51 protein-coding genes, 2 pseudogenes and 1 riboswitch (1 of these 54 running past the window's edge) are annotated in these 57,671 nt (G+C 40.7%); of the genes and pseudogenes, 44 read left to right on the top strand and 9 right to left on the bottom strand.

Features of this window, described 5'->3' with window-relative positions; genetic code table 11:
* The 5 genes from ACZ5Q0_RS13140 to ACZ5Q0_RS13120 form a co-directional block, all read left to right on the top strand.
* Nucleotides 1-587 carry the 3' portion of a DUF262 domain-containing protein gene (locus ACZ5Q0_RS13140; protein ID WP_031517708.1) on the top strand. Its footprint begins 712 nt before the window's first position, so 587 of the gene's 1,299 nt are visible here — the last part of the coding sequence; its start codon lies off the left edge, out of view; it ends in the stop codon at nucleotides 585-587.
* Nucleotides 588-2,369, top strand: coding sequence for a DUF262 domain-containing protein (locus tag ACZ5Q0_RS13135; RefSeq protein ID WP_464827173.1), 1,782 nt, complete (start codon nucleotides 588-590; stop codon nucleotides 2,367-2,369).
* Nucleotides 2,370-2,724: 355 nt separating this feature from the next.
* Nucleotides 2,725-3,045: a hypothetical protein gene (locus tag ACZ5Q0_RS13130; RefSeq protein ID WP_464827172.1), complete on the top strand. Its 321-nt coding sequence runs from the start codon at nucleotides 2,725-2,727 to the stop codon at nucleotides 3,043-3,045.
* Nucleotides 3,046-3,094: 49 nt separating this feature from the next.
* Nucleotides 3,095-3,244 (top strand): hypothetical protein, encoded by a 150-nt coding sequence (locus tag ACZ5Q0_RS13125; RefSeq protein WP_446820210.1) that lies wholly within the window; start codon nucleotides 3,095-3,097, stop codon nucleotides 3,242-3,244.
* A 60-nt stretch (nucleotides 3,245-3,304) separates the two neighbouring features.
* Entirely contained in the window at nucleotides 3,305-3,487 is a 183-nt protein-coding gene (locus ACZ5Q0_RS13120; protein ID WP_446820211.1) for a class I SAM-dependent methyltransferase, read from the top strand.
* A 189-nt stretch (nucleotides 3,488-3,676) separates the two neighbouring features.
* Here ACZ5Q0_RS13120 and ACZ5Q0_RS13115 read toward each other — a convergent pair whose 3' ends face one another.
* On the bottom strand, nucleotides 3,677-3,916 hold the full coding sequence (locus ACZ5Q0_RS13115) for a hypothetical protein (protein WP_464827171.1): 240 nt from the start codon (nucleotides 3,914-3,916) through the stop codon (nucleotides 3,677-3,679).
* Nucleotides 3,917-4,219: 303 nt separating this feature from the next.
* Here ACZ5Q0_RS13115 and ACZ5Q0_RS13110 point away from each other — a divergent pair, with 303 nt between their 5' ends.
* The 10 genes and pseudogenes from ACZ5Q0_RS13110 to sfsA all read left to right on the top strand — a co-directional run bounded on the left by ACZ5Q0_RS13110 (nucleotide 4,220) and on the right by sfsA (nucleotide 13,118).
* On the top strand, nucleotides 4,220-4,369 hold the full coding sequence (locus tag ACZ5Q0_RS13110) for a hypothetical protein (protein ID WP_446820213.1): 150 nt from the start codon (nucleotides 4,220-4,222) through the stop codon (nucleotides 4,367-4,369).
* 65 nt (nucleotides 4,370-4,434) lie between these two features.
* Nucleotides 4,435-5,535 (top strand): plasmid pRiA4b ORF-3 family protein, encoded by a 1,101-nt coding sequence (locus ACZ5Q0_RS13105; RefSeq protein ID WP_446820214.1) that lies wholly within the window; start codon nucleotides 4,435-4,437, stop codon nucleotides 5,533-5,535.
* Between the two features lie 273 nt (nucleotides 5,536-5,808).
* Nucleotides 5,809-6,432 (top strand): class I SAM-dependent methyltransferase, encoded by a 624-nt coding sequence (locus ACZ5Q0_RS13100; RefSeq protein ID WP_446820215.1) that lies wholly within the window; start codon nucleotides 5,809-5,811, stop codon nucleotides 6,430-6,432.
* A gap of 663 nt (nucleotides 6,433-7,095) precedes the next feature.
* Nucleotides 7,096-7,360, top strand: a pseudogene (locus ACZ5Q0_RS13095) (DDE-type integrase/transposase/recombinase); the annotation flags it as partial.
* A 313-nt stretch (nucleotides 7,361-7,673) separates the two neighbouring features.
* A complete protein-coding gene (gene rsgA, locus ACZ5Q0_RS13090) occupies nucleotides 7,674-8,762 on the top strand; it encodes a ribosome small subunit-dependent GTPase A (RefSeq protein ID WP_446820218.1) in 1,089 nt (362 codons plus the stop codon).
* Nucleotides 8,713-9,174 (top strand): GNAT family N-acetyltransferase, encoded by a 462-nt coding sequence (locus ACZ5Q0_RS13085; protein ID WP_446820220.1) that lies wholly within the window; start codon nucleotides 8,713-8,715, stop codon nucleotides 9,172-9,174. The genes rsgA and ACZ5Q0_RS13085 overlap by 50 nt, the downstream gene beginning before the upstream one ends.
* A gap of 480 nt (nucleotides 9,175-9,654) precedes the next feature.
* Nucleotides 9,655-10,662 carry an O-acetyl-ADP-ribose deacetylase gene (locus tag ACZ5Q0_RS13080; protein ID WP_446820222.1) on the top strand — a complete coding sequence of 336 codons (1,008 nt, stop codon included), beginning with the start codon at nucleotides 9,655-9,657 and terminating at the stop codon, nucleotides 10,660-10,662.
* A gap of 100 nt (nucleotides 10,663-10,762) precedes the next feature.
* Nucleotides 10,763-11,416, top strand: a pseudogene (locus tag ACZ5Q0_RS13075) (vWA domain-containing protein).
* A 2-nt stretch (nucleotides 11,417-11,418) separates the two neighbouring features.
* Nucleotides 11,419-12,183 carry an ADP-ribosylglycohydrolase family protein gene (locus tag ACZ5Q0_RS13070; RefSeq protein WP_446820224.1) on the top strand — a complete coding sequence of 255 codons (765 nt, stop codon included), beginning with the start codon at nucleotides 11,419-11,421 and terminating at the stop codon, nucleotides 12,181-12,183.
* Nucleotides 12,184-12,434: 251 nt separating this feature from the next.
* Nucleotides 12,435-13,118 (top strand): DNA/RNA nuclease SfsA, encoded by a 684-nt coding sequence (sfsA, locus tag ACZ5Q0_RS13065; protein WP_446820225.1) that lies wholly within the window; start codon nucleotides 12,435-12,437, stop codon nucleotides 13,116-13,118.
* 206 nt (nucleotides 13,119-13,324) lie between these two features.
* Here sfsA and ACZ5Q0_RS13060 read toward each other — a convergent pair whose 3' ends face one another.
* Complete coding sequence (locus ACZ5Q0_RS13060) at nucleotides 13,325-14,005, bottom strand: class I SAM-dependent methyltransferase (protein ID WP_447182585.1); 681 nt, start codon at nucleotides 14,003-14,005, stop codon at nucleotides 13,325-13,327.
* Between the two features lie 429 nt (nucleotides 14,006-14,434).
* Between ACZ5Q0_RS13060 and ACZ5Q0_RS13055 the strand changes: the two genes are divergently transcribed.
* From ACZ5Q0_RS13055 to ACZ5Q0_RS13045, 3 genes are read left to right on the top strand one after another with little or no spacing between them, the layout of a single operon-like run.
* On the top strand, nucleotides 14,435-14,767 hold the full coding sequence (locus ACZ5Q0_RS13055; protein ID WP_446820227.1) for a ketopantoate reductase family protein: 333 nt from the start codon (nucleotides 14,435-14,437) through the stop codon (nucleotides 14,765-14,767).
* Nucleotides 14,727-15,140: a hypothetical protein gene (locus tag ACZ5Q0_RS13050; RefSeq protein ID WP_464827170.1), complete on the top strand. Its 414-nt coding sequence runs from the start codon at nucleotides 14,727-14,729 to the stop codon at nucleotides 15,138-15,140. Before ACZ5Q0_RS13055 ends, ACZ5Q0_RS13050 begins: the two co-directional genes overlap by 41 nt.
* Nucleotides 15,131-15,349 carry a ketopantoate reductase family protein gene (locus ACZ5Q0_RS13045; RefSeq protein WP_446820229.1) on the top strand — a complete coding sequence of 73 codons (219 nt, stop codon included), beginning with the start codon at nucleotides 15,131-15,133 and terminating at the stop codon, nucleotides 15,347-15,349. The genes ACZ5Q0_RS13050 and ACZ5Q0_RS13045 overlap by 10 nt, the downstream gene beginning before the upstream one ends.
* 68 nt (nucleotides 15,350-15,417) lie before the next feature.
* On the opposite strand, the gene istB (ACZ5Q0_RS13040) is transcribed toward ACZ5Q0_RS13045, so the two are convergent.
* Complete coding sequence (istB, locus tag ACZ5Q0_RS13040; RefSeq protein WP_446818298.1) at nucleotides 15,418-16,164, bottom strand: IS21-like element helper ATPase IstB; 747 nt, start codon at nucleotides 16,162-16,164, stop codon at nucleotides 15,418-15,420.
* 18 nt (nucleotides 16,165-16,182) lie between these two features.
* Nucleotides 16,183-17,700: an IS21 family transposase gene (gene istA / locus ACZ5Q0_RS13035; protein WP_446818455.1), complete on the bottom strand. Its 1,518-nt coding sequence runs from the start codon at nucleotides 17,698-17,700 to the stop codon at nucleotides 16,183-16,185.
* A 249-nt stretch (nucleotides 17,701-17,949) separates the two neighbouring features.
* On the opposite strand from istA (ACZ5Q0_RS13035), the gene ACZ5Q0_RS13030 reads away from it, so the two are divergent.
* From ACZ5Q0_RS13030 to ACZ5Q0_RS12985, 10 genes are all read left to right on the top strand, one after another.
* Nucleotides 17,950-18,669 (top strand): DUF4397 domain-containing protein, encoded by a 720-nt coding sequence (locus ACZ5Q0_RS13030; RefSeq protein ID WP_446820230.1) that lies wholly within the window; start codon nucleotides 17,950-17,952, stop codon nucleotides 18,667-18,669.
* Nucleotides 18,670-19,106: 437 nt separating this feature from the next.
* Nucleotides 19,107-19,193, top strand: a riboswitch (cyclic di-GMP riboswitch).
* A 346-nt stretch (nucleotides 19,194-19,539) separates the two neighbouring features.
* Nucleotides 19,540-19,917, top strand: coding sequence for a response regulator transcription factor (locus tag ACZ5Q0_RS13025; protein WP_446820231.1), 378 nt, complete (start codon nucleotides 19,540-19,542; stop codon nucleotides 19,915-19,917).
* A complete protein-coding gene (locus ACZ5Q0_RS13020) occupies nucleotides 19,908-20,540 on the top strand; it encodes a chemotaxis protein CheC (RefSeq protein ID WP_446820232.1) in 633 nt (210 codons plus the stop codon). Before ACZ5Q0_RS13025 ends, ACZ5Q0_RS13020 begins: the two co-directional genes overlap by 10 nt.
* Nucleotides 20,533-21,474, top strand: coding sequence for a GGDEF domain-containing protein (locus ACZ5Q0_RS13015; RefSeq protein WP_446820233.1), 942 nt, complete (start codon nucleotides 20,533-20,535; stop codon nucleotides 21,472-21,474). The genes ACZ5Q0_RS13020 and ACZ5Q0_RS13015 overlap by 8 nt, the downstream gene beginning before the upstream one ends.
* Nucleotides 21,475-21,782: 308 nt before the next feature.
* Nucleotides 21,783-23,759, top strand: coding sequence for a beta-propeller domain-containing protein (locus ACZ5Q0_RS13010; RefSeq protein WP_446820235.1), 1,977 nt, complete (start codon nucleotides 21,783-21,785; stop codon nucleotides 23,757-23,759).
* Nucleotides 23,760-24,352: 593 nt separating this feature from the next.
* Nucleotides 24,353-25,798: an IS21 family transposase gene (gene istA, locus ACZ5Q0_RS13005; protein ID WP_464827169.1), complete on the top strand. Its 1,446-nt coding sequence runs from the start codon at nucleotides 24,353-24,355 to the stop codon at nucleotides 25,796-25,798.
* Between the two features lie 103 nt (nucleotides 25,799-25,901).
* Nucleotides 25,902-26,645: an IS21-like element helper ATPase IstB gene (gene istB, locus ACZ5Q0_RS13000; RefSeq protein WP_446818376.1), complete on the top strand. Its 744-nt coding sequence runs from the start codon at nucleotides 25,902-25,904 to the stop codon at nucleotides 26,643-26,645.
* Nucleotides 26,646-27,046: 401 nt separating this feature from the next.
* Nucleotides 27,047-27,814, top strand: coding sequence for a 3-hydroxyacyl-CoA dehydrogenase (locus tag ACZ5Q0_RS12995; RefSeq protein ID WP_446820236.1), 768 nt, complete (start codon nucleotides 27,047-27,049; stop codon nucleotides 27,812-27,814).
* A 31-nt stretch (nucleotides 27,815-27,845) separates the two neighbouring features.
* Nucleotides 27,846-29,021 (top strand): thiolase C-terminal domain-containing protein, encoded by a 1,176-nt coding sequence (locus tag ACZ5Q0_RS12990; RefSeq protein ID WP_446820237.1) that lies wholly within the window; start codon nucleotides 27,846-27,848, stop codon nucleotides 29,019-29,021.
* A 15-nt stretch (nucleotides 29,022-29,036) separates the two neighbouring features.
* Nucleotides 29,037-29,447 carry a Zn-ribbon domain-containing OB-fold protein gene (locus tag ACZ5Q0_RS12985; protein WP_446820238.1) on the top strand — a complete coding sequence of 137 codons (411 nt, stop codon included), beginning with the start codon at nucleotides 29,037-29,039 and terminating at the stop codon, nucleotides 29,445-29,447.
* Nucleotides 29,448-29,520: 73 nt separating this feature from the next.
* On the opposite strand, the gene ACZ5Q0_RS12980 is transcribed toward ACZ5Q0_RS12985, so the two are convergent.
* Entirely contained in the window at nucleotides 29,521-29,874 is a 354-nt protein-coding gene (locus tag ACZ5Q0_RS12980; RefSeq protein ID WP_446820239.1) for a DUF2512 family protein, read from the bottom strand.
* Between the two features lie 253 nt (nucleotides 29,875-30,127).
* Here ACZ5Q0_RS12980 and ACZ5Q0_RS12975 point away from each other — a divergent pair, with 253 nt between their 5' ends.
* Entirely contained in the window at nucleotides 30,128-31,390 is a 1,263-nt protein-coding gene (locus ACZ5Q0_RS12975; protein WP_446820240.1) for an acetyl-CoA hydrolase/transferase family protein, read from the top strand.
* A 472-nt stretch (nucleotides 31,391-31,862) separates the two neighbouring features.
* Nucleotides 31,863-32,801, top strand: a complete 939-nt coding sequence (locus ACZ5Q0_RS12970; protein WP_446820241.1) for a hypothetical protein — start codon at nucleotides 31,863-31,865, stop codon at nucleotides 32,799-32,801.
* Nucleotides 32,802-32,995: 194 nt separating this feature from the next.
* Here ACZ5Q0_RS12970 and ACZ5Q0_RS12965 read toward each other — a convergent pair whose 3' ends face one another.
* A complete protein-coding gene (locus tag ACZ5Q0_RS12965; RefSeq protein ID WP_446820242.1) occupies nucleotides 32,996-34,630 on the bottom strand; it encodes a class I adenylate-forming enzyme family protein in 1,635 nt (544 codons plus the stop codon).
* Between the two features lie 416 nt (nucleotides 34,631-35,046).
* Between ACZ5Q0_RS12965 and ACZ5Q0_RS12960 the strand changes: the two genes are divergently transcribed.
* The 5 genes from ACZ5Q0_RS12960 to ACZ5Q0_RS12940 all read left to right on the top strand — a co-directional run bounded on the left by ACZ5Q0_RS12960 (nucleotide 35,047) and on the right by ACZ5Q0_RS12940 (nucleotide 44,476).
* Complete coding sequence (locus ACZ5Q0_RS12960) at nucleotides 35,047-36,441, top strand: response regulator transcription factor (protein ID WP_446820243.1); 1,395 nt, start codon at nucleotides 35,047-35,049, stop codon at nucleotides 36,439-36,441.
* A 307-nt stretch (nucleotides 36,442-36,748) separates the two neighbouring features.
* Nucleotides 36,749-39,166 carry an S-layer homology domain-containing protein gene (locus tag ACZ5Q0_RS12955; protein WP_446820245.1) on the top strand — a complete coding sequence of 806 codons (2,418 nt, stop codon included), beginning with the start codon at nucleotides 36,749-36,751 and terminating at the stop codon, nucleotides 39,164-39,166.
* A 443-nt stretch (nucleotides 39,167-39,609) separates the two neighbouring features.
* Entirely contained in the window at nucleotides 39,610-40,635 is a 1,026-nt protein-coding gene (locus ACZ5Q0_RS12950) for a zinc ribbon domain-containing protein (protein ID WP_464827168.1), read from the top strand.
* Nucleotides 40,632-43,820, top strand: coding sequence for a hypothetical protein (locus tag ACZ5Q0_RS12945; RefSeq protein WP_446820247.1), 3,189 nt, complete (start codon nucleotides 40,632-40,634; stop codon nucleotides 43,818-43,820). The genes ACZ5Q0_RS12950 and ACZ5Q0_RS12945 overlap by 4 nt, the downstream gene beginning before the upstream one ends.
* An 80-nt stretch (nucleotides 43,821-43,900) precedes the next feature.
* A complete protein-coding gene (locus ACZ5Q0_RS12940; RefSeq protein WP_446820248.1) occupies nucleotides 43,901-44,476 on the top strand; it encodes a hypothetical protein in 576 nt (191 codons plus the stop codon).
* Here the strand turns inward: ACZ5Q0_RS12940 and ACZ5Q0_RS12935 are convergent.
* The gene (locus tag ACZ5Q0_RS12935) at nucleotides 44,448-46,313 is read right to left on the bottom strand and encodes a YgiQ family radical SAM protein (protein WP_446820249.1); all 1,866 of its coding nucleotides are present in this window, start codon (nucleotides 46,311-46,313) and stop codon (nucleotides 44,448-44,450) included. The two genes, ACZ5Q0_RS12940 and ACZ5Q0_RS12935, sit on opposite strands and share 29 nt — an antisense overlap.
* A gap of 271 nt (nucleotides 46,314-46,584) precedes the next feature.
* Between ACZ5Q0_RS12935 and ACZ5Q0_RS12930 the strand changes: the two genes are divergently transcribed.
* The 3 genes from ACZ5Q0_RS12930 (at nucleotide 46,585) to ACZ5Q0_RS12920 (ending at nucleotide 48,952) form a co-directional block, all read left to right on the top strand.
* Entirely contained in the window at nucleotides 46,585-47,490 is a 906-nt protein-coding gene (locus tag ACZ5Q0_RS12930; RefSeq protein ID WP_446820250.1) for a DMT family transporter, read from the top strand.
* 170 nt (nucleotides 47,491-47,660) lie between these two features.
* The gene (locus ACZ5Q0_RS12925) at nucleotides 47,661-48,089 is read left to right on the top strand and encodes a hypothetical protein (RefSeq protein ID WP_464827167.1); all 429 of its coding nucleotides are present in this window, start codon (nucleotides 47,661-47,663) and stop codon (nucleotides 48,087-48,089) included.
* A 38-nt stretch (nucleotides 48,090-48,127) separates the two neighbouring features.
* On the top strand, nucleotides 48,128-48,952 hold the full coding sequence (locus ACZ5Q0_RS12920) for a S1C family serine protease (protein ID WP_446820252.1): 825 nt from the start codon (nucleotides 48,128-48,130) through the stop codon (nucleotides 48,950-48,952).
* A gap of 121 nt (nucleotides 48,953-49,073) precedes the next feature.
* On the opposite strand, the gene ACZ5Q0_RS12915 is transcribed toward ACZ5Q0_RS12920, so the two are convergent.
* Nucleotides 49,074-49,499: an EamA family transporter gene (locus tag ACZ5Q0_RS12915; RefSeq protein WP_446820253.1), complete on the bottom strand. Its 426-nt coding sequence runs from the start codon at nucleotides 49,497-49,499 to the stop codon at nucleotides 49,074-49,076.
* 198 nt (nucleotides 49,500-49,697) lie between these two features.
* Here ACZ5Q0_RS12915 and ACZ5Q0_RS12910 point away from each other — a divergent pair, with 198 nt between their 5' ends.
* The 6 genes from ACZ5Q0_RS12910 (at nucleotide 49,698) to ACZ5Q0_RS12885 (ending at nucleotide 54,884) form a co-directional block, all read left to right on the top strand.
* Nucleotides 49,698-50,723, top strand: a complete 1,026-nt coding sequence (locus tag ACZ5Q0_RS12910; RefSeq protein ID WP_446820254.1) for an ABC transporter substrate-binding protein — start codon at nucleotides 49,698-49,700, stop codon at nucleotides 50,721-50,723.
* A gap of 188 nt (nucleotides 50,724-50,911) precedes the next feature.
* On the top strand, nucleotides 50,912-51,733 hold the full coding sequence (locus ACZ5Q0_RS12905) for an ABC transporter permease (RefSeq protein WP_447182584.1): 822 nt from the start codon (nucleotides 50,912-50,914) through the stop codon (nucleotides 51,731-51,733).
* Nucleotides 51,733-52,515 (top strand): ABC transporter ATP-binding protein, encoded by a 783-nt coding sequence (locus ACZ5Q0_RS12900; protein ID WP_446820256.1) that lies wholly within the window; start codon nucleotides 51,733-51,735, stop codon nucleotides 52,513-52,515. Before ACZ5Q0_RS12905 ends, ACZ5Q0_RS12900 begins: the two co-directional genes overlap by 1 nt.
* A gap of 214 nt (nucleotides 52,516-52,729) precedes the next feature.
* Nucleotides 52,730-53,332: a hypothetical protein gene (locus ACZ5Q0_RS12895; RefSeq protein WP_446820257.1), complete on the top strand. Its 603-nt coding sequence runs from the start codon at nucleotides 52,730-52,732 to the stop codon at nucleotides 53,330-53,332.
* A gap of 271 nt (nucleotides 53,333-53,603) precedes the next feature.
* Nucleotides 53,604-54,008, top strand: coding sequence for a DUF3997 domain-containing protein (locus ACZ5Q0_RS12890; protein WP_446820258.1), 405 nt, complete (start codon nucleotides 53,604-53,606; stop codon nucleotides 54,006-54,008).
* A 189-nt stretch (nucleotides 54,009-54,197) separates the two neighbouring features.
* Nucleotides 54,198-54,884, top strand: coding sequence for a phosphoribosylaminoimidazolesuccinocarboxamide synthase (locus tag ACZ5Q0_RS12885; protein WP_446820259.1), 687 nt, complete (start codon nucleotides 54,198-54,200; stop codon nucleotides 54,882-54,884).
* Between the two features lie 786 nt (nucleotides 54,885-55,670).
* On the opposite strand, the gene ACZ5Q0_RS12880 is transcribed toward ACZ5Q0_RS12885, so the two are convergent.
* A complete protein-coding gene (locus tag ACZ5Q0_RS12880; RefSeq protein WP_446820260.1) occupies nucleotides 55,671-57,026 on the bottom strand; it encodes a YjiH family protein in 1,356 nt (451 codons plus the stop codon).
* Nucleotides 57,027-57,671 lie beyond the last annotated feature (645 nt).

Raw genomic sequence — 57,671 nt, 5'->3', positions numbered from 1 at the left:
CCACAAATGTATTTAATTATGCGATTTATCATAAAGCAAGTAATCTTTTTGTAGAACAGTTTAATGCAAATGGAAGCAATGAATTACTTGCATCTAGAGCATTAAATCAATTTCAATTAACACAGCCTCTTATGGCAGGAAAGCGATTTTTTTATTACACTCTACATTATAGAAATCTACTTGAGCAAGTACAAAGATTAGTGAGTAAAGTTCATACAGAGGAACAAGTTCCGAGTAGACGCACTGGAGATCTTTACATTAAACAATTATATGAATGTGCGCTATTATTTTTTGCTGATCGCTTTGGAATTGAAAACCTATCTAAAGCTGTGATGCAGCAATTATATACTTGGAGTTATTCTTTGCGGCTGGTTATGGAAGCTGTCTATCTACAGACAATTAATAAATATGTGCGAGGAGAACATGAACGCGTAAACTATGGATTAGGTATGTTTTCAGAAATCAGTGAAATGAAAAACGGAGAAGAATTAAAACTCATTTCTTTAGAGCAACCTAAAATTGAGAATAAAAACAAAGAGAAGTACAGGGATGTGTATGATTTACTTTGTGAATGGAATAGGTGGTAGATGATGGATAAAAATATAAGAATCATACCGGTATCAAAAATTTTTACTAATGTTCATTATATAGTTCCTATATATCAACGCAACTATGCTTGGGGAGTATCGGAGATAGAACAATTGATAGAAGATATTGATAGCTCTATTGGCGACTCTAATAAAAATTACTTTCTTGGAAACCTAATTGTTAATCAAAGGGATAATAATGTTTATGAAGTAATAGACGGGCAACAGAGGTTGACAACACTATTTCTATTAGAAAGTTATCTTGGTATGAATTTTGCTAAAGATGGGTTGAGATTTGAAGCACGGGAAAAATCAAACCGTACCCTTAACATGCTAAGCAAAGGAAACAAGAATGAGCTAATAGAGGAATTAGCATCTGTTGAAATCTTAAAGGGATATCAAATAATTGATAGCTATTTTAAATCTAATAATATAGATAAAAATGATTTAACTAAAAAACTGGAAAGTGTTTTTATTGTTCGTGTACAAGTTCCACAAGGTATAGATTTAAATCATTATTTTGAAATCATGAATACTCGTGGCGAGCAACTTGAACTTCATGAAATAGCAAAAGCAAAATTTTTAGAAGTATTGGATACAGAACAAGATAAAAAAACGGCAGCATTGATTTGGGAAAAATGCTCTAACATGGACTCGTATATACAAATGAATTTTGATCCCAGTGTTAGAAAGTATCTTTTTACAAATGATTGGTCTAGTATCAGGGATAATATTAACGATTTTGATACAATTAAGGAATTTATTCATAGTGAAGATGAAGACAATAATTTAGTTCCTTTGATTGAGATTCTAAAAAACAAGAAACTCTTTAATAATGAAATAAGTAAGGATGAAGTTGAGAATGAACGTTTTGAATCGATTATTTCGTTCCCAAATTTTTTACTTCAGATAAATGCTGTACTTAATAATTTAGAAGAGGAAGATTCAACCCTTGATGATAAACATTTCTTAAATAATTTATCATGGGCCTGGGGGGACGCTGATAAAGCAAAGAACTTTTTATTTCATATGTTAAAATGCCGTGTACTGTTTGATAAATATATATTGAAACGTGAATATGCTAGAGATTATAAAGAAACTGGGAAATGGTCGTTACAACGTTTAGAAAGGTATAATGATGGGAAAGGTGATAAACCCAAATATGTAGGAACATTTGGTGAGGACAATAGTCAGAATAATAAACAACTAAGAACTCTGCAATCCTGCTTGCGTATAACCTACACATCACCTAAAACTATGCATTGGATTTCATTAATATTAACAAGCTTATTAGAAAATGAATCATGTGACATTATTGAAATACTTGAAGATTACTGCAAAACAAAAGTTTTCGAATCAAAGTTTGAGAATTCTAGTGGATTTGGTTTTGAAAGAATCGTATTTACTTACCTTGATTATCTTTTATATAAGAATGGTTATTCTTACTTGGGCAAGGAAATTATTCCTCCATTATATGATGAGTGGCAGTTCCAATTTAGAAGTTCCATTGAACACTTTCAACCCCAAAATCCCGTTGAAGGTGAAAGCTGGGAAGCAGATGACCTTGATGGCTTTGGCAACCTCGCATTAATTACAGTGTCAGGAAACTCGAAGTTTTCTAATTTACCACCAGAGGGAAAAATCACCTCATATCCAAGTATTATAGAACAAAGTTTGAAACTCAAGATTATGAAAGAGTTGGTGAACTTCGATGATGAAAAATGGACGGAAGAAAAAGCAAGAAAGCATAAAGAAGAAATGTTTAGAGTTTTGAAAGGGTAGTTATTATATATGTCGATATGTTCCCGCCTACCGATAGTGCAAAAAGTGGCGATGACGTGTTTCCGACTACCGACAATGTAAAAGACATCAATCCACCCCGCTCGTTGCACGTTGAGACGGTCGTATTGATGTCAAGGGTAAATGAGTGAGTGTGCCTGAAACCTAGTAAATAAGGGGTTTGCAGGTTTTGAGTGTGAAACTGTAGTTTAAAAAACTTGTAATATTATCTGTTCGTGGAAACAAGTAAAAGCAAGTGATTTTGAGTGCGACAGAGCAGAATGGATGTTTTTATTGGTGAGCGAGCAGGTTGGATGTAAGCTATGGTAGCTATTTATCGAGCCAGTTTTGTATTACCGTGAAAGTATTGAAATTAAAAATAAGAAGGGGGAAAGGAATTAAGATTCAGATTTGGTCAAAGACTAAGAGCGGGAAATGGGCATCTATACTTACATTGCTTTTTATCGTGCTGATGGCTATAAAGTTATCGGCTTTAGCGATTACAATCCGACTCCCGTTCCCGTCACCATTTATTGCCGGCTTGGGAGTGATTAGTTGTGTTTTGGGAATTATTTCATTCTCCAAAAATAAAGATAGATCACTATTTGTATTATTGTCTTTACCTGTTGGACTGCTAGTTATTTTTTGGGTAGCGGCTGAAATAGCATTTCCTCACTAATAGCCATTATTTTGGTGAAGTATATGGAAATAATATGGAGGTAAAGATCATGGCGATTGGTATTTTTATTACAATAGCTTCAATTATTGGCATAATCTATGGAATCATTAATAAGAACAAACCATTGGCCATACTTTCTGTAGTAGCGCTGATAGTGACTATTGCTGTATGGGTATATTTTTACAATAACCCGTACTAAAGCAGCTCAATGGTAAATATAGTAAGGCACTCTACGCCATTAAGACGTAGGGTGCCTTGTTTGAAAGAAGATTTGGATTTTTCAACCTATCAAAGCATCATCGATATAGGATGCGGAACAGGAGCACTATGCAATGTGCTTAAAGAATATGGTTTAGATGTGACCGGGCTAGACCCTGCCGAAGCTGTGTTGGCGATTGCTCAAAAAAAGGTCGGGAAAACAGAACCTAAACCGCATTGTTAATAAATAATAAACAAATAATAATAGGAATTATCCTCCCCTGAGTAGTTTAAGAAATGACGTATTAAGCCTGCGGCAAATATGCAGGATAACTGGCTTGCCATATCACATTGTTCAAATGCTTAAATAATGACACGGAAGAACCGTCCCCTTATGTCTCGATAAACTTTTGATTTTCAACTCACCAAACTTTTATCGATAGAATCCAAACAATTTGAGAAGTTTCTGCCAAAAGGTCATTTTTACAGGTATTGTGACATCATGTTGCAGCACTTCGGGAAATTCTATGGAAGCGGTCTTTATTACAAATTGCACGGTGGTCGCTCCCGTGTTTTTGTCCGAAACAAACGATACGGGGACAAAATCGGACTTATCATATTGCTTTGCCATCTTATTTATTTCGGCCTTTATGGTATCGGGCAGATCGACCATCGGATATTTAGTTTGCTTGTGCCTTCATATAAATCCTTAGCACCGGTATTTAATCCCCCGATACCGCCCGTAAGCGACTTAATACCCGTATCTACCTCGCCGTATCCATCAGCAAGGCGTTTAACGCCGCTCATGTATCTATCAAGCCCTGCATGGAATTGACCGTAGTTATTTGAAAGTTGGGACATTCCATCTGTTAGCTGTCGCATTTGCGCCGCAATATCCTTCTCGTTTAAAGATTGCTCTAAAACTCAAGTGGCGTGGTCATCAGTTATTGTGTCGTGGTGGCAGGAATAATTTCTGATGAAAGATGCTCATGAACCGATTATTGAACTTGAAAAATTTGAACAGGCTCAAGATAAAATAAAACGTAGAAGCAATATTGAAATTGTTTACGGCAAGGCAAAAAGAAAAGGAACACATTACAGCGCAAAGCGTGAGAAGCAGGATTAAGAATTTCTTTCACATAACGTAGCGATATATTGGCAATTTTGTGATTAACAAAAGGAAATGAGAAAATGCAAATTGCACTGACCAAAAAATTAGCGGATGCTATGGGAGCAAATTCTCGGTCTGCACAAGAGGATAAAAATCCACTGTTTTCTTGGACCGCAAACTGGACAAAGGTATGGGATAATCATAGATCAGAGGATATGATCGTGTTGGTGAACAATGCCACACGTTTTACCGTTGCAATTTACCAGGTCAAGCGGAAAGATCTGAAAAATGTAGCGGAAATGATGAGAGCGGCCATTTCAAACACACTATTGTCCATGAATTTAAATCCCGGGCTTGTAGAGGAATACATGCGTTTGGCAGGTGAAGTAGAGTTTACGCAAAATCGTAGCAGACAGACAGCTGCGTGGGTAACGAAAGCGGGACTGGACTGCGCTTTCTATGTTGGAAATGAATATAACGGTATTGCAAAAATGTTCAGCGATACGGTTGGAGCTTCCGCAAATTACCGTCATGTCAATAGTTCCGGTAACGTTAATGAGGGGTATGTCCCTTACCATGCAATGATTAACGCACTATCTGAGCTTACCGGAAAGCAAGCGTACAAATATCGTGCCTTTGAATTGCTGGTCACACTTGATTTGGAAGTATACAAGGCGGTGCGGAGGATGATTGTACCTGCGAATCTAGAATTTGTACGTTTTCATAAAGTGCTGCAGTCGGTGTTTGACTGGCAGAACTACCATCTTTATGACTTTACCATCTTTGATGGCAATAAGCGTATACTGGTCGCTAGAATTGTTCCATTTGAGGATGACCTGAAGTACGATGAAGATGCTATTTTAATAAAAGGGTATACCTTATCAGAGTTTTTGCCAGAGCACAAGTGTATGCTCTATACATATGACATGGGGGATAAATGGGAACATGAAATCCAGCTTGTACGTGTGATCGAGGACCACGACAAGGAATCACCCTACTTACTGGAAGCAAGTGGTCAAACACCACCTGAGGATGTGGGCGGCGTAGGAGGATTTGTGAATTTCCGTGAAATTATGTTGAATCCTAGTCATGCGGAATATGGGGAAATGAAGGAATGGGCAAAGTATTGGACAACTGAGCTTAGTGATTGGAAAAGACGTCCAAGGGTAATACATGATTGAATTAGATACGACATCAATAAAGCGTATAGGACCGCTGCCTGGATTGCGATGAAGCCAAAAGAATCGGTGAAAGCGAAGCATATGAAATAATTAAGAAAAAAATAAAAGGCAGATCGATAACGGATTTGCAGACAATGGACCAGAATACAAGAAATAAAACATTGAGTAGTTAAAAAAATGACGGATTAACCCTGCGGCAAATATGCAGGATAACTGGCTAGCCATTTCACATTGTTCGAAAGGCTTTGACATTGACACGGGAGAACCGTCCCCTTGTGTCCAGATTACCCAATAATCCACTCTGCTTCGGATAATAAAATTGCCACTGTTTACGGCCTTTTTTTTAATTGGCAAGTGGGGAAATACCGCTACATTTTGAATAATGTCAAAGATGAGTTGGATCTTTCCACCTATCAAAGCGTCATCGACATAGGATGTGGCACAGGAGCACTATGCAAGGTGCTTCAAGAATATGGTTTGGAGGTGACCGGGCTAGATTCTGCCGAAGCTATGCTGGCGATTGCCACGAAAAAGGTTGGGAAAACAGAACCAACCGAACCGTCTGTTCGGTTTATTCGTGGCGATGCGCGTAATGGGGTCCCATTCCGAGAAAAAAGTTTTGACTTGGCCATAACATCCTATGTGGCCCACGGGCTTATACCAAAGGAGAGGCTGATCCTTTACAATGAGATGAAAAGAGTAGCAAGGCATACAGCTGTTTTGTTAGACTATAACGAACACCGTGCATTGATTACCGATATTGCAGAATGGCTAGAAGGCGGAGACTATTTTAACTTTATAGGAAGCATCAGGGATGAATTAATGCAACAGTTCGGCAATCTTAAAGTCATCAATACCGGCAAGCGTTCTGCGATGTATATTTGTAAAATGGACTAATGCATTATTAAGTTTTTCCGCCGGAACAGCAATTTATAGCACCACTGATAAGAAGATGTGTATGCCAAAAGCACGAAAGATGCTAAGTGACTGGGAAGCATCATATATTCAGTCGCTTATGATATTAATTGAAACGCAGAGTAAAGTAACGCTTGCTATGTAACTGTTAAACTAAATTGAACAGAAAACAACAAATAAGAATGAACAGCATTTACCACAATCCTCCAAAAAGGCTATGATTGAGCTGGAAATAAAACAGCTTTGATCATAGCTAAGGAGGAAGAGATGAACGTAGTAGAAGGGTGGAATATGTATTTGGAGATCCAAAGCTTAAAGGACATGCATTTCAATGTAAGCCAGATCTCCAAGCGTCTTGATCTATCCCGGACAACGGTGTATAAATATCTAAATCTAAGTCCCGATGAAATGGAACTGGTTTTAGAAAGTCAAAAGAAACGGACTAAGAAACTTGATAAACATCGGAATTTAATCAGATCATGGTTAACACAATATCCGGATATGACTAGTGCACAGGTACTGGACTGGCTACAGGAAAGAAAAATAGATGGAGGTGTTAGCGAAGGAACAGTCAGAAATTATGTCAATCAGTTAAGAAAGGAGTGTGGAATTCCTAAAATTAAGTACAATCGTCAATATGAAGCTGTTGATGAATTACCTGCCGGGCAGCAAATGCAGAATGGATTTTGGACAAATCACTTTACGCAGCAGTACTGGCAGGAGTATAACTCTCTATTTTGCAACCTTCGTATTAGCCCACTCCCGTTACAAATATATAGAGTGGCTGAATCGTCCGTTTACGACCCGCGATTTAATTAAGGTCCATGAAAATGCATTTGAATATTATGGAGGGATGACCAAGGAAATAGTATATGATCAGGATCATCTCATACTGGTCAGCGAGAACGCCGAAGATTCAAGATTTACATGAGGGTACAAGGGGACAGGGGTACAAGGGGACAGGGGTACAAGGGGACAGGTTTGCTGTCCCCTTGTACCGTCCGGTGTTTATGATTCGGAAGGGATACGGGTGCTTTAAGATTCAATGCTCTTTTGATATCACCAAACTAATATATAATCTGATTGTGAAAGGAGTCATTGTTTATGTTTAATATTTGTACAGTGGAGATTGTAATAATGCAGGAGGTGCATACAAAATAAATTAATGTATATACCTCCTAAAAGTAAAAATTAAAAACTAAAAACTTTTGGAGGTTATAAAATTGAGCAAAATAGATATGGAAAATATAGGGCTCAGCCAAAGGTTTATTACTGAATCTGCGTTATATCCGAGTCATTGTATCGGTCGTGTCATTTCCCAGTACAAAGACCTATATAAGGTAGTAACAGAGAATGGCGAGTCAACAGCAGAAATTTCCGGGAAGTTCCGTTTTGATATAAAAACATTATCTGGGTATCCGGCAGTAGGCGACTTCGTGATGCTTGATCGAAATGAGGATACCGGAGGGAATGCAATCATTCATCATGTTCTGACAAGGAAAAGTGTCTTTATTAGAAAGGCAGCGGGAACATCGAATGATGAACAGGTTGTAGCTTCAAACATCGACACGGTGTTTATCTGTATGTCGCTTAACAACGATTATAATCTTCGCAGAGTTGAACGTTATCTTGCAATTGCCTGGGATAGCGGGGCAGTTCCAGTTATCGTTCTTACCAAAGCTGACTTATGCGATAATATTCCTCAAAAACTGTTAGAACTTGATTCTGTTGCCTGTGGGGTTGATGTGCTTGTTACTTCGAGTTTAACTGCGGATGGGTGCATATCTGTCCAAAGCTACTTTGGTAGTGGCAAAACTATCGCGTTTATCGGCTCATCTGGTGTTGGTAAGTCGACCTTAATAAATAAACTCATCGGCCAAAATGCTCTTCAAACCCAAGAAATAAGGAACGATGATAAAGGAAGGCATACTACGACCAGGCGAGAGCTAATTGTTATTCCGAGTGGCGGCGTTGTTATTGATACTCCGGGAATGAGGGAACTTGGGATTGAAAGCGCTAACCTTACAAAAGCCTTTGCCGATATTGATGAACTAGCCACAAAGTGCAAATTTCGTGATTGTACTCATACTAGTGAGCCTAACTGTGCAGTACAAAAGGCCATAAATGACGGCCTGCTGTCTGCAGATCGGCTTGCCAATTATTTAAAACTGAAAAAGGAAGCTAAGTATGAGGGTTTAAATTCAAAGCAGATTGAGACTGAAAAGCTTAATGCTATGTTCGCGGAAATGGGCGGAATGAAAAATGCACGAGAGTTTATCAAAGAAAAAAACAAAAGAAGGCGAGGTTTTTAGTATAGAGACTATAATCAGACAAGAAATCGATGCAGATTTTGATAGTGTATATAAAGTAGTGAATACGGCTTTTCTAAATGCAGCACATACAACCCATGATGAACAGAATTTAGTGGTAAGACTTAGGAATAGTACAGCTTTTGTTCCAGAATTATCTCTTGTAGCAATTGTTGATGATGAAATTGTGGGACATATAATGTTTACAAAAATAGTAATCAAAGCTGAAAAAAAGACGCATACTTCCCTTGTGCTTGCTCCCGTTGCAGTTTTGCCCAAAATGCAAGCTAAAGGTATTGGTGGGAAATTAATTTTAGAAGGGCATAAAGTTGCACAAGCATTAGGTTTTACATCAGTGATTTTGGTCGGATACCCTGGGTATTATCCTCGCTTTGGTTATATTCCGGGCAAGTAGTTTCAGCATAACTTTACCAATTGAGGTTCCGGATGAGGCGTTTATGGCATGCCAGCTTACTGAAAATGCGTTATCAGAAGTAAACGGCGTTGTTGAGTTTCCCCAAGAGTTTTTTGTTGTTGGATAATAAGCATTGCAGAAGACCGTAATGCTTGAATAAAATAATGAAAAAAGCACCTCTTGCGGGGTGCTTTTTTCGTGCCCATTTTCAGGAGGTGACAAAATGCAATGGACAAGAGGTTTGCTGTCCCCTTGTCCCTAAATCTTGTTTAACTATTAAAGTATTAACGATGGCCAAAACGAGATGAATTTACCCGCAACTTAAGAAAAGGCCGGGCCAGCATAAGGCAGTTGGCAAGAATAACGGGGATTTCTAAGAAGAGGTATGATAGGATAAATTTAGTGGCTGCGGTAGTATTTTAAGGGAGGGGACAGTAAACCTGTCCCCCTGTCCCCGTCCCCGAAAAGGAGGTGTGGACAATGCCACTTGAAATAATCCGTAATGATATAACGAAGGTATACGCTGATGCGATTGTTAATGCAGCAAACTCGTCTCTTCTTGGGGGTGGAGGGGTTGATGGAGCAATCCACCGTGCTGCTGGGCCAGAGCTACTTGAAGAATGCCGTGCCCTTGGCGGTTGTGAAACAGGAGAAGCGAAAATAACAAAATGGTACAAGCTGCCGGCAAAATATATAATTCATACTGTTGGACCTGTTTGGCATGGTGGTAGTAACAATGAGGAGAAGCTGCTGGCAGATTGTTACAAGAATTCACTCGCATTGGCTAAAGAACATAATCTTGAGAGTATTGCTTTCCCGCTAATAGCATCGGGTGCCTTTGGGTATCCAAAAGATAAAGCATTACAAACGGCCATTTTGGTCATAGGAGACTTTCTGTTAAGCTATGAAATGACGGTTTTTCTGGTTGTGTACGATAAAACGGCATTTGTGTTGTCTGAGAAGCTGTTTTCATCAATTGCACAATATATTGATGATAAGTACATAGAAGCACATTTTTTTAATCGTAGAGACAGATTTGAGGAAATACACGAGCTGAGCGAAATCTATCCAGAAGCTCCTTTCTCAACGGGAGCACCTGCCCCGGTAAAAAAACGTAAACGAAGCCTTGATGATGTAGTAAATAATATGGACGAAACATTCTCCCAAATGTTAGTACGTTTAATCGACGAAAAAGGTATGACGGATGCAGAAACCTATAAAAAGGCAAATATAGACCGTAAACTGTTCTCTAAAATTAGGAATGATATAAATTATAAGCCAAGCAAGCCAACTGCTATTGCTTTTGCTATAGCATTGAGATTAAATCTTGATGAAACAAAAGATTTACTGCTTAAGGCGGGATTTGCACTTTCTCATAGCAGTAAATTTGACATTATCATTGAGTATTTTATTGAAGAGGGAAACTATAATATTTTTGAAATTAATGAAGCTTTGTTTGCTTTCGATCAGAACCTGTTGGGGGTATAGTTCAATTGCAGCTTAAGCCATTTGTCGCTTTCCATGCGACCGATTTGCACATACAAAATGTTATCCTTCAATATACAATAAATGATTGGAGGATAACATGATGAAAAAAGGTTTAACAGAACTGGTATTTATTCTTGACAGAAGTGGCTCAATGAGCGGTCTTGAAAGTGATACTATAGGCGGATATAACGCTATGTTAGGAAAGCAGAAAAAAGAGCCGGGCGCGGCTGTAATAACTACTGTACTGTTTGATGATAAGTATGAATTACTGCATGACCGTATTAACCTTCGAGGTATAGAGTCTATAACAGACAGAGAGTATTTTGTCAGAGGCAGTACTGCACTATTGGATGCAGTGGGAAAAACCATAAACAAAATAGGAAATGTGCAGAAACATACAGCTGAAGATGAGCGACCTGAACAGGTCATGTTTGTAATAACAACTGATGGTATGGAAAATGCCAGCAGGGAGTTCAGCTATGAAAAAGTCCGTCAGATGATTGAACATCAAAAGAGCAAATACGGATGAGAGTTTATTTTTCTTGGTGCAAACATTGATGCCATTTCTACAGCAGAGCGTTTTGGTATCAGCAAAGACAGAGCAACAAATTTTAATGCAGATAGTGAGGGTACTCGGCTAAATTATGAGGTAATCAGCGAAACGGTTAGTTGTCTACGTGCCAGCCGTACTATATCAGAAAACTGGAAAGATCGTATTGATGAGGACTTCAAAAAGCGTGGGGGCAGGGGATAAACATGATTGGTGCCATCATTGGAGATATAATTGGTTCAGTTTACGAATGGAACAACATAAAGACAAAGGACTTTCCACTTTTTAGCCCGGAATGCTGTTTTACTGACGATACGGTTATGACTCTGGCAATAGCAGAAGGACTGATGGATGGTGGTACTGCTGCTGCCTTCATCCAAGCCATGAAAAAATATGGGCGTATGTATCCAGACGCAGGTTATGGAGGACGTTTTGGCAGTTGGCTGTTTTCTGAAGACATTCATCCGTACAACAGCTGGGGGAACGGGTCGGCTATGCGAGTTTCACCGATAGCTTGGATGTTTGATACTCTCTCGGAGGTAGAGAAATATGCTGAAATTAGTGCTGCTGTAACGCACAATCATCCTGAAGGCATTAAAGGCGCACAAGCAACTGCCGCAGCTATTTTCCTTGCCCGAAAAGGAAAATCCAAGGCTGAGATAAAAGATTATATTGAGAGTAAATACGGTTATAATCTGAGCCGTACTCTTGATGAAATACGTCCCGGTTATGGTTTCAACGAGAGCTGCCAGGAAACTGTACCCGAAGCGATTACTGCTTTTCTTGAAAGCGTGGATTTCGAGGATGCAATAAGAAATGCGATTTCCCTTGGCGGGGACAGTGACACCCTTGCTGCAATAACCGGTAGCATAGCTGAGGCAGCTTACAATATTCCGGAAGAAATAAAGGAGAAAGCATTGGCTATCCTAGATAAACCCTTGCTAAATGTGTATGGTAGATTTGTTGAGTAGGGACAAGTAGGGACAAGGGGACAGGTTCACTGTCCCATTGTCCCTGATTCCTATTGGGGGCAAAACGGGATGAACTTATCCGTAACTAAAGAAAATGCCAGGGTTAGCATAAGGCAGTTGGCAACAATAACAGGGATCTCCAAGAGGTATGATAGGACAAATTTAGTAAGGTTACGGTAGTATTTTTAAGAGTTGGGACAGCAAACCTGTCCCCCTGTCCCCTGTCCCCCACCCCAGAAGGAGATAAAGGGATGCGATACGATAAAATCAAAAAAGGTATTTTTATTGAACGGCCTAACCGCTTTATAGCTCTTGTAGAAATTGAAGGGACAATTGAGGTATGTCATGTTAAAAACACGGGTCGATGCAAGGAGTTACTAACTGAACGGGCAGAGGTACTGGTTCAGGAATGTGGTCATCCCGGCAGAAAAACCAAATATGATTTGATTTCTGTTTGGAAAGGACCGCGGCTTATCAACATGGACAGCCAAGCCCCCAACACTACCTTTCGGGAGTGGCTGAACTCCGGAGCTTATTTTCAGGATCTCAAGATGGTCAAACCTGAACAAAAATATGGGAAATCACGTTTTGATTATTATCTTGAGACCTCAAAGAGAAAAATTTTTGCTGAGGTCAAAGGGGTCACTCTTGAATATAATGGTATCGCGCTTTTCCCGGATGCACCTACTGAGCGGGGCGTTAAGCATCTCAAAGAACTAGCAGCATGTATAGAAGAAGGCTACGAGGCCATGGTTGTTTTTATTATTCAAATGAAAGATGTGCGGTACATGATGCCCAATGACAGGATGCATCCTGTCATTGGGGCTGCGCTCAGGGCACTTTCTTCTAAAGGAGGAAAGATTTTGGCTATCGGTTGTTCGGTTACAGAGGATACGATCATTCCTGGATCACTGGTGGAAGTCAGGTTAAGTTAGTATTTTTTGTATTTATTTTTGGTTTATACCTAGTTCGTTATTGTCACTAAACGCTCCTGTGTTTGACCCATCCTAATTTAAATAAACCGATTTGATGGATTTAATAGGGATGGTAAAGTCTTTTGCTAGCGAAATACTGTTGAGAAGAATAGTCTTGATTAAATTCTAAATCAAAATAATAAAGTTTATATTTGGTCCCGTTATTTTTATTCTGGTTTGTACCACAAGGCCAAAATGAAAGCTGGTTCCGAGGTTTGGGAAAGTCTAGCTTCTTCTTCCAGGGTCAAGCTTTGTTCGGTTGCATCTGGGGGGATGTAAACGCATCCATGACAGGCAAGGAGATGATCAGGGTCTAAACCTAGCATTTCGTCAGTATTTTTAAGGGCAGCATTATGAAAGACAGATGCGGGATCCTGTTGCCCCATTTGTTCGTACATCCGACCCCAGGCGCTGTTCTTGTGAATGGCGCCAATTAAAAGCTTTCCGCCGGGCTTCAAAACCCGATACAATTCTTTGTAAGCCTCCTGGGGCTGATGAACGAATTCAAAAGCAGCCATGGAATAGATACCATCAAAATAATTGTCAGGGAAATCCAGATGGTAAATGTCCATTTTATGAAAGGTAGCATTTAACCCATACTGGCTTACTTTCCTGCGCGCGATGGCCAGCATATCTTCTGAAATGTCGATACCTGTGACCTTACACCCCATTTTACACAGCTTAATACTGAAATTACCCGTACCGCAGCCTGCATCCAAAATATGCAAGTCACGAGCAGGAGAAAAGAGTTTAAAAGCTGCACTTGTCTCAAGCAAATCAACAAAGGCACCTAGCGGAGTTTGGTACCAGGAATCATAATTATTGGCTATTTCGTCCTTAAACATCATTTCTATTACCCCTATTCAAAGTTTTACTGCATAATTGGAGTTTTTCGTACCTGATACCAAAAACTGCAATTATAAAATACTTCATTATTATAATTATAGATTAATCAATAGAGTAATTAAAGATTCCAATGTTGATGATAACAAAAACCAAGGGGGAAGGGGAGGTTTAAGGCCGGGATCATGGTTTGTTCCAAATTAAATAAAAATTAATTCCACTGGTTTTACCGGTCACCAAACGCGAACAAAAATTAAAACTCTTTGCCCGGTAATCTTTAGGTGGATATAATAAGATTGTAAAAACCTGTTAAAAGGAGACAAAATGACTTCCTTATGGAGTAGGTAAGTTTAAAAGTGCGCGACCAGCAACTGAGGTCACCAAGATTAACCTCAAGGTAAAAAACAATCAATTCATATGAGGAGAGAAAAAAAGTGAAGTACCTAATAATCGGAGCTGGGGGTACCGGCGGAAGTATCGGTGCATTTATGACCGAGGCAGGTAAAAATGTTACCCTAATCGCCAGGGGGAAACACCTTGAGGCGATGCAAAAGAGTGGTCTTAAAATGGAAACCACCCTTAAAGAGAATTATACCGTCCATCCTATTAAGGCCTGTGATATGGAGCACTATCATCAGCAGCCAGATGTAATTTTTCAGTGTGTAAAAGGATATTCACTGGAAGGAACTATTCCTTTTAGTAAAAGAGTGGCTCATAAAAACAGGGTTGTTTATTCCAGTACTGAATATCTACGGTACCGGCAGTAAGATGCAAGAACTTCTGCCGGAACTTTTTATAACCGATGGATGCATTTACATAGCGGCGGAGATTAAAGAGCCCGGTACCATTCTCCAGAAGGGTAATATTTTTCGCATAGTATATGGCGTAAGAAAAAATCAGGAATATAATCCTGTACTTGCCCAGGTGGCCGCTGATCTGGAGGATAGCGGCATCAGAGCTATTGTTTCTAATAATATAGAGAGAGATGCCCTGGAAAAATTCGCTTACGTATCTCCTATGGCAGCCTGCGGCGCGTATTATGATGTCGATGCTGAAGCCGCCCAGCAGGAAGGAATAGTCAGGAAAACATTATTACGCTCACGCGAGAAATTGAGACTCTGGCTAAAGCTATGGGCATAAACTTTACCGTAAATATCGTAGAGACTAATTTACAGATACTAGACAGTCTATCACCTACAGCTTCAACCTCCATGCAAAGGGATTTAAGGCAGGGTAAGGATTCTGAAATTGACGGCCTTATATTTGAAGTAGTTCGTTTGAGCAGACAGTATAATCTGCCGTTACCCGCTTACGAAATAATTGCTCAAAAATTTGGGTTTAAAGGGTAATCAGAAGGAGGGGTGTGAACGGTCAAGTATTTTGGAGAAATTTTGGCCATTAATTTTACATAGGACCTTTACTGCAAAATGGAAATACGATGTTTAATACGGTAGCTTTCTCCGGTCAGGTTAAATATCTCACTATGATGAACAATCCTATCCAGAATTGCAGTTGTAATAACTGGATCTCCCATCAATTCGGCCCAGTCATCAAAACCCGTGTTGGACGTAATTATTAACGAGGTCTGTTCATACAGTTGAGAAATTAGCTGAAAGAACAAATTAGCTTCTTCTCTACTTATTGGCACAAAGCCAATTTCATCGATAATAACTAGGTCTGAGCTGATTATTCGTTTGATTTTCTGCCTACTGCGGCTAATGGTGGACTGAATTTTCAGGTGCCGAATTAATTCGTCCATACTTACAAAGCTTACCTTGTAACCTTTTGTTACAGCTTCTATTCCTAACGATACAGCCAAATGGGTTTTACCTAAACCAGGTGGTCCCAGAAAAATTAGATTGTAGGCCTTATCAAGCCATTGCATATCTAATAGCTGGTTAATCTGTCTTTTAGTTATACCGGGTTGATAAGCGAATTCAAAATCATCTACAGTTTTAATGAAGGGAAACTGAGCTTGGGTCATACGGCGCTCCGAAGCTCTTTGTTCCCGGGCATCAATTTCGCCATTGGTTAAGGAATAGAGAAAATCACAATAAGATATATCCTGTCGGTTTGCTTCCTCTACGAGCTTTTCTAAATTGTCTTTCATCCAGGCCAGCTTTAGCTGGCCCAGAAAGGTTTTGGTTTCCTTTAATTTATTCATTTAGCATATCCTCCCTTGCTAACTGCCTTCATAAAGTGCAGTATAGGCTTTAATATCTCTGACTTCTGTTTTAATTCGATATTCGGAAGGAATGGCATCTGCATCAATAATATCAGGCGCATCTATGTCCTGGCTGAGCTGCTCTAAATATTCCAATACATTACGAAACTCCACTGCGCTCCATAGTTCTTTTTGTACGCAGTAATCCAGGGCTTGAGCTATAATTAGCTCTGAGTATTTCTCGGCCTCTTTGATAATCAACTGAAGTTGATCTCTTATGTAACGGGGTTTTTCCTGTTTAATACGATCCAAGAAACAAGTACCTTTATCGCCTTTACCCAGCATGGCAAGGGCCTGTTTCCTTAGTTCATCTATCTTGTGGGAATAATCACGCTCAACCCGATTAGGAACTATCACTCCCTTCTTAGTTGATATTTTCCGGATAATAATTAGTTCTTTAGTTTCTATATCCAAAATTTCAAGATAGCCATCTTTGACTTTCAATTCTACTTCACGTCCGGGATAATACGTGCCTTTAGGCACTCGGTAACGATTACTAAGATAAAGGACAGTGTTGTCCTTCCTTACATTTCTTGTTAAACTATCTTCAGGTTTATTTATGATTGTGGGTATCGGTTGCAGGTATTCTTGTTCTGATTTGAATACTTCTGCCGGTACCTTCTTTGTGGTTGCATGTATACTGGCATTGCCAGTCCGATTTAACCAATCAATACATCCCTCATTCCATAAAACCAGGTTATCAAATACCCGGTGAGCAGCGTAGTTTTGTTTAGCATATTTGACTACTGATTCAATTTTCCCTTTGGATTCAGGGTCATTTCCCCTACAAAGGTAAACGGTGAACTTCATGTTCCTGCGAAAACGCTCAAACTCCTCAGTATGTATGATATCACCATAGTTTTCACTAACAGCCAATACTCGGTCTTGATCAAATACTATTTCCTTAGGTACCCCTCCTATAAACTCAAAAGCTCGATACAGAAACAATGTAAATGTTTGTGCTGTAAACGGTTTATCCAGCCACTCTACATATTTGTAGCGACTGTGTGATAACACTAAGCCAAATACAAAAAGCTTTATTCGTTTTCCTGTAGTTGTCATAACTTCCCTCTGACCCAGATCCACCTGGGCCTGTTGACCAGGGAGGAGTTCTTCTACGGCCTGGTACTGCCGATATTTATCCGGCTTTGGTATATTAGATGTTTTTCGCAAATTACTAACGTATCGTCTAACAGTCCGCTCCTTCCCATGATAGTTATCCCCATGATATTCCTTAAGCCAGTCATGAATCTGAGCACTTGATATATCCGGGAATTTCATTAGCCATTGTAAAATTTGGTCGGTGTATGGCTCTAGGATTTTCCGTCGGTTTTTGGCTTTCCTCTGCCTTTCGGTAAATTCCTCGGGTGTCATATCCCAGTAGAAGTCTACTGTTTTCCAGTTGATGGCTAACTGATGCTCCACCTGTGACTTATTAAGCCCCAACTCCTTAAGCTGCTGAATTTTTTGATACATTGGCCATCCCTTCAATTCTCCCACCTCACCTGTAAAATTAATTACCAATTCATTTTACCAGTGGTGGGTTTTTGTGGATAATATTCTCCGTTTTTATTGGCCAATTTTTCTCCCTTTTAGTTTACCGCTAACAGAGGGGACAAGGGGACAGCAAACCTGTCCCCCTGTCCCACCCCTGTCCCAAAATCATTTGCAGTATGCACTTTTTTGATCTGTTTTGAATACCCTGTAATAAAATATTTATAGGGTGTGATTTCTATTCCGACCATAAACTCGTTTATACGATTCCTTCATGCTTCTCCGGGAACTCCTGCAGTTGATATTTATTCTAACGGCGAATTGATATTCAGTAATTTAGATTATAAAGAAATGAGCGATTACCTTGTGGTAGGACCAGATACTTACCGGATTCAAGTTTTTCCTGCAGGAGAGGAAGGAGATAGTAGTCCAGTCCTTGACACAGAACTCGTTGTCTCTGCCAGTGTGCGCCTGACCGTACCTATAATAGGTACTCTTCCGGATATCAGCCTTTTGCCATTACTAGAACGTTTTGAGGGGTTGACTCCCAATGATTCTATCGTCCGGTTTGCTCATTTATCACCAAACACTCCACAAGTAGATGTTACCCTCCCCGATGGTACGAAGTGGTTCAGTGATGTAGCTTATACACAAGTGACCGACTATCGACTGATCATCTCCGGTGTCTATGATTTACAAATTAGACCGGCTTGCGAAGAGGAAAGAATCCTGACCGCGGATACCTTTACATTTGGAAAGGGAAATTCGTATACTGTCTATGCGGTGGGATTGCTGGAAGAAGAACCTGCTTTGGAAATGATTTATTATGAAGATCAAATTCCGTTTCTAGAAGTCGAGCCCAAGAAAATACAACCAGTATTCCCAAAAAAGAAAAACAATAGTAATAACGCCAATAACAATATTAAGATTACCTTTAGGTATTCGAAGTAACTTAAGCGGCCAAATTAAAATGCCATATGGCAATTAACATTGGTTAATAATGAATATTGCGAAGCCAATTATACTTTGTTTGTAACTGGAAAGTTGCAAAGGGCGAAGATTCCGATAATTGCTCTATTATTTAGCCTTCATTGCAAGGAAAAGAGACGGACAACAGATGATCAGTTAAAAAACTACGCATTAATTGCCGAACCTTTACTTTATTTCCCTAATTGTACGGAATTCCAAGACATATATCAATTTTGCCGGTAAATTTAAGATAAAGAATATATCCAAAACAGAATATCTGTGGTTTATATTTCGTAGTTATTTTTAACATCCATATCAGAGTATAGCAAATCGTTAAAGTATTGATTTTGCTATACGTTAATAGTAAACTAAGCATATAATATAAAGAATTTATTTTCATAAAATATAATAGGTATTATATATGAGTTGGAAATGATGATAAATTCCCAGTATATTATGGGCACCTTGGGAATTTTGAAATAGTGGTGCAACCGGCCAGCAATTAGTTTTTAAGTATTAATTGCTGGCTTTATTTATTACTTTAATTCTGGATCTACTAAAGACTAAAATTAATATTTTTAACTATTGCTTCTGCTGGAATGCTGGAAAATCCGAATTACTTTCTATGAGTTTTATATTTATCCAAATAAAACACACAAATATCAGGATAGTTGCAACCGCTAAAATACTTATCACAGTTATCTAATTGGTACTTTGCCTAGGAAGTTCTAATATTTTAGCCATTGTAGTGATATAAACACACCCTGAATGTAAGAAGAGTTTGCTATTCGGCATCCTGTTAATAGTGAAATATTTCGAACCTAACTGGAATTTTCATTTAAGGAGCGGCTTATGATAAGAATTTTAATAGTAGATGACTCTATTTTTTCACAAAAAATCACATCCCACTTAATAAAACAGTACTTGGATAATGTGGAAATTTATTGCTCAAATGATGGAAACGAAGGTTTTGCAACTTATAAGGAAATTAATCCGGATTACGTATTCGTAGATTTGCTGATGCCTAATTTAAATGGTAACGAGTTGATAAAGAAAATACGAGATTATCAGGCTGATGCTAAAATAATTGTGCTTACTGCGGATGTCCAAAAAAAAGTTAAAGAAGAAATAAACAAATATAATGTTTTATCATTTATAAACAAACCATTTAATGAAGAAAAAGCCAAGAGTGTATGCGATCTTATGAGGAATAACGAATTATGGAAATAAACGCTCTCGAATATGACATCCTTAAGGAAATATTTAATATAGGTGTCGGTAAAGCAGCTGCCATGCTTTCTGAAATAATTGATAAAAAAATACTATTAGATGTGCCTAAAATAGAGCTACTCTATTTGAAAGATCGCAATTTTTCTTTAAATAATTATTTCCCAGATATTTTGGAAGGAACATTATTAATATCATCAATTAAATTTGCTGAAAAACTGACCGGAAAAGCAAATTTAATTTTTCCTGCTTCCAAAAGTAAGAAATTAATAAACATTTGCCTAAATAGAGATGAAAAAATTAAAGATCCCAATGTTGAGTTTGACGATATAGATTTCGATGTAATCAAAGAGATAGGAAATATAGTACTAAATTCTATAATTGGAGAACTGGGAAATTATTTGAACATAGATTTATATTATTCTGTGCCCGAAGTAAAAGTATTTAATAAGATTGATTTCAGGAAGGATATTGAAAATAAAACTCACACTACATTAATTCTTTATATAACCTTTATAATAGATGATATAAAAATTGAAGGAGCAATAATTATTGATTTAACTTTAAAATCGTTAAATACATTAATGATAAAGGTTAACACAATAGGGGATGAACTAAATGGATAAAATTTTATTTGATATATTAAATGGCCTTTATGAAGGGATAGTTATCTCCGATGAAAAAATGGAAGTTCATTTTTGGAATAAATATATGGAACACCTAACAAATATTGGTAAAGAAAAGGCAGTCTGTCAAAATATTTATGATATTTTACCTAAATTAAATAAAAATTTCTTCAAAAAAGCAGTTGATTGTGTCCTGGAAAATGGTCAAAATATGTTTTTTTCATCAGCGCTGCATAAGGGATTAGTTAGTAATAGAAGACATGTGAATTTAAAGATAAGCAGGTTTGAAAAAGATGAGAAAAAGTATCTCCTTTTTGAATTTATCGATGTTACAAGTCAGGTTGAACGTATTAAGCAATTAAAATTCTGTGTAAATAACTTATCATTGTTAAATATGGATTTAAAGGAAAAAGAAAAAATTATAAGAAAATTAGCCTATTATGATAAATTAACAGGTGTCGCAAACAGAACATTGTTTTATAAACTTGCCAATAAAATATTATACAATGCAAAAAGAAATAATAATTTGCTAGGCTTAGTTTTTATAGATATTAATAAATTTAAAAGCATAAATGATAATTATGGACACGAAGCTGGTGATAAAGTTCTTATTAAAGTTGCCGAAATGCTATTAAAATCTATAAGAAAAAGTGATGTTGTTGCCAGATTTGGTGGAGATGAATTTTTAATATTATTGCCTAATCTTAAGAATGCTGACGATTATAAAGTTATAATTTCTAGGATTAATAATTGTACAGAAAACTTTATTATATATGAAGGACAAAAAATAGATATATCTTTGAGTATAGGTATTAGTTTTTACCCCATGAATGGAAATAGTATTGATAAATTAATAGTTAAAGCTGATAAGATGATGTATGCGGAAAAAAACGGTGATACAGAAGATAGTGTTTTTTCTGAATCTAATAATTAAGTTACTTGAATAACCCTCTTTGTTTTCTCGCCGCTGTGTAGGCGTCATAATGAAGTGAGAATTAACTTGCTTGAATAACCCCTCTGCATCCCCATGGAGAATAAATAAACAAAACCTTGTTTTGTTCTACTTGACAAGATTTTCTATACCTATTCTGTAAATAGCCCCTATAGGTGGCGCTATTTATCCTCTGCTACTTGGCACCTTTTATTCGGGAAAATAATGGACTAACATCAGAGTTAGTGCCCCATGAAAGTTTTACCAAATGATTTCGTAATGTGAGATATAGGTAAAAGGGGGAGGATCTAATGAATTATTGGCCGAAAAAGGTTTGGATTTGGTTGAGCCTGCTGCTGATTGTACTGATATTTGGAATTGGTGGTGGGGTTTATGGGTTTAGCGGCAGCCAACCGGTAAAAGCCGAGGTTGTCACACCTGGAAATAAGGCTTCGGAGATACCGGTAGTAGGTACATTAGAGAAACTACAAGAACTACTGAATCAGTCATATAGTTTACAGATAGGCCTGTATGGTCAGCGTAGTAATGTGGTGATGGATATGTCTGGTGCCAGCACAGAACAAGCCGCAGCACCCTCGGCTGCTGAAGTAAAAACCGGCTATTCCCAGACTAATATTCAGGTTGAGGGCGTAGATGAAGCTGATATAGTAAAGACCGATGGCGATTATATTTACGTTTTATCCAATAGTAAACTGAGTGTAGTGAAAGCTATGCCAGCTGATAAAATGCGGCTAGTATCTACCGTTGACTTTAATTCTAATGACTTCCATCCCCGTGACCTTTATGTAGATACTAAACACCTGGTTGTCACGGGGGATTCTTACCGAAAAAGCTCCCCGGTACTTAACCAAAAAAAGTCAATTTACCCGGTTCCACCAGGTAATGATATCCAAACTAGTAAGGTAATTATTTATGATATAAAAGACAAAGATAATATCACTAAAAGCCGTGAGATTGAAGTGGAAGGCTATTGCCTTTCGACCCGTAAGATTGGCTCATCACTTTATCTGGTGACTAACCGCAATACAAACTACTACCGGCCTGGTGATCCCATCATACTTCCTTCCTACCGAGATTCATCGGCGGGTAATGACTTTCAAACCATCTCCTGTGATAATATAAATTACTTTCCTAATTGCATATACCAGTCTTTTCTTATCGTAGCGGCTATTGATACTGATAATCTGAATCAGAAGGTGGACATTAAGACTTATTTAGGAAATGGGGATAATATTTACGCTTCTAGTTCCAACCTTTATATAGCAATAAATTCCTATTCTCAGGTGCAACCGTTGATGGAAGACAGTGCTTTTCCTACGTCTCCGTCCGGGAGCGAAACGGAAATATACCGATTTGCCCTAAAGGGAGCCAGCACAACTTGTACGGGCCGGGGTAAAGTTCCAGGTACTATACTTAATCAATTTTCTATGGACGAATATCAGGGCTTTTTTCGCATAGCCACAACTAGCGGTGAGATATGGAGTCGCAGTGATAATGTTTCCCATAACCATATATATGTACTGGACGGTAATCTAAAGCTGGCTGGTAAACTGGAGAACATTGCACCAGGTGAAAAAATATATTCTACTCGGTTTATGGGTGATCGCGCCTATATGGTGACCTTTAGAAATGTAGATCCCTTTTTTGTGATTGATCTGAAAGAACCTCAAAAACCAAAAATTTTAGGCAAACTAAAGATACCCGGATACAGTGATTATCTGCATCCTTACGACGAAAATCATATTATTGGTTTCGGAAAAGATACCGTGGAAGCCAAAGGATGGGGGGGTGAACCCCAGGCTTACTACCAGGGTCTGAAGATAGCAATTTTCGATGTTACCGATGTTAGCAACCCGGTAGAAATGTCACGGGCAGTAATTGGTGATCGGGGAACTGATTCCGAAATCCTTAATAACCACAAAGCCTTGCTTTTTTCTAAAGATAAAAATTTATTAGCTTTTCCAGTAACATTAATGGAGCTTATACCAGGTAATGAGAGCTACGGAAACATTCCGGCATATGGTTCTTTTACCTTTCAGGGAGCTTATATATATAATATTGATTTAAAAAAAGGTCTAGAGTATAAAGGGCGGATAAGCCACCTGGATGCTGCGGATTACCAGCGGGCGGGAGATTACTGGTATGATAGCGATAATAACATTAAGCGGGTGCTTTACATTGGGGATGCTCTATATACGGTTTCCCCAACTCAGATTAGAGTTAATTCCATAGCTGATTTGCATGAGCTTTACCGGCTGAATCTTTAAAAGCAATGTACATTTAGGGAAAATGGTCAAACCATATTGCTATTGAGCCCTTTATCCCCAAACTTATGAGGGAGAATGGTTTTCAAAAAGCTGTTGCAGACAAATTTGGCAAACCTCTAAGGATATTATGTATGAACTGAGTATTATTAGGAATGTTATCCCAACGGAAGGATCTAGCATTTTTAGGGTTCCAAAAGACGTGTTTGCTTTTGGCGTAAAAAAATTTAGGTTGGACCACAACAAATATTATTTGACCGTGCAGTAAAACACAATAAGGAAAGGTTAAAAGAGAGTTTATATAAAGCTGTAAATGCCCGGTATCCCACCGATGATTTGGTGGGATTTATTTTTGGGATAATATTAGCATTTCCCGATTAGCAAAGGCGTAAAGTGTTATGGAGACATTATTATTAAGAGGTTATTATATGAAATTTGAGCACTTGCAAATTAGCTTTCAATAGACCCATCAGTGTACTGTGTTAGAACCACTGTGGTCTTAAAATAGAACCATTATGGTCATAGCGAAAACCACACCTGTATAGTAAGGATATGCACTGTTTATCAGTGTAAATCTTATACGGGAGGTCGATATTATGACCCAGTATCGTGAAATCCTTAGGCTTAGTAGCCAGGGTATGAGCAAAAGAGGCATAGCCACTAGCTGTCATTGTTCACGTAATACCATTACTGCCGTCCTGGAACGGGCAGAACAACGTGGTATTTCGTGGCCGCTACCTTCAGACCGAACAGATGGCGAGTTACATCAGCTTCTATTTCCTGAAAAATGTGTTTCTTCTAGCCGGAAGATGCCGGATTGTGAGCGTATTCATAAGGAAATGGCTAAGAGTGGCGTAACACTTACCCTTCTATGGAATGAATATTGTGAGGAGTGCCATTTAAGCGGTGAGATCCCACTTATGTACAGTCAGTTTTGCAGATATTATCGACGCTACGCAAGTACAACAAAAGCTACCATGCGTATCCAACGTAAACCCGGTGAAATTATGGAGGTGGATTGGGCAGGAAAAACTGTATCCATCATTAACAATATTACCAGCGAAATTATTCCGGCTTATGTATTTGTTGCAGCACTTCCGTGCAGCCAGTTTGCATATGTGGAGGCATTTTTATCAATGGATATGGAGAGCTGGATTACAGCCCATATCCATGCTTATCAGTACTTTGGTGGCGTTACTAGAATCCTTGTACCCGACAACCTTAAGACAGGAGTTGATCGAGTTTCAGGACCTACGCCTACTATTAACCGAACCTATAACGAGATGGCAGAACACTATGGTACTGCTGTTATCCCAACCCGGGTGAAACACCCGAAAGATAAAAGTGTCGTAGAGGGGACAGTTGGGATCATCACCACCTGGATCATTGCTTCCCTAAGGAACCAGCAGTTTTTTTCATTAAGGGAATTGAATGAGGCCATCTTTATCAAACTAGACGAGTTTAATGAAAAACCATTTCAAAAGAAACCGGGAAGCAGGAAGAGTGCGTTCCTTGAAGAAGAGAAGGCTTTGCTTTTACCCCTACCCGCTTCCCCATACGAGTTAGCTACCTGGAAAAAAGCTATTGTACAGTATGATTATCTCATACATGTTGATAAAAACAAGTATTCGGTTCCATATGAATACATCAAACATGAGGTGGATATTCGTGTAACAAGTAAAGTCATTGAGGTTTTTTATCATAACCACCGTATAGCATCTCATGTCCGTATTTATGGGGAAGGAAACGATCCCGTAATATTACCGGAACATATGCCAGACAACCATAAACAGTATCTATCATGGAACGGCGAGCGCTTCATGGACTGGGCTAGAACTGTTGGTCCTAACACAGAGGCTGCCATGCAAGCTATCTTATCTTCACATAAAGTAGAACAGCAAGGATATCGTTCCTGTATGTCACTAATGAAACTGGCGGACAAATATTCTGTAAACAGAGTAGAATCCGCCTGTAGGAAGGCATTATCCTATACGCCTTGTCCGAATTTAAAGAGCATCCAGACTATCTTGAAAACCGGATAAGACAAACTGACAGAAGGAACAAACCCAATAGCTACTTCAAAGAAAAATACAGCAGAAAACTTCGGCTTTACCCGTGGTGCTGACTATTTTGGAGGTAAGAAGCATGATTAACCAAAGCACGATAACAAAACTCAATGAAATGCGACTGACGGCAATGGCAGATTCCTATAGAGACCAGCTATCTGATTCCAAATATCAGGAACTATCCTTTGAGGAACGCTTAGGGCTAATGGTAGACATTGAATGGTCAAGAAGAAAAACAAATAAGCTTGCCCGTTTAATCAAACAAGCGCAATTCCGTTTTCCCGAGGCATGTATGGAAGATATTGAATACCACCCGGACAGGAAATTGGACAAAACCCAGCTCTTACGCCTGGCTACCTGTAACTACATACAGGAAAAGCATAACATTATCATTATGGGTGCTGCTGGAAACGGAAAAACCTATATGGGGTGTGCTTTCGGTATAGCCGCCTGTAGAAATTATTATACTGTTAAATATGTTCGTCTTCCAGATTTGCTCAATGAATTAGCTGTTGCACGAGGTGAAGGGGTTTATCAAAAAGTCATGAAGCAGTACAAAAAAGTAAGCCTCCTGATTCTGGATGAATGGTTATTAAGGCCTTTACGAGAACCACAAGCCATGGATGTTCTGGAAATTGTGGAAGCCAGACATCAAACTGGATCGACTATTTTTTGCTCGCAGTTTGATCCCAGGGGATGGCACGAGAAAATAGGTGAAGATACTTTAGCCGATGCCATTTTGGATCGTATAGTTCATGATTCCTATACTATTCTTATTGATGGTGAAATATCAATGAGGGAACGTCATGGTCTAAAAGAATAAAACAATACTTGGAGCTGCCGTCTTTTGACGGCGGCTCTGAGAAAGACCAGAGTGGTTCTCTAAGATGAACAAGGTGGTTCTGATTTAGTACACTACTGGTTCTACCTCAAAATATTACTCAGCTATGGCCAAATAACTGCATAATTGCAGGCCGCTGGTTCAAAATTGCGGTGGTATCGGATGCTAAGCGCAGCGAACAGGATAATAAGCTTACCTTAGTACCTGTAAAATGGAGCTTTACAGGCCTAAAATATATTTTGCAATTATTGATTTATAAACAGGTATTAAAACTCTTGCAGCATATGATCGGGTTTTAAGGGGGCGGAGCGTAACCGAGGCCACGAAACTGGTTAGCAGCAGAGGGTTGGGACCCTGCTTTTTAGGGAAGGAGTAATGAAACTATGAAGATAGAAGGTAAAACGGCAATTATCACCGGTGGAGCTTCGGGACTTGGGGAAGCTGCCACCAGGATGCTGGTCGAAAAAGGTGCTCAGGTTGTGTTGCTGGATGTGAATGAAAAAAGAGGGACTTCGCTGGCAGAAGAACTAGGAAAGGTAGTTGTATTTATCAAGACGGATATTACCGCTTCCCAGGAAGTTCAGGCAGCTATCGACTTTGCATTGGAAAAATTTAAGCGAATAGATATTGTTATAAATTGTGCTGGCATAGCCCCGGGTATGAAAATAGCCAGTAAAAAAGGACCTCATAAGCTGGAAGTGTTTATAAAGGCTATAGAGGTTAACTTGATTGGGCCTTTTAATGTGATGCGATTAGCTGCAGATAAAATGATAAAGAACGAACTAAATGATGAAGAAGGAAGAGGCGTAATAATTAATACTGCTTCTATTGCAGCATTTGACGGGCAAACTGGTCAAGTTGCCTATGCAGCCAGTAAAGCTGCTCTGGTAGGCATGACTCTACCTGTAGCCCGGGATCTTTCTGGGGATGGAATAAGGATCTGTACCATTGCTCCAGGAATCTTCAAGACCCCAATGATGGCCGGGCTTCCCCCAAAATTTCAGGAATCCCTGGGGAAAATGGTGCCCTTTCCCCCAAGGTTAGGAAAACCGCAAGAATTTGCCATGTTAGTACAACAGATTGTTGAAAATCCCATGCTAAATGGAGAAACGATACGCCTGGATGGGGCCATTCGTCTGAACGCTAAATAGGTCTGGACATGAGCGGAAAGGAGGAGTAAATATGAGACGGGTTGTTATATTAGGTGGAGGACATAGTAAATTCTGTTTTAACTCGCCGAAAACATCAGTAGAGATGTTATCTGAGGTAGCTATAGATGCCATTATGGAATCAAACTTAAAACCCCAGGACATTCAGGCCATAAATGTCGGCAATGTTTTGGGGGAATTTTCCGAAGGGCAAGGAATGGTACAATCGTTTTTTGCCAACGACATTGGCTGTTTTAATATTCCTGCCACCAGGTTTGAGGGTGCTTGTGCGTCGGGAAGCCTGGCTTTAAGGGATGCTTTCATCTGGGTAGCTTCGGGCTATTATGACATTGTACTGGTAGGTGGAGTGGAAAGAGCTACGGCCATGGGAACTCCCCTAGCTACCCGCACATTTGCTATGTTTGGAGACAGCCGTTACGAGTTTCCCTCTGGCTTTACCTTTCCGGTTGCATTTGCTTTACTGGCCCATCTTTATGCTTCCAAATATGAAATATCCTTAGAGCGGCTTAAAGAACAAATGGCATCGGTATCAGTTCAATCTCATGAATATGGGCTAAAGAATCCGAAAGCCCAGATTCAAAAACTAATCACCAAAGAAGATGTTCTTAACAGTTTTATGGTTGCCACTCCCATCCAATTACAAGATGCCTGTCCGTTCTCGGATGGAGCAGCTGCCATCATCCTTGCTTCTGAAGAAGTAGCTAAAAAACTGACTAATAAGCCAGTCTATATTACCGGAATAGGTCAGGCTTCCTCCGGTAAACTAAGTTCCCAGTACAAGTATCTGCCCAGGCTGAGGGCCAGAGAATTAGCAGCACAGCAGGCTTATAAGATGTCCGGTTTAACTCCAAAGGATATCGACGTATGTGAACTTCATGACTGTTTTAGCATCGCGGCCATAATTGCGGCTGAAGGACTAGGTTTCTTTGAATTCGGTACAGCCGGAGAAGCATGGGAAAAAGGCGAGGCTAGACTGGGAGGCAAGATCCCCATTAATATCTCCGGAGGACTGAAATCAAAAGGCCATCCTGTCGGAGCTACCGGAGTATCCCAGGCCTACGAATTAACCCGCCAGTTACGAGGCCAAATGGTCGAACAGGGAAGACAGGTCGATGGTGCCAAATACGGGCTTATGGATACGCTGGGTGGAGATGGAGTACTGGTTAGCATCATCTTCGCATCAGAGTAAAAAGGGGGGGGTAACATGGAGTATAAGCTTACTTTTAAGGAGTACAACAAAGCCCTAAAGAAGGATATATTACTTGGATTGAAGTGTAATGATTGCGGGACGGTTACTTGTCCGCCGATGATGGTTTGCCAGAACTGTACCAGTACCGATACAGAAATTACAGAATTAGTGGGTACCGGAAAAATTGTTACTTTTACTACTTCCTATATTAATTCTGAGGGTCGTGAGGATGAAATTCCTATTACTATCATAATAGTTGAACTTGATGAAGGGCCCTGGATTATGGGAAACCTTATCGATGTAGATCCCGGAATCACCAGCATGGATATTATAGGTAAAAGGGTCAAACTAGGGCATAAAGTATTCCCCGGAGATAAATATTCCGCTGGAGAAGCTGCTCGCCCGGTATTTAGTTTTGTAACATAGCAGGGGGGACATGGGGACAGCAAACCTGTCCCCATGTCCCATGTCCCCATGTCCCATGTCCTGCATACTATTACTAAGGGGCAACCTCCTCTGATTTCTCCAAATACTGGTGAAAAAAGTACTCTCCTACCATAATGATGATAGCAAAGACTAGTAAGGACGTAAAACTGACTACTACCTCCGGCCAAGCAAGTGCTACCACGTAGGCGACCAAAGCTGCCATAATGCCGTCACCTATAGAGGCTGTTATATTGCCTAACGCAGGAAGTACCACTAAATCGCCGACAAAATAGTTAACAGCAGTACCAATTATTGCAATAACTAAAACTGGCCACCAGCGATTGCCGTCAATTAAACTAAGGGTTAACAATCCAGCAATAAATGTCATTACTAATTTTACAAGAAGAGCCCTTGATGTTTGGCCCATTTTTTCACCTCCGAATTTAGATTTTCCGAAAACCGCCTAAATATACGTAGAATGGGACAGGGGGACAGCAAACCTGTCCCTGTGTCCCCTATGTCCCTTGAAGAAGGGGTGTGGACTGGCCTTGTTTAATTACTTAATAATGGAAGAAATCCAAAGGAGGAGTTATAAATGTTTGCAGGTGAGTACAAAGCCAAGTTTCGTACCCCGGAAGAGGCCGTAAAGGTAGTCAAAATCAGGTGATTGGGTGGATTACATGTACTTTAACGGCTACCCTAAAGCATTGGACAAAGCCTTAGCCAAGAGAAAAGATGAGCTTTATGGTGTTCACATCAGAAGTGGGATATCCCTCCCGCCTTTTCCCGAAGTCCCGCAAAGCGACCCCGGCATGGAGCATTTTCAGTGGGATAGCTGGCATTACAGTGCATTTGATGCCAAACTAGGTGACCAGGGTATTTGTAGCTTTTCTCCTCTTTTATACCATGAAGTACCAGGTTACTATCGTAACCGTGAGGTAGAAGTAGATGTAGCTATGATGAGAGTTTGCCCTATGGATAAATATGGATATTTTAACTTTGGCATTAATACTTCGCATTGTGAAGCTGTTCTGGAAAATGCCAAAATTGCTATTGTAGAAGAAAATGAAAACATGCCTTATGTCTATGGTGGAAATGGCAACCAGATTCATATTTCCGAAATTGATTTTGTTGTTAGAGGAGAACATGAACTAATGGCTAATCCTGCGGTACTGGAACCAACTGCAGCAGAAAAGAAGATTGCCGAGTATGTTATGGAAGACATCCACGATGGCTGCTGTATTCAGTTAGGCATTGGGGGACTGCCTAACTATTTGGGCCAAAAGATTGCAGAAGCCGGATTAAAAGACCTGGGGGTTCATACCGAGATGCTGGCTGATGCCTATTATGAGATGTGGAAAAACGGTTGTATCACCGGAGCTAAAAAGGAACTTGACCGTAAAAAAATGGTCTGTTCTTTTGCCTTAGGTTCGCAAGAACTTTATGAATTTATGGATCACAACCCTATGATTGCCACCTATTCTGTAGACTATACTAATAATCCTGCTATTATTGCGCGCATATCCAATATGATTTCCATTAATGGCTGCTTGGAGATTGACTTTTATGGGCAAGTAGTTTCAGAAATGCAAGGCCCGCGGCAAATCACAGGAACTGGTGGACAATGGGATTTTGTCCTTGGAGCCTATCACTCTCCTGGTGGCAAGAGTTTCCTCTGCACCTCGTCTACCTATGTGGATAAAAGTGGCAAGCTGCAATCAAAAATCAAGCCATTTTTAACTCCAGGTGCGGCCTGTACTGTTTCCAGGCAAATGACCCATTATGTAGTAACTGAATACGGTAAAGCCTTACTTAAATGTCAATCTATCTGGAACAGAACCGAAAAGCTCATAGAAATTGCCCATCCCCAATTTCGCGATGATTTGATTAAAGAAGCCCAAAAGCTCGGTTTCTGGAAAAGAAGCAATAAAATTGAGCCATAAGATTAAACTGTTTAATTCATGCAATAATGCTCTTATATGAAATTTGTAGCATTTAAAGTCGGATTCTTCGGCGTATCTCTTGACATTTCTAAAATCAGGACCAGTCTCTTAGCAATATTTCTTAAAGACTTCCCTTTATAAAAGTTTTGATGTTTGATATATATTTTTGTATTATCCTCAGCATCCTTTCTTGCTATTTTCCTTTGTATTTGCAACAAAAAGGGTAGTGTATTTTCATTAGTGATAGTTTTTTCAAAATTAGTGGTGTATTTTTAAATTACAGTTTTGTTATGCATTTAAAATAACTCTAATTAAAGTTTTCCGCCATAAGTTTTCGTTTCTATTTCCGGAAAGCAACAGGAATTATATACAATATTGTAGAAAAGTTTAAAGAACGGGCGTAAATAGACTTAGAGGGAGGAGATCAGAAAAAACAATCTTACTATTTATTATAATATTAGAGGTGGTAATATTGAGAGGAATAGCAATAACACTGATTTGTATGCTATTTTTAACTATATCTGGTTGTGGAAGTAACAGCAACACTGAGAAAGAAAATCAACGGCAAAACAAAAATGGACAGCAGTCGGAAACTGTTGCTAAAGTGCAAACGGTGGATAAAGGTCAGGCACTGAAAATACTTACGGATAAACTAGAAGTTTCAACTGATAATTCTGATTATGATGTACATTTACTTCGCGAAGCTAAAATAGGGGATGCATTGGTTTATGTTTTTGAAAGAGTGGGACTAAATGGTGGGGCTGCCAGTGTGTACTTTGTGGATAATCAAGGAACGGTCTACAATGACGCGGTTGATTTATTAGTTGATTATTTTAAAACCTGCCCATCAGAACAGTATTATGACGGTCAGTATCTAAACACGGATATGTACCTGTTAGCAATGAAGTCAATCAATGATCCTGAAGTAATTACATGGGAAACTTACATAGTAAATGGAAAAGGGTATCCGGATTTGGATTCGGCCATAAAAGGTTTAGTAGCAGACTATATCAAAAATGATAAGATATTAAGTCTGTTGGGCAAAGATGTGCAATATATTGAAAAAGCTACCGGTCAAAAAGCGCAAAATGTAACGATTGCGGATGTTGATGGTGTTGAGGACTTTGCCGGTACCGAGCTTATATATAATGGTGTGACCATAACATTTTTTGGTGGTAATAAAGCAACTGATATATTTTATCCGGCCGGGACTAAACTACTTGGCGTAACAATCGGCGATACTTTTGAGCAAATCATGTCAGTTTTGGGTACACCACTAACGCTTGAACCAGCCCCATATTTTAGCGATATATACAGGATGAAATATGTATTTGATGGTAATTTGTCAGTAGAATTCTATGCGGAAAGTAGTGAAGGAAAAACAGCTTCTGCCTTGGTGAAAGATTTATAGTTTATAAGGGGACAGGTCCCCTGTCCCCCCAGCATATATTATTTTCAACCATATCTGGTTATGGAAGTAACAGCGACACTGATAAAGTGCTCAATTATTTGTCCCCCGTATCCTCTGTAGGGAAAAACAATAAGAAGAATATTGAAAAGAAGACAGGGGACGTTTACCCTGTCTTCCTTCGATTAGATTTATGGTTAACTTTTCGTTTGGGCCGCAACCAAAAACTTTGCGCCATATTTTTCTCTTAAACGAGGTTTTTCTATCTTGCCGGTTGGATTACGCGGGACTTTATCGAAAATAATTGTTCGCGGACGTTTATAGCGCGGCATAGGAGCACAAAACTTTCTTATTTCTTCTTCACTGCACTGACAGCCCGGTTTCAGTTCTATGATAGCTGCAGCAATTTCTCCCAAACGTTTATCTGGCAGCCCTATAACGGCTGCATCCTTAACTGCATCATGGGCCCGCAGGAAGTCTTCAATTTGTACTGGATAGAGATTTTCTCCTCCACTTATGATTACATCTTTTTTACGGTCAACCAAATAGATAAAACCATCTTCATCCATGCGGGCCATATCTCCTGTATATAACCAGCCATCCTTAAGTACCGCAGCAGTTGCTTCAGGGTCGTTGTAGTAGCACTTCATTACCCCTGGTCCTTTAACTACTAGCTCACCAACCTGCCCCTGGGGAACGGTACAGCCTTCCTTATCAGCAATCTTGACTTCCCAATTATGACCGGGAATACCTATAGCACCGACTTTATGAATGTTATCCGTGCCTAAATGAACACATCCTGGTCCAATTGATTCACTCAAGCCATAGTTTGTATCATAAAGATGGTTAGGAAAGTGTTTTCTCCAGCGGTTAATTAGGCTGGGCGGAACGGGTTGAGCACCGATGTGCATCAATCTCCACTGAGACAGTTCATAATTTTCCAGATTGACCTGGCCGCTTTCAATAGCATCCAGAATGTCCTGAGCCCAAGGTACCAATAGCCAGACAATGGTTATCTTTTCTTCGGACACGGTTTTGAGTATCCATTCCGGCTTAACTCCACGTAGTAAAACAGCTTTACTGCCTGAGTACAAACTGCCAAACCAGTGCATTTTAGCACCGGTATGGTAAAGTGGAGGAATGCATAAAAAGTTATCCTCACGGGTTTGTCCATGATGGGCTTGCTCGGTATATGCCGATGACATCAGACTTCTATGGGTATGCAAAATTGCTTTAGGAAATCCCGTAGTCCCCGAAGAAAAATAGATTACTGCATCATCATCATCATAAAGTTTAATCGATGGAGCCTGTGAGGAACAATTAGCCGTAAGGCGGTCATAGCTTTCCGCAAAAATCGGGCGGTTTTCCCCAGCATAAAAGATTGTTCTGACTTTGGGAATTTGATTGATAATTGACTCCATGCGGTCAATAAATTCAGGTCCAAAGATCAAGGCAACACTATCGGATAAATCTAGACAGTATTTTATTTCTTCAGCCGTGTAGCGAAAATTTAAAGGTACGGCAATTGCACCTGCTTTTAATATTCCGAAATAAATAGGCAGCCATTCCAGGCAATTCATTAAAAGAATAGCTACCTTATCACCTTTTTTAATACCTCTTTTGAGCAATAGATTCGCTAGTCGATTGGCTTTCTCGTCAAAAACGCACCAGGTCATATCCCGGCGGTATTCTCCGGCTGGATTGTTTTCAATCAGCTCGTACTCTAACCAGGTAACATTATCCTTTTCCTGGAGATCCATATTAATCTCGGTCAGGCATTTTTCCTGGCCATACAATTCGGCATTGCGCGACAATAATTCTGTGATAGGCATTTTTTTCCTCTCCCGTCTTACCAAACTACAAATTATTATTAAAGAATTGTCCATCCTGCGTAAAGAATTAATTACACTATTCAAAATTATAAAGCTATATTAAGCAGTTAATCAATACTTTAATAAAAGAAGACTGGGGCGTTTTCCGATACCTTTTTAAAAAGAGCATCAAGGTTGGGATTTTCGTGAACTATTATCTTATACAGGATTTCTTTCCAAATAGCCAAAATATGTGGGTTCGACGTTGATTTGACGCGGTAACTATCACTTTTTTCAGGGATAAGGGAAGGCTGGGCAGTAAATCTATCCTCCTGTCCTGGTGTCCCGGAACACCAAACCTGTCCCCATGTCCCACTGGTCGTTTTATTTATTCAATGATACAATTGGAATGCTAAATTATGCTCGGGGGCGAAGCAATGGACAAAATTGTAATTGAACCACGCAGACTTTCCGTCCTTGCGTTTTCCTTACTATTCGCATACCTGCTTTCGTTTGTGTTTGAAGGTCAGGTTTTTTATAGCCTGATGGATTATTTTAAGATATCCTCAACCACATTTATCTTTACCGCCATTATTGCACATTTTGTCGGTCTTTTTGGCTGCGGCTTTTTTGTAAAAACGTCAAGGGCTGCAAAAATTGTAATGCTTTATGGTATTGGATTTAGCTTTGTAGGTTCCATACCGTTTTTCTTTTCCGGGTCTTTTTTGTGGACAGTGTCGCTTATTGTTTGTGCCTTGGCTTCAGGTTGTGCGGTTGCTGCATGGGGATGTTTTCTCAAAAGCTGTACCCCTGAAAACAAGCGTATCAAAACCTGTGCGGATGTACTGATTTATTCCAATATAATAATGATTCTTATCAATCTTACCGCTATTTACCTATCACCCTTTTTGGGACTTGGCTTATCTATTCTGGTGCTACTACTGGCAGGAGTGTTCGCGGCGCTGCTTCCGGTAACCGAAGAGCTGCTAGCTGGGGTTAACGACACTGGGGTGTATCCTAATTTAAAGGCACCAATGCTGTACTTAATTCTGTTTGTGGTGATTATCACCATTAACTCAGGGCTGATGTATCAGGTATTTAACCCTGCTTTTAAATATTTGACATGGCTTACCAGCTGGTATTGGGCCGTGCCTTATATTGTGGCCCTTATAATCATGCGTAATCTGCCGGGTAAGGTGAAACGCTCTTACTTTTTATATATAGGCATGGCCATGATTATGGCATCCTTTATTGCCTTTATGTTTCTGGACCGATCCGTCGCCAGTTATTTTATAGTAGACACCCTGATGCTGGGGGCCTGCGGGATTTTCGATTTATTTTGGTGGAGTATCATCGGTGAAATGCTGGACTATACCGACAATCCGGTGAAAATATTCGGGGTCGGCTTATCGGCTAACGTTTTTGGAGTATTGCTGGGTGGCTTACTGGGGAGCAGTATCACTTCATCAAACATTTCCAGCGCTAACGTAGCAGTTATCGCTCTTACTGTGATTTGTATCACTCTGGCTATTTTACCTCTTTTAAACCGTCATCTGGTTATGCTCTTGTCGAATCATACCTATCTGATGGCCTATGCCTCAATGGAAGAAAAACAGCAAAAAAATATCGTAAGTACTGCCAAGACCCTTGATGTTCTTACTAATCGTGAGCAGGATGTCTTGCAATTAATTCTTAGAGGTAAAACTAATAAGGCGATTGCTGCAGAGCTTGGTGTCAGTGAAAATACTGTGAAAACCCATGTTAAAAATATTTACTCCAAATATGGTGTTTCCTCCCGGGCTGAAATTATAAGTACCTTGCTAAAAAATTGAACAGCTGATGAATGCTTTAAATAGGCACTTTTACTGCCCCTCACCCTTTCGGGTGAGGGGTTTTTTTGTGGAAAATCATTCCTTTTAGTGACAACAATCCCATTGATTTTATATAAATATATATTTGAGCAATTTTAGAAATATAGGGGGTGGTGAGATGACGGAGTTGGAAACCAAACTAAGGATAGTAGAGTATCATCATGGCAAACTCGATTCAGAAGGTACATAAAGTTCACTATTTATTTCACCGCAGCAAAAATTCTTTTGAGTTTTGGATATTTGATAGTTAATCATAGGAGGATGAAAAATGCAAAGAAAAATTACTTCGCTGTTGCTGACCGTAGCCATGCTGCTGTCGCTGTTTGCACTTTTACCAGAAAGGGCTTTTGCAGCAGATGGGACCACCTGGGATGGAAATGCCTACCCCATAACCGAGGGTGAAGGTACAAAGGCTGATCCCTATATCATTGATACCGCAGGGAAACTGGCCTATTTGGCAGAGCGTGTCAATGCAGGTGACGCTGATTATCAAAATGCTTATTACAGGTTGACCGAAGATTTGGATCTGAGTGGACATGATTGGGAGCCGATTGGATATTCGCCTTTATATACTGTCACCTTTCAAGGTTATCAAGGTTATTTTGATGGCAACGGTCACAAAATTACCGGAATGAATGTGGATATAACGTCAGAAGCCAATGCAGGATTGTTTGGCATTATTGAAAGTGCAACGATTAAAAATTTAAGCGTTTCTGGGGATGTCAAGGTAGGGAAGATTGATAATTTAGGTGATTCACGCGGTGGTGGCATTGTGGGAATAGCACTTAATAGCAAAATTATAAATTGTTATCATTCAGGAAGTGTTGCAGTTATTTCCGAAAAGAATACTGGCTTTCCGAGATTAGCCGGGGGTATTGCAGGAGTAATTAATAATTCTGAGCTTATCAACTGCTATCACTCCGGACCAGTATCAGCATCTATTGGAGATTTAATAGGTAAATTAACTTCATATGTAGGCGGAGTAGTGGGGCTTACAGAAGGCACTAATACAATTGAGTACTGTTACTGGGACAGTGAAGATACGATCACGCCAGATAATGATTATGGAATTGGCAATGCCACATCAGCGGTTCCCGATGTGGAAGCTTTTACTGATCTCGATGATCTTCTTGCGAATCTCAATGCCAATCTTGATGAGCTTGAAGACGATACTCTATATAAGTGGAAGGCAGTGTCTGACGGATATCCCACTTTTGACAGTGCCAAGTGGACCGCATCTGCAGATGCTTCCATTGATCCCTCAGAGGCTGATTTTGATAAATACACTGGCGCAGATATATCCGTTACCAAGTCTGATGGTAATCATACTTTGATCGGCATAAATAATGGTGGTGCCCCATTAACCGAAAATGCGGATTATACCATCAATGATAATACTGTTACCATCAAAAAGGAATACCTGGCCAACCTGACCACCGGCTTTGCCAATCTGACCTTTGATTATAGCGGCGGTATCGATCCTGTACTGACCATAACTATCACAGACAGCACCTCGGTGGCATCTTCCGATGCTAGCTTGTCTGCGCTGACCATAAATTCTGGCACACTGTCCCCGGCCTTTGCTTCCGACAAAACCAGTTATACAGCCAGTGTTGCTCATAGTATAACCTCAGTAAATGTTACTCCTACAGTAAACCAAACTGATGCTGTTGTTAAAGTAAACGGAGTGACAACCATCAGTGCCACTCCCAGCACAGTAGGGCTAAATGTAGGGGCTAATACCATAACCATACTGGTGACTGCTCAGGATAAATCCACCACCGAGACTTACACCCTTACCCTCACCCGTGCTGGTGCCGGCTCTTCTTCGAGCGGAGGCGGCGGCGGGAGCAGCCCCACCTACTATTCGGCTTCTGTTGATACGAAAAGCAATAACGGAGAGATAAACTTCGACAAAACCCGCTCAACGGCTGGCAGCAAGGTAACCATTGCTGTAACCCCTGATGAGGGATACCAAATCGACCGTCTGATCATTCTCGATAAAGATGGTCAGGAAGTAAGTTACACCAGTAACGATGATGGAACCTATTCATTCACCATGCCATCCGGTCATGTAACTGTTAATGCTCTATTCACTGAAATTCCAACCATATTGCCAGAAGAACCGCAGGCCTTGCCATTTGTCGATGTTGAGGAAAATGGTTGGTATTACCACTCGGTTGACTACGTATACCAAAATCAATTGTTTGCCGGTACCAGCGAAGAGAAGTTTGAACCGGCTACACCCATGAGCCGGGCTATGCTGGTTACGGTTCTGTGGCGGCTAGAAGGCCTAAATGACGAGAGTGTAGACCAGGTTTTTTCGGATGTTCTACCAGGTGCATACTACAGCAAAGCAGTCTCCTGGGCCAACAGCCAGGAGATCGTTCAAGGTTATGGTGACGGAACATTCGGTCCTCTGGACAATATCACCCGCGAACAGATGGCACTTATTTTTTATAAATATGCACAGTTCAAGGGATATGATACTTCCGCTGCCACAGAACTGGACAGCTTCCATGACGGCAGTAAAGTCTCTCCTTGGGCTCTTGATACTGTTAAATGGGCAGTGGCCGGTCAAATTTTGAGCGGCAAAGGGGACGGCATACTCGATCCATCAGGAAATGCTTCCCGGGCAGAGGCAGCCAGTATCCTTATGCGCTTGGTCACAAATCAGGCAGGCTGAATCTAAATCATAAAGGAGGCAATTGCATAGAAAATTGGTTCAGGGTGTCGAAGCAGCATGGTGATTTAAGTTCGAAAAAGGCCCAGGAAGCCGAAAAACAGGCCAATGAGTGTCGAAGTAGTATGGTAATTTAAGTTCTGGATGGCCGCATCGCTTCGCGCCCGCAACCTAAGACATAATTCCCGAAGGGACTGCAATCAGTAGTACCCGTAGGGTGCAATGACACGGCGTAGCGGAGGCTAAAGCCTCCGCGGGAGCATTACAGCAATAATGAATTAAACATAAAGTATGCAAGCGTAGTGTAGCGGAGGCTTTAGCCTCCGCAGGAGTACTCAGAGTACCACCGATGCTCCTATGGTCGCAATTAATGTTACTAAAGCTTCCGCTGCTAAAGTTAGAAAGGCAGTACTTTTTTAACAGTCTAGGAGGCAATTCCATAGAGAATGCCTCCTTTGGTTATTAAGTATTTTATTTTCAAGAAGGGAGATGATGGCTTGAGCAAATTTTGCACTGCCTGCGGCGCGCCTCTGCAAGAAAATATAAAATTCTGCACCAGGTGTGGGGCACTGATTAGAAACAAGGATGCAGGCCACGGAGGGGAGAAGATAATTTCCCCTATGATCAACCCCGAAACCGTTTCAAAACAAACAGAGCCGCGGATTCTCGTGAATGTCAGTCCGGCATTGGCCTCAATAGCAACGCAGCTCTTGCATACCAGCCGGGCACCTGTTACAACCGGAGAAATGACCCTGCCCCAGGAAATGTTTCCTCTGGCTGTGCCGGAGTTTACCAATGTATTAGGCTTTTTTGCCAGTGGAGTGGGGCAGATATTACCAGGCTTTAAGACTGCCTTCCTAGATAAAAAGCGACTAATAGCGGCACTGGTTTTAGCGGTATTGTGGATAGTATTTATCTTCCTGCCGCCAGCAGCCACAGATGCTGTCCCGGCAAAACTCCTGTCCTGGTTGACCTTTGCCCGGGGCGGTTTACAGGGCGGACTCCTGAATAAAATCGGCGGCATTGTGGGCAAAGGCTTACTAGCAGCCTTTTGCACCTCTTTGATCATAGATAAAAGCACCTGGGGCCAGATGAAAGCCGGATTATCTGTTGTAATCGGCGGCCTGAAAGGAGACAAGGCCACCAGATCCAATTGGCTGTTGGGGATGGCACTGGCCCTAATTCTGTACAATATTATGGTGGGCAGCACCTCGTTGCAAAACAGCATGGTCTCTATAGCCTGCCTGGGACTTTCTCTGCGGAGCCTGGCCGGTGTCGGCGGGTCAAAAGCGGAAAACATATTCGGAATGCATCGTTTTATGGTGGGCTGGGGAGCTGGGTTTGCCCTTGCTTTTGTACTGTCGGTTGTACCGGGCGCCTTTAACGGCTATATCCTGGGCGCAATTTTACTCATTGCTGCTGCTATTGCTAAACTGATCGGCAACCCAAGGGAGGAGGTGCCGACTCCATGAGAAAACGGATCTTATCCCTATCTCTTATATTCGCACTTATTCTGGTCTCAGTTTTGCCAATGGCAGCTTTAGCTGCCGATCCTAAAGCGGGAGATTACGTGGACCCGGTAGACTATTACGATCTACAGGAGTTTGCGGGGATGCAGCTGACTGCTAAAAGCGATATTAGCAAGGCGATTCTGGAAAAGGAATTCTTACCAGTGGAATTAGTGCTTGAACCTTTGGCCCTGGATTATGCCGCCATTAGAATGGCTACTGGCAATTCTAACCCGTCTTCCGGTCAGGATACCTATCCTTTTGACGGGGAAAAGTGGATCTTAAAAGCCGGTGAGAAAAGCAGCTATAGCATCACCCACAGCGGCAGCAGCAGCGGCCATGAAAACCCGGGAGTACTAGGTGAATATGCCTGGGAATGGAACGCTTCCATGGATCTAGGCTTTAATAATGTGGCCTACTATATCGAAAGCAGCGACTGGACAGGGCCACGTTTTAAGCTAGCCTATGATACAGCGGGCACATCCTCATCCCGGGGTTCAAAGAATCATCTTGATGGAGGGGACTCTTCTTTAGGAGACATAATTTATACCGGTGAATTTACTTTGAATGACAGTGTGGATGACCGAATTAACTGGTACGTGGATGATAACGGTATTCTGCGGATTTATCTAACTCTGTTGGGCAACCAAAACGAGAAATGGGAGTACCCCAACCGCGGCGAAGCAGATGTTTCCAATAAGCAAGATGTACATAACCAGGCCAATGTCTGGTTCCAAGTAGTAAGTGTCAAATTGGGCAAAAATGATGGGGCGGCCGGAGCGGTAAAGGGTCAGGTAGATACCCGGGCTGATAAAGACCAGGGCGAAACCTCGATACCCCTTCCCGAAGCCCTAGCTATTTCCATTCTGGGCATCGGTGCAGCTATTACCGGTGCAGGAAGCGGCCGCAGCAGAGAGAACAATGGCAGAAAAAGCCGTTATAAGATGTGTTTGCGCAAGGACTTCGGCGATGCCATCCGCTATGACAGCCAGTCGGTAAGCGTTTATGCCCGTATAGTGGAGATAACCCCCGAAGGGGACGAAATCGACCGACCGGATCTGACCGCTTCTATCAGTATTTTCTCCGGGGAGAATTTATCGGTAGAAGGCTGCCAGATGGCGGATAATTATATGGGAGCATTGGTTTCCGCCCGGACGGTACCGGGCGGTCCCAATCCGGGTGAAGGTGTGGTCAGCATCAAGTATACTGGTGAAGCAGGTTCCTTCCAGAACAATGTTACCTTCCGGCTGGTAGGTAAGCCCTACATTTCCTTCCCCGAGCAGGGCAACTATCTTATCATGACCATTCCTATGCTTCTGGGTGATGAAGGCAGTTACGAAACCTTGGTAATGGTCAATGATTTCATGGAAAAGCCTTTTTCCGTCCTATGTGACCCTAATGAAGGTGCTCCCTTCAGTTGTACGATAGAAGAAATCGAAGATAACCAGTATATCCTCAAGGTGAAAAACAACAGCGCCGCACCCGAAGCCCATAAAGCTGTCAAGCAGACAGCCTTTATCGGGATACGGGCCGAAAACGAGCAGGAACTGGCGGAAAACAGCGTCAAAATTGAGCTTTATCCCGAGGGGCTCTCCGTTCGTGACCTGGAGTTCGATGAAAATGGTTATGCCCTGGTGGGAACCTTTGACAATGAGTCTACCGATGAGTACGGTGATGTGCTGCCCACTGGTTTCGTGGTGGAATTTGCCGTGCCGGAGGTGGATGGTAATGACCAGCGCCGGGTGCGGGTAATGGAACCGGATGAATTCACCCCGTTATTTGACCACATCCAAGGAACTGATGAACGTACCTGTCATCTGGTGGAAAGATTCAAATATACCATTGAGGAAATTGTCAGCAATCTGAAGGAATACCAATTTGCGCCTCAGGAAGCCCTGGTGGAAGAGGAGGGCCAGCCTTACTATGTTGCCCTGCCTGTTTCTTGTACCTATGGGAATACGAAATATACGCTGAATCTCCCCTTTCGTTTAATCGGCGGCGGCCCTGGACCTATGGACGGCTGGGAAGAAGAATTTGCCAAGATGAAACGCATCGTCAGCCGGGTAGGCGGGATCAGCCCGGAAATTGCCCGGGTGCTGCGGGAAAATGGCCAGAAGATGTCCAGGGCTGAACTGCGTCTGATCAATAAGCGCATCTGTCAGGATGCCATTACCTATTACACCAAAGACGCCTCAGAATATGCTGAAATCGCTGATGAGCTGGATAAAATGATCTACTATGCTGAGTGGATCAAATGGTTTGGCGACCAGGCCCTTTCCTATCTGATCAGCACTTATTACGGTAACACAGCCGATGCAATCCTCTCCCCGGCCAAGGATATATTCGCTTCTTTCCTGGGTGAAGTTATAGACAAGCTGGTTTGGGGAGAAAAGTTTGAATTCGAACAGCTGGAGACCGGTAAAAATATCAACGTCGCCTTTGACAACCTAATCGGCAACGCTTTTGATGAAAAGATGGGCAAAAAAGTGGATTTCAAGCAGGTCTGTGTGGTAGTGGGAGGCTTTTTGGTCTGGAAAATCGCTAAAAACCTTTATGACAACCTGGACAGAAACGGCAAGATCGACCTGTATGCAGCGATTACTGCTACTGCTAGTGATTTAACAGCTATGAGCATGAAATCGATTGCGGGCAGCTTTTTTCAGAAAGCCCTGAAAAACAAAGTAGTACAGGAAAACCTCGGCATTCCGATGGCCAAATGGCTGCAGGATTTGGTTCCTGATACGACCCTAGTCAAATGGGGAAAAGGTAAAGAAGCCCTGAAATACAAAATGACCGATTTTGCCAAGTCCGATATAATCCAAAAATATTTGGAAGAAATCTTCGGCATGGGTGCCGCCAAAGTAGTAGAAATCGATATGGCTGCTGCCAAGGGATTATATGAATTAACCAGCCGAAGCGGCATCCAGAGCACCCTTGATGTTTCAGCCTGGCCGGTCATTAGCTGGACAAACGTTACTACCGGGGCTGAGGGTGAGACCGAAGCGTATCAGGTTACCGTTGACTTAAAAGCTGACGTTCTGGATAAGCTTTGTGACTATCTTTTCGGAGAGCTCTTCGAAGATGTACCCTTTGCCAAAACAGTTATGCCTTTACCGGCTGATCCTTCCTATATTATTAGCCAGGGATAGCAGCCAAACTGTTGGGTGTGTTTTAGCAGGGGCCCTGCGCAGCTACCAGACAAGGGCAACCCGAAAGGAGGATCGAAGCAGTGCAGCTTTTAAGGCGAAAATCAATCATTATGGGCTTATTCTCGGTAATAGAGCTGGGAATATGCAGTTGGCTGGCTTACAGGGAAAGTTTTGCTTTGCTCTATTTAGCTATAATCTTGACCTTGCTGACACTAATCTGTTTTTACCAACAGCAGCAAAAGTTGAAAACAGCCCGGCTCATTGTAGAAAACGCCATTTTTACCACTGCTTCTTCTATAATGGCAGGTTACAATAGGGATCAGGCCTCGAAACTGCTCCCGGATACGAAATCAGTTGAGATGATAGTATCCTGCTTCGGAGTTTTATCTGGAGAGGAGGTATACAAGTTCAACTGTGACGGTATCCATCTTTTTTCGGTGGAAATTAATTCTGAAGATATGCTGTTTACCTTTGGCACTGACGAATGGACAAAATACCTCCGGTTTGGGCACAATGTCTCCAGTCCGGACCAGATACAGGAGATAGCCGAGAAATTGCGTTATGAAACCGGGATAAGCCGAATAATCGGGACAGGGGGACAGGTTTGCTGTCCCCCTGTCCCCCCTTTTATCGGGGTTTTTTCTTACTTTGCTTAGCCTGGTGGGGAGTTACCAGGGCGTGGGAGGAGAAACCTATTAAATCGGTTCGCCCGGCCTTTTTTAATGCTTCTCGGGCCAGTTTGTGGTTGGCAGGGTTGCGATACTGCAGTAGAGATCGCTGGGCTTTTCGCTCCCAGGTACTTTTGGGGACATATACTTCCCGACCATTAAACGGATTAAGACCGGTATAATACATACTGGTTGAAATAGTCATAGGAGTAGGGGTGAAATTTTGTACCTGCTCGGGATAATACTGTATATGATCCCGGACAAACTCAGCTAATTCAATGCTTTCTTGTAAACTGCTGCCGGGGTGAGCGGAAATAAAATAGGGGATCAAAAACTGCTTTTTGCCCAGCTTTTTATTCATTTGCGTAAAGGATTTGATAAATTCCTTATAATTAGTTTGGCCTGGTTTCCCCATTAAGTCGGTAACTGTAGAAGCCACATGTTCCGGGGCGATTTTTAATTGTCCTCCAACATGGTGTTGACATAGTTCGCGCAGGTACTGTCCGGATTTATCTATTAGTATTAGATCATAACGAACCCCGGAGGCAACCCGAATATTACGGATGCCTTTAATTTTTCGTATCCGGCGCCATAAACGTAGTGATGCCGAGTGATCAGTATTTAGATTTTTGCATACCTTAGGAAACAGGCAGCTTATGCGGCTGCATTTCTCACACTGCGAGCTTGCTTTGCCATTCATTCCATACATATTAGCAGAGGGTGCTCCTAGGTCAGGAATACTCCCCCTAAAATCAGGGTGGGTAACGAACGATTGGGCCTCAGTTATAAGGGATTCTATACTTCGGTTCTGAATAAATTTACCCTGATGCAATCCTATGGAACAAAAGGCACATCCTCCAAAACATCCCCGGTGGGTGAGCATGGAAAACTGGACAGGTGTTAAGGCAGGAACTCCACCGTCTTTATCATACATAGGATGAGATTGGCGCAGGAAAGGAATCTCATAAATAGCATCCATTTGTTCTGTACTAAGTGGTTGTGGCGGTGGATTTACAATTACCCATCTATCGCCGTGTTTTTGCGCTAATGGTGAAGCAGAATAGGGATTAGTATTTTTATAGATGAGGTGAGTACTTAAGGAAAAATCTTTTACATTCTCCTTTACTGTTTCATATGATGGAATTTCCAAGACACTTTCAGGTAATAAGGGAGAACTGTAACAGGTACCGGGAAGGCTAACTAGATCTTTAATATCCCGGCCTGTCTCAAGATACCTGGCAATTTCCAGTAAAACATATTCACCCATACCATAGACTAGCAGATCCGCCTTGCTGTCTAGCAACAGGGATCTGCGTATTTTATCTGACCAGTAATCATAGTGGGCCAAACGTCTTAAACTTGCTTCTATTCCCCCAATGATTACTGGTACTCCGGGAAAAGTCTCCCGCAGCCGATTAGAATACACAATAGTAGCCCGGTCAGGTCTAAATCCGGCCTTACCCCCGGAGGAAAAAGCATCGTCACGACGCTTTTTCTTATCGGCAGTATAGTGATTGACCATTGAATCAAGATTGCCTGCTGATACCCCGAAAAAAAGCCGGGGAGCTCCTAATTTTTTAAAATCCTCCTGGTTTCGCCAGTCGGGTTGAGCAATAATCCCGACCCGGTAGCCATGTCGTTCTAAAAATCGTCCCAGTATGGCTGCCGCCCAAGCGGGATGATCAACATAGGCATCGCCACTCACAAATATAATATCTAATTGATCCCAATTGCGTTTTTTTAGATCAGCCTTACTAACCGGTAAAAAATCCATAATTAAGTCATTCCCCATTTTTTCCATCTTTATATCAAATGTCGAAGCCATAAACCCATACTGGTGACGGGGTCGAATGGGTAGCGGAACTATATATCTAACTTCAGTTAATTATACATCCCGGTAGATTCGCCCATAGCAACTGGCTTTCTTACTATATATCTGGCTCCAGCTAATTATACCGTAGCAATAAGTTATTTCCCAACCAAACCGGACCTCGGCAAGGACTTGATTGGCTTTTGATGGTGCCGATGGTATGCTAAGGATAGCATTATCTATTTAAGAATTTTAGCATTAATCTTAGCAATGAGAGGAACATGAAATGAAAAAGTTGCACGGGATACTATTTTTAGTAGTAGCTGCTATACTATTTGGTATTATGCCCATTTGGGTTAAACTGGCCTATACCACCGGATTAAATACCTTTGATGTGGTGTTATTAAGGTCACTTATATCGGCGGTCATACTCTATGTTATGATCAGGCGCAAAGGGATAAGTTTTCATATTGAAAAACAGCAGCGAGGGATGCTGTTTTTTTCCGGATCGGTAGGCTATACGGGTACCCTTTTTACGTTATATTTTTCCTATAACTATATTGGTGCCGGTATTGCTACCTCTTTACATTACCTTTATCCGGTGCTGGTTATGATCATGGCTTTGGTTTTATTTAAAGAAAAATTATCGCTTATAAAATGGATTGCTCTGATAGTATCCTTAAGCGGCATTTTTTTAATTACGGGAATAGGGGACACTAATGTATCCTTGTCCGGGGTTACCCTGGCTTTACTATCGGCAGTTTGTTTCGGTATATATGTAATTTGTGTGGGGCATCCCCTTTTAGAAAACATTAATACGGCCATCATGACCTACTATGTCTGTCTAATAGCTGCGTTCTTTTCCTTCCTATTTATCGCTGTCCAGGGTACCTGGCCTCAACTAACTCTGATGGGGTTGTATTACTCTATCTTAATAAGCATCTTTTGCACTATTCTGGCCCTGATCTTGTTTAATGAAGGAGTTAAAATTGTCGGTGCTTCTAATGCTTCTATACTAAGCACCCTGGAGCCAATTGTCAGCTTAGTGGCAGGGCTAATCCTTTTAAATGAAGTAGTTACCTGGCAGATTGTGAGCGGCTGTGCACTAGTAGTTGGGGGAGTCATGCTTATTAGTTGGGCTGATCTGCATGGAGCCGGCCGGCTCGAAACTACCGGCAAACCGCCCCGTTAAAGACCATATATAAAATAATTTTATTAAAGCTGAAAGTTTCCTGGTCATTAATACTATTGATTTATATAGAGGGGCCTTATTAGTAGGCTACCCTAATTAATAGGCAAAGGAGAATCAGCGATATGCTTCACACTTGCGAAAAGGGCTTAGTTTTTTTATGCTTAATTTTAATGGTAATAACCATTTCATTGGTCGGTTGTAAACACAGCCCGGAGGAAAACCTAAGCTATGTAAACGAAGCCTATGGTTTTTCGCTTACTTTTCCCGAAAAATGGCATGATAAATATACCATAACTGAATCTAATGATGTAGTCTATATTCAAAACAAAAATATTGCCGATCTAAATAAAGAATTTGCCTACGGTGTTATTTTTAGAATTGAAATATATCCAAAATCGGAATGGGATGAGGATAGTGTGCTGCAAGCAGGCGATCCTTACGGGCTGAAAAAAATAGGTGAAAATGACCGCTATTTATTCGGTTCGGCTTATGCCACCGATGTGCAGGTTCCGGTTGATAACGAAAAACTGGCCCGGGAATATCAGGACATGGTAACAGATGGGGAAGAAATTCTAAAGACTTTTACTGTTACGGAATAAGGCTAATATATATATGAATTAGTGAAAGATGGATCTTTATGGATGAGAAATGGGATGAGCATGAAGGAAATGAAATGGAATATAGTGAATGGTGGCAGGAGGAATTTGAGGACGAGGAGGAAGAACATATCCCACGGAAATTACCAGCCTTCCTACGCCTAGCAGCCCTGTTAGTCCTGCTGGCATTTCTAGGGATTAGCCTGCCTAATATTCCTGACTTATGGACAGATCGTTTTGAATTTTTACAGCAAAACCAGAGGTTGCAATGCCTGGACGTAGTTAAGGAAAGTCGTCCCGCCGTAGTAGCACTTGAATGCCGGGAGGATTTTGCCAAGGGAACGGAAGTACGGATCGGGACTGGTTTTATAGTTCATCCTTCTGGTATTATCCTGACTAACCAGCATGTGGTGGAGGGGAGTCGCCCGATTAAAATCACTCTGGAAGATGGCAGGAGTTATATTACCTCCCAGGTTGAACAATTAGGGGAAGCCGATGCAGCAGTCCTATTTATCCCTGGCCAAAAAAGCGATCTTAAACTGCCCTATCTGGAACTAGAATTAGATCGTAAGGTAGCACCGGCTGAAATGGTAACTTTTATCGGTAACCCTATGGGTATTGAACGGGTTGCCTCTCAGGGGGAGGTAGGGCAGTATTACCTGCATAATGATTCCGTAATTTTTGATATTAAAATCCCTACCAGGGGTGGAAGCAGTGGTAGTCCGGTATTAGATAGTAAAGGTAAAGTAGTAGGAATTGTTTTTGCTATTACCCAGGAGAATGAGAAAGATAAAGACGCCGGACGAACCCTGGCTATTCCCATGCACACCCTATCCGACCAACTTAGTGATATACTGAAAGACTAAAAGGGGATAGGCTATCCCCTTTTAGCAAATAATTAGCCGCATAGGCTATTAAGGAAAACCAATAAAGGCAGAAAACCCACTTATGGTTACCCGCCAAAGCTATACGGCAAGGCAGCAGGGATTACTTATTAATTAATATCAGACCACTGACACACAAGACGATACCCAAAAAACTTTGCATGGTAAGGGTTTCTTTAAATAGAGCTATTCCGATGGGAATTAGCAATACTGAAACAGCTATATTAGATATCAATGCTCCTAAACTAACATTCCATCCCGCCCGGTAAGCTAATAAAAAACCTAATTCCAACCCTATAATAGCCACTCCCAAAGCATAGCTAGCCCAATTTACCTTTCTGATTTCTGCAATTATAGAAGTATCTTTAAAACCAAACAGCAGTATAAGCACCGACAATAGTGTTGCAGTCAAATAGGTGATAATCAGTGATAACATTGGATTCGCAGCTTCAGGTATAGATTTTTGAAATATGTGGTAAAAAACATTGGCAACGATAGTAAGAACAATTGGTAAGTAATAGTAGACCATTCAATATACCTGCTTTCCGTTAATATTCCAAATAGATATTATTCATCTTTAAGGACAAAAACCCTTTAATTTATGCTAATCTTTAATAAGTGATTTATCTTACTAAAGAGATGATATGGCAAAATATTAGCATGAAAAAGGATATTTAGATTGTTTGTCGAAAATAGCAAAAAAACTATTAAAAGGGGTAGGCAAAAAATGAAAAAGTCACTATCGTTTCGTTATCTATTAGTTGCTTTACTAGTAGTGGTCCTAGGGGCCACACTGGTTATAGGTTGTGGTGGGCAATCCAGTCCTAATGCCGGCCAAACCAATGAACCGGTTAAGTTTAAAATCGGGCATTGTACTTGGGTGGGCTATGGACCTTTATATATTGCTCAGGAGAAGGGGTTCTTTAAAAATCACAACATAGAACCTGAAATGGTCATTATTGAGGATGAATCACAGTATGCGGCGACTATTGCGGCTAATGAGATTCAGGCCCTGGGAAATGTGGTAGACCGGGAAGTTATACATAATGCCCAAGGAGCACCGATTAATTTTGTATGTGCCATGGATCAGTCATATGGAGGAGATGGTATTATTGCTTCTGGGGAAATTAAATCGGTTAAAGACCTGGAAGGGAAAACCATCGGCCTGGACAAGGCATCAACCAGTTATTTCTTTTTCCTGGCAGTGCTGGATAAATACGGGGTTGACGAAAGCAAAATTAATATTCAGGAAATGACGGCCGGAGATGCTGGGGCAGCCTTTGTAGCAGGTAAACTGGATGCGGCTATAGCTTGGGAACCATGGTTGTCAAAGGCGAACCAGAGGGACGGAGGACATGTACTTGTTTCCAGCCGTGATTTCCCTGGAATTATTGTGGATGTGATATCGATGCGTCAGGATTTCATTGATAAGCATCCGGAAGCGGTGCAAGGGTTAGTGGAAGCCTGGAATGAAGCGGTAGCCTTCTATAAGGAAAATCCTGAAGAAGGAAATAAAATAATTGCCGAGGCACTTTACCTGAGTGTAGATGAGGTAGCCGAGATGGCTAGTGGGGTCCAATTTATGGGTAAGGAAGAAAATATTAATTTCTTTAACCGGGATTATAGTGGGGCAAATATCTATAAGTTAACTGACCTAGCTATTAAGTTTTGGACTGACAAAAACGTACTGGAAAAATCCGTAAAATCTGATGATATCATAAGACCTGAGTTTGTTAAGGCGACTTCTAAATAATAGATGGTTTTAGTTTAGTAGCAGGTATTTAGCGGAGAACCCATTCTAAGGGAGCTTCTCCGCTAATTTGCTGTCCATAATACCTTCAACGAATACTTTCAACCCGTACAGTGGAAACACTACAGGATTAAGCTACCACTTAACCAAGTTTTTAGTCAACTATTATGGTAATTGTATTGGGAGGACTTATGATCAGTTTTAAGACTTCAAATAAAGGAGAAGCATCAGATGAAACGGTTGACCAGAGCAAGGCAATATCTCGCCGTTACATGTTATTATCCGTGTTTATAATTGGTTTGGTCTGGTGTTTGCTAACCTTCGGACTCAAAGTAAAACCATATTTTTTACCTTCACCGGTCGATGTAGGTAAGGCATTTGTTACCCTTCATTGTGAATTTGGGGTGCTAATTCCTTATACCCTGATAAGCCTGGGCCGGGTCGTAGTGGGATTCCTATTTGCGGCAGCCTTAGCTATACCCTTAGGAATTGGAATGGCTACCAATAAAAAGGTAGAAGGCTTTTTTTCTCCTTTCATCGGGTTTGTACGCTATCTACCTGTTTCCGCTTTGATTCCCTTGATGATACTGTATTTCGGTATCGGTGAGTTTGAAAAGATTATTGTTATTTTCGTAGGTACCTTTTTCCAATTAGTCTTAATGGTTCAAGATACGGTTGCTTCCGTGCCTGGAGAACTGCTTAAAGCAGCTTACACTTTAGGAGCCAGCGGGGGAACTGCTTATCGTCGGGTACTTCTTCCTGCGGCCATGCCCGGAATAATGGATAATTTAAGGATTTGTATGGGTTGGGCCTGGACCTATCTGGTAATAGCAGAATTAGTGGCAGCTAACTCGGGACTAGGGTTCATGATTTTAAGGTCACAGAGGTTTTTGCATACCGACCAGATTTTTGCCGGGCTGATTGTTATAGGCGGTCTAGGAATTCTTACTGACTACCTTTTTAAATACCTGTCAATAATACTCTTTCCATGGCATGAAAGGCTGGGTAAATAATGCTGAATATCAAAGGAATATACAAAACATATGGAAGTGGAGAGGGCAGGGTAAATGCCCTTGAGAATATTAATATGGAAATTCAACCTAATGAATTTGCAGTAATTGTTGGACCTAGTGGCTGTGGAAAAACCACCTTGCTGCAAATTGCGGCCGGATTAGAAAAAGCCAGTCGAGGTAGTGTTTCCTTACGGGGAGAAATAATCACCGGGCCGGGGCCGGAACGGGGGATGGTTTTCCAGGCTTATACTCTTTTTCCCTGGCTCACGGTTGAGAATAATGTGGCCTTTGGTCCACGTCAAAGAGGGTTATCTGAAAAGATTATTAAAGAAAAAGTGGATCACTATCTAAATGTAACTGGACTGGCTAAGTTTAGAAAGCTTTATCCAAAGGCCCTTTCAGGAGGAATGAAGCAGCGTGTAGCAATTGCTCGGGCTTTGGCCAACGATCCTGAAGTTCTATTCATGGACGAACCCTTTGGAGCACTTGACGCCCAAACCCGTGTAGTAATGCAGGAACTGTTATTGCAGGTTTGGGAAAGGGATCAAAAAACGGTTCTATTTATTACCCATGATATAGATGAAGCTGTTTTTTTAGCTGATACGATATATGTTATGACTCGTCAACCGGGAACTATTAAGAAAACCATTCAGGTACCACTGGCACGTCCACGGGATCACAGTATTCTACTTACCCAGGAATTTCTTGATCTTAAGAAAGAAATTGTTGAACTTATTTGGGAAGAAAGTAAACAGGCTGCCATTCATATTAACCATGCCTAGGTGGATAAGGTCTTAGCAGGAGGATTAGCAGCCATGGGACGAGTTAGAATGCATAGAAGCTAAACCTAATCAGATAAGCTTAATGATACTATGCTTTTGGGTCTTCTGGTGCTAGCTTCACACCATGAAAAATGGGAATAAAAGTGATAAAATTATTTTAGAAGCCTCGGGATTTAATCCCGGGGCTTATTACGCATATTAGGAAGGTGAAACCATGGAAGAACCAGCATGCACGGTTGGGTGCGCCGGGATTCAAGATGTTCCGGCTATGCTGGGGTTTGAAAAGAAGTATTTTGATACCTGCTGGCAATCTATACCCAACGTAATGAAAAAACTAATTGAAAAAGACCCTAAGATGTTTCGACTATGTAAAGTGGGAAACAAACTAAAGGGGTATTATGGAGCTATTCCGTTACCCTATGAAATCTGGCAAAAAGTTCTTAAAGGGCAGATTAAAGAAGATGAAGCTGTGTGTCACGCAGTATCTTTTAAAACACCGGAAATTTATCTTTACATCTATTCGGTTATTGTTGACCTAAATGACAAACACCATAAAACCTATACCCGGACATTGATTCGTGACTTTGCCCGGCAGTTTATTTTAGGACAAAATCGTAGGGAAAATATTAGAGCGGTAGGAGCATTTACTGTTTCCGAAGGGGGCAGACGAATGGTAGAACGCTCTAAATTTATATACAAAGGTGGCTTTCGGGGTGCCAATGGTAAATATGTAAGATCCTACGCCATTAAGCTGGAAAACCTGGTAAAGCAAGTTATGAAAGCCAGAGAAAAGGGCAATAAAATCCTCATTGCCTAGCCAACTTAAATAGAAATGTATATTTTAAAATTACAGGATAAACTAGGTACTAAAAGGATCAGGCCGTTAAAAATCTGAAAGCCTGATCCTTTTTTTAAATGGACCACTATTACTATCTGATAGGAATTAAAAGGATTGTTTTTTGTCCAAAAGTGGAAGGCTTAGACTAAAACAACCCTCTATTTATGGAAATGTTGCGCCACTGCATCAGTAATGTTTTATAATATAAATATAAGCATACGGTAACGAGAGAAATAATGGGAGGATAACAATGAAAAATTTATTGATAGGATTCTTTCCAGACCCAGACAGAACAGATTATCCTTATAATGTCAATGATGATTACCAATTGGTTCGTTCGGCAGCAGATGATGTAAAAATCTTTAATCCTAATAGTTCCAAAGAAGATAATCTCATCATTAAATCCAAAATAATAGAGATTGCCTGGACTGATTGCTATATCGTCTCCAAAAGAGAAGGACTGAAAAGAAGATCTGATAATTCAGATAGTAATCAGGTAACAAGTGAAAAAGTATTTGATTATTGGATTTTTGATACTGAAAGCTCTAAGGTCTATGGGCCCCTTGATGATGAAGCCTTTGAAGAACAAAAAGAGGAATTAGGAATACCAGCCGATTTAAAATTAAAAGATATTAATTTATATATGGATAAATAAAAAAGCCAGCAACTTATTGCCCGGCTTTTTTTATTATTGTGAAAGTACCGATATGAGCATTTGCTGTCTACATAACAGATTACCAGTAGTAATATTTTGGGCAAAAAATGTCACCTTTAGAATTGATTTTTAGGGCAGTATTTAGGTAAACTATTTATATTCCAAATTGTTAGGAAGGGATAAATACTAATGAAGCTAGTTTACGCAGGTAAAACTAAAGATGTATATGCTTTAGAAGATGGAAATTATCTTCTCCAATTTAAAGATGACGTTACTGGGGAGAATGGAGTCTTTGATCCGGGAGCTAATACAGTTGGCTTAACTATCGAAGGAGCTGGAAAGGCCGGACTTAGATTAAGCACGTTTTTTTTCGAATTATTAAAAGAGCGGGGAATTCCTACTCATTATATTGATGCCAATATTGAAGCGGCAACCATGACCGTAAAGCCGGCCGCCGTTTTTGGTAATGGATTAGAAGTAATCTGCCGTTACAGGGCCGTAGGTAGTTTCTTGCGTCGTTATGGGGCTTACGTAGAAGAAGGTCAGCCACTAGATGCCTTTGTGGAAGTTACTCTTAAAGATGATGACCGTCAGGATCCTCCCATAACAGAAGATGCTCTAGATATGTTAGGTATTCTTTCATCCGCAGAATACCAGGTAATTAAAGGGCTTACCCAGAAAATTGCCGCTATAGTTAAAGAGGAACTGGCTAAAAAGGGCATTGAACTATACGATATCAAATTTGAATTTGGCAGACTGGGAGAAGATCAGGAGATTGGCTTAATTGATGAGATTTCAGGGGGAAATATGAGGGCCTACAAAAACGGCCAGTATATTGAACCTCTGCAGTTGGAAAGATTAATGCTGGCGGACTAGATGAATTTATTATCTGCTCCACCTGCCGGTTTACAAGGCGGGGAAGAGGCACATAAAAGTTTCCATCTAATCAGGGGCTATAGGAAACATGGCAGTAGGGCCTGCTCTAGGGGCTTAAGATAATCTTAATCTAGTTAAATTCTAAAAAAATATCCCGTATCACTGTAAAAGATAAGTGATACGGGATTTTGCATTTTACACAGGAACAAACCGCAATAGGCCTGCGGGAAACACCTCCAAAAGATTACGCAATTTCATTATTGCCCGCAGGAAGTGCAGGAAGCACATCCTCCTTCAGAGGTAGGCTCTATATTAGGAATTACCCGGAAAAAAGTCTGGTTTCCGTACTCAACTGAGCTAATGGAAAAACCTTTGTAAAGTTCTAACAGGTTTTCCGCAACTACAAAGCGCAGCCCGTTAATTTCTTCGGTTTTGTCGCCCTGACCTGGCTCATCCAGAGCCAGACTAAAACTGCTGCCGCCTCAACCAGCCATCTCATAAATGCGCAGGCTGGTTAGATCAATTTTTTGATCCTTCAGAATCTGCTTAATATCTTCTATGGTGGAGGGGGTTGTATGAATCATCGCCATGCTATATCTCTCCTTTTTCCTAGACTAAGGGTGTTTTAGAACAAATAATTATTATCATTTTGTCTTAATACCCTGCAGGGGTATTGTAACATCCTTAATAGTCGGTTTACAAGCTATTTCAATCAGGAATTACATGGTGCTATGATTTGTATTCCTAGGTTTTATAGATTGGTATGCCAAAACATATCGTAATTTTTTAAAAAATCAGATACCCCAACCCTACCGTAACCGGTATGGCGATTAAAGTTCTTAATAGAAATATCATGACCAGATCGAGAAAGTTTACCGGCATTTTTGATTTTAATATTAATGGTCCTGTCCCAGTCATGAAGATGATTTGTACCAAAGAAACAATTAATATTACAAATTTCGTGAACTCTGAACCAATTCCGGCCCCTACAATTATAGGCAGAAAGGCATCAAAAAATCCGATCACCATAGCCGGGGCAGCGGCAACTGCTTCTGGTATACCTAGACTACTTAATATGAAAATAAAAGGGTAAGCCAGCCAATCTACCGCCGGAGTATGCTCAGCAATAATCATAGCAATAGTTCCCAGCACCAGTATAAGTGGTTCCAGTGTAAACCATATATTGCCGGTTAGTTTTAAACCGGAAAACCATTTCCATTTTCCTGGTGGAGTTTCGTTACGGCTTACTGCTGCCAGAACAGCTCTGGTAAGAATTCCTGCCTGGGAATTTTCATTTTCATAGCTGCCGGAATGGGGGACAAGATAGTGTTCCGGTTTACGGCTTAAAGGTGGGATTCTAACCATGATAAAGTTGGTCAGAAACCCTACTACTATAAAAGAAGCATAGACGGTAGTAAACATTTGAGGAATGCCTAGTATTTTACTAAATACTACTACCATTGGAATCGAAGTAACTGTAAAACCAGTAGCAATAGAAATAGCTTCACGACCGGTATAATAACCTTTCTCATACTGCTGACTGGTAAATGCCACCCCAAAAGTAGCACTACCCATCCAGGCAAGTGCACAGTTTACGGCGGCATGACCGGGTATTTTAAATACCGGGCGTAAGATAGGGCTCATCAGGGTACCGATGAATTCCATCAAGCCAAATTCAGTAAGCAGTGGGAATAACAATCCCGCCCACAGGAAAAAGGGAGTGAGATTAGCCAGCAGGTTATTTAGCACTGATCCTCCGGTATTTTCTTCCCATATCACCTCAGGTCCGAGATTTAAAAAAATCAAAATCCCCAAAATTACCGCACTTATACGTACCGCAACCATAAAAGGAGAGGTAACAAATAAATCTTGCCAGTAACCTTTAAAAAACGAGGGCTTAATAAGTCCCAGTACTGATACTATTGCCGATATGGACAGAATGACTATTATACAGGGAATTAAGCTAGTTCCTAATAGATTACTAGTCCAATTAATCAATAAGTTTAAAAGCAGGGTAACTTGACCGTCGATGGTAAAAGGAATCAAGAATAATAATAATCCGGCAGTCGATGGTATAGCAAACCTTAAGAACTGTTTGCGGGTAATATCCTCCAGGTAGGAATAATTGTTACGATCTTCCATAATTCCTCCAGTTCTACAAAAAAATATTATGAATATTTTAAAACTTTGGTAAGACCATCTTCACTATTGTAATAAAAGCTGATCAGATTCACCAGAAAGAAGATGGAAAATGTAAATTTTAAAAGCTGGGGGAAGAATTTATTTGTAATAGAAATTTTAAAAGTCGAAACGGGTTTGGCAAATATTTGCTATAATTTGATAAAAGGATTGGAAAATCATTATGGGATTAAATTATGTTGAAATCAATAATGAATTGCACCCATTTAATATAAAGAAATCAACGTAGATCCTGGTTGCGGCTAGCCAGCTTAAGGAGTCGTTACTTACTCTCTAAAGTTCTGGTGCTTTAAATCTTAGCTAGGGGATCAAAGGAACATGGTAACAAGGATAAGCCAGCTGATTTACCACCGGAATATTTTAGCAATAAACATAGTAATAGTAGGAGCACCAGTATAAGTGGTTCCAATGTAAACAATATATTGCCAGTTGGTTTTAGGCCGGAAAGCCCATTTTTTCTTCTACCTAAAATACACTATGTGTTACGGTTAAAAAGTTAAGGAAGCATACTGAAGCATGCTATTGAAAAAAACATAATTTAAATATATCTAATACTAAGGTTATTAGGCGAATATAGCATAACATATC

It is taken from the genome of Syntrophomonas erecta subsp. sporosyntropha, from assembly GCF_055395365.1.
The sequence above is the reverse complement of the archived record's forward strand: the minus strand, read 5'-3'. Positions and strand labels throughout refer to the sequence as shown.

Bases quoted from the DNA above. Each gene is read 5' to 3' on its own strand.
- ACZ5Q0_RS13110 (WP_446820213.1), top strand. From the start codon at position 4,220: ATGAAAGATGCTCATGAACCGATTATTGAACTTGAAAAATTTGAACAG.
- ACZ5Q0_RS13085 (WP_446820220.1), top strand. From the start codon at position 8,713: ATGCACGAGAGTTTATCAAAGAAAAAAACAAAAGAAGGCGAGGTTTTT.
- ACZ5Q0_RS12900 (WP_446820256.1), top strand. From the start codon at position 51,733: ATGCTGAATATCAAAGGAATATACAAAACATATGGAAGTGGAGAGGGC.
- ACZ5Q0_RS13070 (WP_446820224.1), top strand. From the start codon at position 11,419: ATGATTGGTGCCATCATTGGAGATATAATTGGTTCAGTTTACGAATGG.
- ACZ5Q0_RS12885 (WP_446820259.1), top strand. From the start codon at position 54,198: ATGAAGCTAGTTTACGCAGGTAAAACTAAAGATGTATATGCTTTAGAA.
- ACZ5Q0_RS12920 (WP_446820252.1), top strand. From the start codon at position 48,128: ATGGATGAGAAATGGGATGAGCATGAAGGAAATGAAATGGAATATAGT.
- ACZ5Q0_RS13135 (WP_464827173.1), top strand. From the start codon at position 588: ATGATGGATAAAAATATAAGAATCATACCGGTATCAAAAATTTTTACT.
- ACZ5Q0_RS12965 (WP_446820242.1), bottom strand. From the start codon at position 34,630: ATGCCTATCACAGAATTATTGTCGCGCAATGCCGAATTGTATGGCCAG.
- ACZ5Q0_RS12990 (WP_446820237.1), top strand. From the start codon at position 27,846: ATGAGACGGGTTGTTATATTAGGTGGAGGACATAGTAAATTCTGTTTT.
- sfsA (WP_446820225.1), top strand. From the start codon at position 12,435: ATGCGATACGATAAAATCAAAAAAGGTATTTTTATTGAACGGCCTAAC.
- ACZ5Q0_RS12880 (WP_446820260.1), bottom strand. From the start codon at position 57,026: ATGGAAGATCGTAACAATTATTCCTACCTGGAGGATATTACCCGCAAA.
- ACZ5Q0_RS12985 (WP_446820238.1), top strand. From the start codon at position 29,037: ATGGAGTATAAGCTTACTTTTAAGGAGTACAACAAAGCCCTAAAGAAG.
- ACZ5Q0_RS12975 (WP_446820240.1), top strand. From the start codon at position 30,128: ATGTACTTTAACGGCTACCCTAAAGCATTGGACAAAGCCTTAGCCAAG.
- istB (WP_446818376.1), top strand. From the start codon at position 25,902: ATGATTAACCAAAGCACGATAACAAAACTCAATGAAATGCGACTGACG.
- ACZ5Q0_RS13025 (WP_446820231.1), top strand. From the start codon at position 19,540: ATGATAAGAATTTTAATAGTAGATGACTCTATTTTTTCACAAAAAATC.
- ACZ5Q0_RS13015 (WP_446820233.1), top strand. From the start codon at position 20,533: ATGGATAAAATTTTATTTGATATATTAAATGGCCTTTATGAAGGGATA.
- istB (WP_446818298.1), bottom strand. From the start codon at position 16,164: ATGAATAAATTAAAGGAAACCAAAACCTTTCTGGGCCAGCTAAAGCTG.
- ACZ5Q0_RS13105 (WP_446820214.1), top strand. From the start codon at position 4,435: ATGCAAATTGCACTGACCAAAAAATTAGCGGATGCTATGGGAGCAAAT.
- ACZ5Q0_RS12930 (WP_446820250.1), top strand. From the start codon at position 46,585: ATGAAAAAGTTGCACGGGATACTATTTTTAGTAGTAGCTGCTATACTA.
- ACZ5Q0_RS13045 (WP_446820229.1), top strand. From the start codon at position 15,131: ATGGGCATAAACTTTACCGTAAATATCGTAGAGACTAATTTACAGATA.
- ACZ5Q0_RS12995 (WP_446820236.1), top strand. From the start codon at position 27,047: ATGAAGATAGAAGGTAAAACGGCAATTATCACCGGTGGAGCTTCGGGA.
- ACZ5Q0_RS12945 (WP_446820247.1), top strand. From the start codon at position 40,632: ATGAGAAAACGGATCTTATCCCTATCTCTTATATTCGCACTTATTCTG.
- ACZ5Q0_RS12950 (WP_464827168.1), top strand. From the start codon at position 39,610: ATGCCTCCTTTGGTTATTAAGTATTTTATTTTCAAGAAGGGAGATGAT.
- ACZ5Q0_RS13020 (WP_446820232.1), top strand. From the start codon at position 19,908: ATGGAAATAAACGCTCTCGAATATGACATCCTTAAGGAAATATTTAAT.
- istA (WP_446818455.1), bottom strand. From the start codon at position 17,700: ATGTATCAAAAAATTCAGCAGCTTAAGGAGTTGGGGCTTAATAAGTCA.
- ACZ5Q0_RS12905 (WP_447182584.1), top strand. From the start codon at position 50,912: ATGATCAGTTTTAAGACTTCAAATAAAGGAGAAGCATCAGATGAAACG.
- ACZ5Q0_RS12960 (WP_446820243.1), top strand. From the start codon at position 35,047: ATGGACAAAATTGTAATTGAACCACGCAGACTTTCCGTCCTTGCGTTT.
- ACZ5Q0_RS12955 (WP_446820245.1), top strand. From the start codon at position 36,749: ATGCAAAGAAAAATTACTTCGCTGTTGCTGACCGTAGCCATGCTGCTG.
- ACZ5Q0_RS13080 (WP_446820222.1), top strand. From the start codon at position 9,655: ATGCCACTTGAAATAATCCGTAATGATATAACGAAGGTATACGCTGAT.
- ACZ5Q0_RS12910 (WP_446820254.1), top strand. From the start codon at position 49,698: ATGAAAAAGTCACTATCGTTTCGTTATCTATTAGTTGCTTTACTAGTA.
- ACZ5Q0_RS13060 (WP_447182585.1), bottom strand. From the start codon at position 14,005: ATGATGTTTAAGGACGAAATAGCCAATAATTATGATTCCTGGTACCAA.
- ACZ5Q0_RS12915 (WP_446820253.1), bottom strand. From the start codon at position 49,499: ATGGTCTACTATTACTTACCAATTGTTCTTACTATCGTTGCCAATGTT.
- istA (WP_464827169.1), top strand. From the start codon at position 24,353: ATGACCCAGTATCGTGAAATCCTTAGGCTTAGTAGCCAGGGTATGAGC.
- ACZ5Q0_RS12895 (WP_446820257.1), top strand. From the start codon at position 52,730: ATGGAAGAACCAGCATGCACGGTTGGGTGCGCCGGGATTCAAGATGTT.
- ACZ5Q0_RS12925 (WP_464827167.1), top strand. From the start codon at position 47,661: ATGGTAATAACCATTTCATTGGTCGGTTGTAAACACAGCCCGGAGGAA.
- ACZ5Q0_RS12935 (WP_446820249.1), bottom strand. From the start codon at position 46,313: ATGGCTTCGACATTTGATATAAAGATGGAAAAAATGGGGAATGACTTA.
- ACZ5Q0_RS13115 (WP_464827171.1), bottom strand. From the start codon at position 3,916: ATGGTCGATCTGCCCGATACCATAAAGGCCGAAATAAATAAGATGGCA.
- ACZ5Q0_RS13125 (WP_446820210.1), top strand. From the start codon at position 3,095: ATGGCGATTGGTATTTTTATTACAATAGCTTCAATTATTGGCATAATC.
- ACZ5Q0_RS13010 (WP_446820235.1), top strand. From the start codon at position 21,783: ATGAATTATTGGCCGAAAAAGGTTTGGATTTGGTTGAGCCTGCTGCTG.
- ACZ5Q0_RS12890 (WP_446820258.1), top strand. From the start codon at position 53,604: ATGAAAAATTTATTGATAGGATTCTTTCCAGACCCAGACAGAACAGAT.
- ACZ5Q0_RS12980 (WP_446820239.1), bottom strand. From the start codon at position 29,874: ATGGGCCAAACATCAAGGGCTCTTCTTGTAAAATTAGTAATGACATTT.